This window comes from Pantoea sp. YU22, from assembly GCF_003970755.1.
GTDB classification, from domain to species: domain Bacteria; phylum Pseudomonadota; class Gammaproteobacteria; order Enterobacterales; family Enterobacteriaceae; genus Pantoea; species Pantoea piersonii.
The window spans coordinates 170,784-227,927 of sequence record NZ_RYDU01000001.1; the positions used below are offsets into that span (position 1 = coordinate 170,784).

Annotated in this window: 53 protein-coding genes (2 of these 53 running past the window's edge); 29 read left to right on the top strand and 24 right to left on the bottom strand. The window is 57.9% G+C overall.

Annotated elements, in window-relative coordinates; all coding sequences use genetic code 11:
• The 3 genes in view from gsiC to EKL29_RS00835 are tightly spaced (at most 9 nt apart) and all read left to right on the top strand, a layout consistent with a single transcriptional unit that may run on beyond the window.
• Window positions 1-848, top strand: the 3' portion of a protein-coding gene (gene gsiC / locus EKL29_RS00825) for a glutathione ABC transporter permease GsiC (protein ID WP_120451701.1). It extends 73 nt beyond the left edge of the window; the window shows 848 of its 921 coding nt (coding positions 74-921); the start codon falls outside the window, past its left edge; it ends in the stop codon at window positions 846-848.
• A gap of 9 nt (window positions 849-857) precedes the next feature.
• Window positions 858-1,763 (top strand): glutathione ABC transporter permease GsiD, encoded by a 906-nt coding sequence (gene gsiD, locus EKL29_RS00830; protein WP_120451703.1) that lies wholly within the window; start codon window positions 858-860, stop codon window positions 1,761-1,763.
• Window positions 1,760-2,209, top strand: coding sequence for a DUF4385 domain-containing protein (locus tag EKL29_RS00835; protein WP_126688609.1), 450 nt, complete (start codon window positions 1,760-1,762; stop codon window positions 2,207-2,209). The genes gsiD and EKL29_RS00835 overlap by 4 nt, the downstream gene beginning before the upstream one ends.
• On the opposite strand, the gene rimO is transcribed toward EKL29_RS00835, so the two are convergent.
• Window positions 2,206-3,537: a 30S ribosomal protein S12 methylthiotransferase RimO gene (gene rimO / locus EKL29_RS00840; protein ID WP_120451707.1), complete on the bottom strand. Its 1,332-nt coding sequence runs from the start codon at window positions 3,535-3,537 to the stop codon at window positions 2,206-2,208. The genes EKL29_RS00835 and rimO overlap by 4 nt on opposite strands.
• A 398-nt stretch (window positions 3,538-3,935) precedes the next feature.
• On the opposite strand from rimO, the gene EKL29_RS00845 reads away from it, so the two are divergent.
• The 3 genes from EKL29_RS00845 to EKL29_RS00855 all read left to right on the top strand — a co-directional run bounded on the left by EKL29_RS00845 (window position 3,936) and on the right by EKL29_RS00855 (window position 6,575).
• Complete coding sequence (locus tag EKL29_RS00845) at window positions 3,936-4,571, top strand: carbonic anhydrase (RefSeq protein ID WP_120452844.1); 636 nt, start codon at window positions 3,936-3,938, stop codon at window positions 4,569-4,571.
• Between the two features lie 105 nt (window positions 4,572-4,676).
• A complete protein-coding gene (locus tag EKL29_RS00850; RefSeq protein ID WP_126688610.1) occupies window positions 4,677-5,333 on the top strand; it encodes a DUF3313 domain-containing protein in 657 nt (218 codons plus the stop codon).
• Between the two features lie 108 nt (window positions 5,334-5,441).
• Window positions 5,442-6,575 carry a PQQ-dependent sugar dehydrogenase gene (locus tag EKL29_RS00855; protein ID WP_126688611.1) on the top strand — a complete coding sequence of 378 codons (1,134 nt, stop codon included), beginning with the start codon at window positions 5,442-5,444 and terminating at the stop codon, window positions 6,573-6,575.
• On the opposite strand, the gene EKL29_RS00860 is transcribed toward EKL29_RS00855, so the two are convergent.
• Window positions 6,576-7,232: an HAD family phosphatase gene (locus EKL29_RS00860; protein ID WP_120451714.1), complete on the bottom strand. Its 657-nt coding sequence runs from the start codon at window positions 7,230-7,232 to the stop codon at window positions 6,576-6,578.
• A gap of 267 nt (window positions 7,233-7,499) precedes the next feature.
• Here EKL29_RS00860 and EKL29_RS00865 point away from each other — a divergent pair, with 267 nt between their 5' ends.
• Window positions 7,500-8,702 (top strand): serine hydrolase, encoded by a 1,203-nt coding sequence (locus tag EKL29_RS00865; protein WP_126688612.1) that lies wholly within the window; start codon window positions 7,500-7,502, stop codon window positions 8,700-8,702.
• Window positions 8,703-8,899: 197 nt separating this feature from the next.
• On the opposite strand, the gene ybjG is transcribed toward EKL29_RS00865, so the two are convergent.
• Both ybjG and EKL29_RS00875 read right to left on the bottom strand, forming a co-directional pair.
• On the bottom strand, window positions 8,900-9,505 hold the full coding sequence (gene ybjG, locus EKL29_RS00870; protein WP_120451718.1) for an undecaprenyl-diphosphate phosphatase: 606 nt from the start codon (window positions 9,503-9,505) through the stop codon (window positions 8,900-8,902).
• A gap of 328 nt (window positions 9,506-9,833) precedes the next feature.
• Window positions 9,834-11,522, bottom strand: a complete 1,689-nt coding sequence (locus EKL29_RS00875) for an aspartate:alanine antiporter (protein ID WP_126688613.1) — start codon at window positions 11,520-11,522, stop codon at window positions 9,834-9,836.
• Between the two features lie 250 nt (window positions 11,523-11,772).
• On the opposite strand from EKL29_RS00875, the gene ybjM reads away from it, so the two are divergent.
• Window positions 11,773-12,129 (top strand): inner membrane protein YbjM, encoded by a 357-nt coding sequence (gene ybjM, locus EKL29_RS00880; RefSeq protein ID WP_126688614.1) that lies wholly within the window; start codon window positions 11,773-11,775, stop codon window positions 12,127-12,129.
• Window positions 12,130-12,180: 51 nt separating this feature from the next.
• Here the strand turns inward: ybjM and EKL29_RS00885 are convergent, their stop codons facing one another.
• Window positions 12,181-12,438, bottom strand: a complete 258-nt coding sequence (locus EKL29_RS00885; protein WP_126688615.1) for a GrxA family glutaredoxin — start codon at window positions 12,436-12,438, stop codon at window positions 12,181-12,183.
• Window positions 12,439-12,633: 195 nt separating this feature from the next.
• On the opposite strand from EKL29_RS00885, the gene EKL29_RS00890 reads away from it, so the two are divergent.
• The 10 genes from EKL29_RS00890 (at window position 12,634) to rlmC (ending at window position 21,413) form a co-directional block, all read left to right on the top strand.
• Complete coding sequence (locus EKL29_RS00890; protein WP_120451721.1) at window positions 12,634-12,903, top strand: DUF1418 family protein; 270 nt, start codon at window positions 12,634-12,636, stop codon at window positions 12,901-12,903.
• The gene (gene nfsA, locus EKL29_RS00895; RefSeq protein WP_126688616.1) at window positions 12,903-13,625 is read left to right on the top strand and encodes an oxygen-insensitive NADPH nitroreductase; all 723 of its coding nucleotides are present in this window, start codon (window positions 12,903-12,905) and stop codon (window positions 13,623-13,625) included. Before EKL29_RS00890 ends, nfsA begins: the two co-directional genes overlap by 1 nt.
• An 18-nt stretch (window positions 13,626-13,643) precedes the next feature.
• Window positions 13,644-14,546 (top strand): 30S ribosomal protein S6--L-glutamate ligase, encoded by a 903-nt coding sequence (gene rimK / locus EKL29_RS00900; RefSeq protein WP_120452848.1) that lies wholly within the window; start codon window positions 13,644-13,646, stop codon window positions 14,544-14,546.
• Window positions 14,547-14,633: 87 nt separating this feature from the next.
• Window positions 14,634-15,113 (top strand): YbjN domain-containing protein, encoded by a 480-nt coding sequence (locus EKL29_RS00905; RefSeq protein ID WP_120451725.1) that lies wholly within the window; start codon window positions 14,634-14,636, stop codon window positions 15,111-15,113.
• A gap of 383 nt (window positions 15,114-15,496) precedes the next feature.
• On the top strand, window positions 15,497-16,603 hold the full coding sequence (gene potF, locus EKL29_RS00910; protein WP_120451727.1) for a spermidine/putrescine ABC transporter substrate-binding protein PotF: 1,107 nt from the start codon (window positions 15,497-15,499) through the stop codon (window positions 16,601-16,603).
• A 117-nt stretch (window positions 16,604-16,720) separates the two neighbouring features.
• Window positions 16,721-17,854, top strand: coding sequence for a putrescine ABC transporter ATP-binding subunit PotG (gene potG, locus EKL29_RS00915; protein WP_158591212.1), 1,134 nt, complete (start codon window positions 16,721-16,723; stop codon window positions 17,852-17,854).
• 9 nt (window positions 17,855-17,863) lie between these two features.
• Window positions 17,864-18,829 carry a putrescine ABC transporter permease PotH gene (gene potH, locus EKL29_RS00920; RefSeq protein ID WP_120451731.1) on the top strand — a complete coding sequence of 322 codons (966 nt, stop codon included), beginning with the start codon at window positions 17,864-17,866 and terminating at the stop codon, window positions 18,827-18,829.
• Complete coding sequence (gene potI / locus EKL29_RS00925; protein WP_120451733.1) at window positions 18,826-19,671, top strand: putrescine ABC transporter permease PotI; 846 nt, start codon at window positions 18,826-18,828, stop codon at window positions 19,669-19,671. Before potH ends, potI begins: the two co-directional genes overlap by 4 nt.
• Window positions 19,672-19,744: 73 nt before the next feature.
• The gene (locus EKL29_RS00930) at window positions 19,745-20,212 is read left to right on the top strand and encodes a YbjO family protein (protein ID WP_120451735.1); all 468 of its coding nucleotides are present in this window, start codon (window positions 19,745-19,747) and stop codon (window positions 20,210-20,212) included.
• A gap of 49 nt (window positions 20,213-20,261) precedes the next feature.
• On the top strand, window positions 20,262-21,413 hold the full coding sequence (gene rlmC, locus EKL29_RS00935) for a 23S rRNA (uracil(747)-C(5))-methyltransferase RlmC (protein WP_126688617.1): 1,152 nt from the start codon (window positions 20,262-20,264) through the stop codon (window positions 21,411-21,413).
• Window positions 21,414-21,476: 63 nt separating this feature from the next.
• On the opposite strand, the gene EKL29_RS00940 is transcribed toward rlmC, so the two are convergent.
• The 6 genes from EKL29_RS00940 to EKL29_RS00965 form a co-directional block, all read right to left on the bottom strand.
• Window positions 21,477-22,208 (bottom strand): arginine ABC transporter substrate-binding protein, encoded by a 732-nt coding sequence (locus EKL29_RS00940; RefSeq protein ID WP_126688618.1) that lies wholly within the window; start codon window positions 22,206-22,208, stop codon window positions 21,477-21,479.
• 118 nt (window positions 22,209-22,326) lie between these two features.
• On the bottom strand, window positions 22,327-22,995 hold the full coding sequence (gene artM / locus EKL29_RS00945) for an arginine ABC transporter permease ArtM (protein ID WP_126688619.1): 669 nt from the start codon (window positions 22,993-22,995) through the stop codon (window positions 22,327-22,329).
• Complete coding sequence (artQ, locus tag EKL29_RS00950; RefSeq protein ID WP_120451743.1) at window positions 22,995-23,711, bottom strand: arginine ABC transporter permease ArtQ; 717 nt, start codon at window positions 23,709-23,711, stop codon at window positions 22,995-22,997. Before artQ ends, artM begins: the two co-directional genes overlap by 1 nt.
• A 6-nt stretch (window positions 23,712-23,717) precedes the next feature.
• On the bottom strand, window positions 23,718-24,449 hold the full coding sequence (gene artJ, locus EKL29_RS00955; protein ID WP_126688620.1) for an arginine ABC transporter substrate-binding protein: 732 nt from the start codon (window positions 24,447-24,449) through the stop codon (window positions 23,718-23,720).
• A gap of 15 nt (window positions 24,450-24,464) precedes the next feature.
• Window positions 24,465-25,193, bottom strand: coding sequence for an arginine ABC transporter ATP-binding protein ArtP (artP, locus tag EKL29_RS00960; RefSeq protein WP_120451747.1), 729 nt, complete (start codon window positions 25,191-25,193; stop codon window positions 24,465-24,467).
• 209 nt (window positions 25,194-25,402) lie between these two features.
• Window positions 25,403-25,948, bottom strand: coding sequence for a lipoprotein (locus EKL29_RS00965; protein ID WP_126688621.1), 546 nt, complete (start codon window positions 25,946-25,948; stop codon window positions 25,403-25,405).
• A 106-nt stretch (window positions 25,949-26,054) separates the two neighbouring features.
• Here EKL29_RS00965 and EKL29_RS00970 point away from each other — a divergent pair, with 106 nt between their 5' ends.
• Window positions 26,055-26,375, top strand: coding sequence for a heavy metal-binding domain-containing protein (locus EKL29_RS00970; RefSeq protein WP_120451752.1), 321 nt, complete (start codon window positions 26,055-26,057; stop codon window positions 26,373-26,375).
• Window positions 26,372-27,187, top strand: a complete 816-nt coding sequence (locus EKL29_RS00975) for an N-acetylmuramoyl-L-alanine amidase (RefSeq protein WP_126688622.1) — start codon at window positions 26,372-26,374, stop codon at window positions 27,185-27,187. Before EKL29_RS00970 ends, EKL29_RS00975 begins: the two co-directional genes overlap by 4 nt.
• Here the strand turns inward: EKL29_RS00975 and ltaE are convergent.
• From ltaE to EKL29_RS00990, 3 genes are all read right to left on the bottom strand, one after another.
• Entirely contained in the window at window positions 27,184-28,185 is a 1,002-nt protein-coding gene (gene ltaE / locus EKL29_RS00980; RefSeq protein WP_126688623.1) for a low-specificity L-threonine aldolase, read from the bottom strand. The two genes, EKL29_RS00975 and ltaE, sit on opposite strands and share 4 nt — an antisense overlap.
• Window positions 28,186-28,390: 205 nt before the next feature.
• Window positions 28,391-30,112, bottom strand: a complete 1,722-nt coding sequence (poxB, locus tag EKL29_RS00985) for a ubiquinone-dependent pyruvate dehydrogenase (RefSeq protein ID WP_120451758.1) — start codon at window positions 30,110-30,112, stop codon at window positions 28,391-28,393.
• Window positions 30,113-30,236: 124 nt separating this feature from the next.
• Entirely contained in the window at window positions 30,237-31,136 is a 900-nt protein-coding gene (locus tag EKL29_RS00990) for a lysine exporter LysO family protein (RefSeq protein ID WP_120451760.1), read from the bottom strand.
• A 105-nt stretch (window positions 31,137-31,241) separates the two neighbouring features.
• Here EKL29_RS00990 and EKL29_RS00995 point away from each other — a divergent pair, with 105 nt between their 5' ends.
• A complete protein-coding gene (locus EKL29_RS00995) occupies window positions 31,242-32,888 on the top strand; it encodes an ATP-dependent endonuclease (protein ID WP_120451762.1) in 1,647 nt (548 codons plus the stop codon).
• An 81-nt stretch (window positions 32,889-32,969) separates the two neighbouring features.
• Here EKL29_RS00995 and cspD read toward each other — a convergent pair whose 3' ends face one another.
• On the bottom strand, window positions 32,970-33,191 hold the full coding sequence (gene cspD, locus EKL29_RS01000; RefSeq protein ID WP_103795338.1) for a cold shock-like protein CspD: 222 nt from the start codon (window positions 33,189-33,191) through the stop codon (window positions 32,970-32,972).
• A gap of 321 nt (window positions 33,192-33,512) precedes the next feature.
• Between cspD and clpS the strand changes: the two genes are divergently transcribed.
• Window positions 33,513-33,833, top strand: coding sequence for an ATP-dependent Clp protease adapter ClpS (gene clpS / locus EKL29_RS01005; protein ID WP_120451764.1), 321 nt, complete (start codon window positions 33,513-33,515; stop codon window positions 33,831-33,833).
• Window positions 33,834-33,891: 58 nt separating this feature from the next.
• Complete coding sequence (gene clpA / locus EKL29_RS01010; protein ID WP_120451766.1) at window positions 33,892-36,168, top strand: ATP-dependent Clp protease ATP-binding subunit ClpA; 2,277 nt, start codon at window positions 33,892-33,894, stop codon at window positions 36,166-36,168.
• 89 nt (window positions 36,169-36,257) lie between these two features.
• Here the strand turns inward: clpA and infA are convergent, their stop codons facing one another.
• The 5 genes from infA to trxB form a co-directional block, all read right to left on the bottom strand.
• Window positions 36,258-36,476, bottom strand: coding sequence for a translation initiation factor IF-1 (gene infA / locus EKL29_RS01015; RefSeq protein WP_002211347.1), 219 nt, complete (start codon window positions 36,474-36,476; stop codon window positions 36,258-36,260).
• Window positions 36,477-36,824: 348 nt separating this feature from the next.
• The gene (gene aat, locus EKL29_RS01020; protein WP_126688624.1) at window positions 36,825-37,517 is read right to left on the bottom strand and encodes a leucyl/phenylalanyl-tRNA--protein transferase; all 693 of its coding nucleotides are present in this window, start codon (window positions 37,515-37,517) and stop codon (window positions 36,825-36,827) included.
• Between the two features lie 31 nt (window positions 37,518-37,548).
• Window positions 37,549-39,279: a heme ABC transporter ATP-binding protein/permease CydC gene (gene cydC / locus EKL29_RS01025; RefSeq protein WP_126688625.1), complete on the bottom strand. Its 1,731-nt coding sequence runs from the start codon at window positions 39,277-39,279 to the stop codon at window positions 37,549-37,551.
• Entirely contained in the window at window positions 39,279-41,048 is a 1,770-nt protein-coding gene (cydD, locus tag EKL29_RS01030) for a heme ABC transporter permease/ATP-binding protein CydD (RefSeq protein ID WP_126688626.1), read from the bottom strand. The genes cydC and cydD overlap by 1 nt, the downstream gene beginning before the upstream one ends.
• A 139-nt stretch (window positions 41,049-41,187) precedes the next feature.
• Window positions 41,188-42,156 (bottom strand): thioredoxin-disulfide reductase, encoded by a 969-nt coding sequence (trxB, locus tag EKL29_RS01035; protein WP_126688627.1) that lies wholly within the window; start codon window positions 42,154-42,156, stop codon window positions 41,188-41,190.
• A gap of 527 nt (window positions 42,157-42,683) precedes the next feature.
• On the opposite strand from trxB, the gene lrp reads away from it, so the two are divergent.
• From lrp to EKL29_RS01065, 6 genes are all read left to right on the top strand, one after another.
• Window positions 42,684-43,178, top strand: a complete 495-nt coding sequence (lrp, locus tag EKL29_RS01040) for a leucine-responsive transcriptional regulator Lrp (protein WP_006118610.1) — start codon at window positions 42,684-42,686, stop codon at window positions 43,176-43,178.
• A gap of 119 nt (window positions 43,179-43,297) precedes the next feature.
• Window positions 43,298-46,873, top strand: coding sequence for a DNA translocase FtsK 4TM domain-containing protein (locus EKL29_RS01045; RefSeq protein WP_126688628.1), 3,576 nt, complete (start codon window positions 43,298-43,300; stop codon window positions 46,871-46,873).
• Window positions 46,874-47,050: 177 nt separating this feature from the next.
• The gene (lolA, locus tag EKL29_RS01050; protein WP_120451779.1) at window positions 47,051-47,662 is read left to right on the top strand and encodes an outer membrane lipoprotein chaperone LolA; all 612 of its coding nucleotides are present in this window, start codon (window positions 47,051-47,053) and stop codon (window positions 47,660-47,662) included.
• Window positions 47,663-47,669: 7 nt separating this feature from the next.
• Window positions 47,670-49,013, top strand: a complete 1,344-nt coding sequence (locus EKL29_RS01055) for a replication-associated recombination protein A (protein ID WP_120451782.1) — start codon at window positions 47,670-47,672, stop codon at window positions 49,011-49,013.
• 98 nt (window positions 49,014-49,111) lie between these two features.
• The gene (serS, locus tag EKL29_RS01060; RefSeq protein WP_126688629.1) at window positions 49,112-50,404 is read left to right on the top strand and encodes a serine--tRNA ligase; all 1,293 of its coding nucleotides are present in this window, start codon (window positions 49,112-49,114) and stop codon (window positions 50,402-50,404) included.
• A 304-nt stretch (window positions 50,405-50,708) separates the two neighbouring features.
• Window positions 50,709-51,860: an MFS transporter gene (locus tag EKL29_RS01065; protein ID WP_126688630.1), complete on the top strand. Its 1,152-nt coding sequence runs from the start codon at window positions 50,709-50,711 to the stop codon at window positions 51,858-51,860.
• A 66-nt stretch (window positions 51,861-51,926) separates the two neighbouring features.
• Here EKL29_RS01065 and pflA read toward each other — a convergent pair whose 3' ends face one another.
• The 4 genes from pflA to ycaO form a co-directional block, all read right to left on the bottom strand.
• Complete coding sequence (gene pflA / locus EKL29_RS01070; protein WP_126688631.1) at window positions 51,927-52,667, bottom strand: pyruvate formate lyase 1-activating protein; 741 nt, start codon at window positions 52,665-52,667, stop codon at window positions 51,927-51,929.
• Between the two features lie 162 nt (window positions 52,668-52,829).
• Entirely contained in the window at window positions 52,830-55,112 is a 2,283-nt protein-coding gene (gene pflB / locus EKL29_RS01075) for a formate C-acetyltransferase (protein WP_126688632.1), read from the bottom strand.
• A gap of 68 nt (window positions 55,113-55,180) precedes the next feature.
• Window positions 55,181-56,041 (bottom strand): formate transporter FocA, encoded by an 861-nt coding sequence (focA, locus tag EKL29_RS01080; protein ID WP_126688633.1) that lies wholly within the window; start codon window positions 56,039-56,041, stop codon window positions 55,181-55,183.
• Between the two features lie 369 nt (window positions 56,042-56,410).
• Window positions 56,411-57,144 carry the 3' portion of a 30S ribosomal protein S12 methylthiotransferase accessory factor YcaO gene (ycaO, locus tag EKL29_RS01085; RefSeq protein ID WP_126688634.1) on the bottom strand. The gene runs 1,027 nt beyond the window's last position, so the window shows 734 of its 1,761 coding nt (coding positions 1,028-1,761); its start codon lies off the right edge, out of view; it ends in the stop codon at window positions 56,411-56,413.

Genomic DNA, 57,144 nt, shown 5'->3' on the forward strand with positions numbered 1-57,144 from the left:
TGTTCGTTCACCTGCTGCCGGGCGATCCGGCGCGTCTGATCGCCGGTCAGGACGCCGACGCCACGGTGGTGGCGCTGGTGCGCCAGGAGCTGGGGCTGGATCAGCCGCTGCCGCAGCAGTTCTGGCACTTTATCCTGAATGCGCTGCAGGGCGACTTCGGCCACTCGCTGGTGTCGAAGCGGCCGGTGGCCGAAGAGATTGCCACGCGCTTTATGCCCACGCTGTGGCTGACGCTGGCCAGTATGGTCTGGGCGGTGATCTTCGGCATGGCGATCGGCATCGTCTCCGCCGTATGGCGTAACCGCTGGCCGGATCGCCTGGGCATGACGCTGGCGGTATCGGGCATCTCCTTTCCCGCCTTTGCGCTCGGTATGCTGCTGATGCAGATTTTCTCGGTGGAGCTAGGCTGGCTGCCGACCGTCGGCGCGGGCAGTTGGAAACATTACATTCTGCCTTCGGTGACGCTGGGTGCCGCCGTGGCGGCGGTAATGGCGCGCTTTACCCGCGCCTCGTTCGTCGAGGTGATGCAGGAAGATTATATGCGCACCGCGCGCGCCAAAGGCGTGCGCGAATCGCTGGTGGTGGTAAAACACGGCCTGCGCAACGCCATGATCCCGGTCGTGACCATGATGGGCCTGCAGTTCGGCTTTCTGCTCGGCGGCTCTATCGTGGTAGAAGTGGTCTTTAACTGGCCCGGTCTGGGCCGCCTGCTGGTTGATTCGGTGGAGATGCGCGATTACCCGGTGATTCAGGCCGAAGTGCTGCTCTTTTCGCTGGAGTTCATCCTGATTAACCTGATTGTCGATCTGCTCTATGCGGCAATCAATCCCGCCATTCGCTACAGGTAAGGAGTCGCAATGAAAAACTGGCGACGCGAAGCGGTGCTGAAAAGCCTGCCGCTGACGACGGAAAATCGGGTTCGCACCCCCTGGAGCGAGTTCTGGCGACGCTTTCGCCGTCAGCCGGTGGCGATGGCGTCAGGGCTGTTTGTGCTGCTGCTGATCGTGCTGGCGTTTATCGCGCCGCTTATCGCCCCGTTCGACGCAGAGAATTACTTCGACTACGACCGGCTCAATCAGGGGCCGTCGCTGATGCACTGGTTCGGCGTCGACTCGCTTGGACGCGACATCTTCAGCCGCGTGCTGGTCGGCACCCGCATCTCGCTTATTGCCGGCTTCTTTTCGGTGGCGATTGGCGCGGCGATCGGCACGTTCTTCGGCCTGCTGGCGGGCTACTACGAAGGAGCCTGGGATCGCATTACCATGCGTATCTGCGATGTGCTGTTCGCTTTTCCCGGCATTCTGCTGGCGATTGCGGTGGTGGCGATTATGGGCAGCGGCATGAGCAACGTGATTATCGCGGTGGCGATTTTCAGCATCCCGGCGTTTGCCCGTCTGGTGCGCGGCAATACCCTGGTGCTGAAACATCAGACCTATATCGAGTCGGCGCGCAGCATTGGCGCCTCTGACGCCACCATCCTGCTGCGCCATATTCTGCCCGGCACGGTGTCGTCGATTGTGGTCTATTTCACCATGCGTATCGGCACCTCGATTATTACCGCCGCCAGCCTGTCGTTCCTCGGCCTGGGGGCGCAGCCGCCGACGCCGGAGTGGGGTGCGATGCTCAACGAGGCGCGCGCCGATATGGTGATGGCGCCCCACGTGGCGATTTTCCCCAGCCTCGCGATTTTTCTCACGGTTTTAGCATTTAATTTGCTTGGCGACGGGCTACGCGACGCGCTCGATCCTAAACTCAAGACATGAAAAAATTCGATTACGAGCAGGACTTTAAAACCATCGACTTCCGTAAGAACCCGGAGCGTTATCAGGTCGGGCGCGGCGAGCAGGGCGTGCTGATGGTGGAACCCTATAAAAGCGAAATATTGCCGCACTGGCGTTTTCGCACTGTGCCGATCGCCAAAGCCTCTGCGGCGAAAATCATGGAGATGTTTGAAGCCTATCGCGCGCAGGATGATTTCGTCGGTATGGATATGGCGCGCAAGTTTATTCAGATGGGGTATACCCGCGCGCGCCGCTACAGCAACCACAAGGGCGGGCGCAAGTATGACGCCGACGGCAATGAGCTGCCGCGCGGCGTCGACGAAGAAAAGGCCGCTGCGGCGGCCGTTTTCAAAGCGTACTGGGATCGACTGCGTGAAGATCAGGACTATCTGACGCGCAAGCAGGCGCATCAGAAGCGATACGGTTAAACGCGCGTTCCCCAGAGGTCGTACTCGTCGGCGTTCTCGACTTTTACGCGGATAACGTCGCCCGGTTTTACGCCGCGCTCGCCGTTAAGGTAGACCGCGCCGTCGATTTCCGGCGCGTCCGCCATGCTGCGGCCGATAGCACCTTCTTCATCCACTTCGTCAATAATCACCAGGATTTCACGGCCGACTTTTTCCTGCAGACGCTCGGCGGAAATCTGCTGCTGCAGCTGCATAAAGCGGTCGAAGCGATCCTGTTTCACCGCGTCGTCAACCTGATCCGGCAGCTGGTTGGCGGTTGCGCCTTCCACTGGGCTGTACTGGAAGCAGCCCACGCGGTCCAGACGTGCCTCCCGGATAAAATCGAGCAGCAGCTGGAAATCCTCTTCGGTTTCGCCGGGGAAGCCGACGATAAAGGTCGAGCGCAGCGTCAGCTCCGGGCAGATTTCGCGCCAGCGCTTGATGCGTTCCAGCGTACGCTCCACCGCGCCCGGACGCTTCATGAGCTTCAGGATGCGCGGGCTGGCGTGCTGCAGAGGAATGTCCAGATAGGGCAGGATTTTGCCTTCCGCCATCAGCGGAATAACGTCGTCAACGTGCGGGTAAGGGTAGACGTAGTGTAGACGTACCCAGACGCCGAGCTTCGCCAGCTGTTCGCACAGACCCACCATGCTGGTTTTCACCGGCTGGCCGTTCCAGAAACCGGTGCGGTGTTTGACGTCAACGCCGTAGGCGGAGGTGTCCTGTGAGATCACCAGCAGCTCTTTTACGCCCGCTTCCACCAGACGTTTAGCCTCATCCAGCACCTCGCCGATGGCGCGGCTGTCGAGATCGCCGCGCATCGACGGGATAATGCAGAAGGTGCAGCGATGGTTGCAGCCTTCGGAAATCTTCAGGTAGGCGTAGTGACGCGGCGTCAGCTTAACGCCCTGCTGCGGCACCAGGCTTAAAAATGGATTATGCTGCGGTTTCGGCACATAGGTGTGCACATGGGACAATACCTGTTCATAGCTGTGCGGGCCGGTGATCTCCAGCACTTTTGGATGAACCTCGCGGATCTGATCCACTTTCGCGCCGAGACAGCCGGTGACGATCACCTTGCCGTTCTCATTGAGCGCTTCGCCGATCGCCTCCAGCGACTCCTGCACCGCGCTGTCGATAAAACCGCAGGTGTTTACAATGACGATTTCAGCGTCGTCATAACGCGGCACAACGTCGTAGCCTTCAGTACGCAGCTCCGTCAGGATACGTTCTGAATCCACAAGGTTTTTAGGACAGCCGAGCGAGACGAAGCCCACGCGCGGCGGCAGTGTAGTATTGGTATTGGACATGGCTCTGTTTCCGGGTTCTGCACAGCGATGGCGCGCGATTTTACCTGCGTCTCGCTGAAAGTTGTAGCGTTATTTATAGGGGAATTCGTGGGGCATTTCAGACAGATAAGCGCCACTTGCGTCTGCCAGGAAAGCGGGCCGTCGCGCGCCCGTTACGTAAATAAGTGAAAAAGTCGCGGCCAGTCATTTACGGGCTAACTTCTGGTAATTTCGACAAAAAATCAACGCTGCCAGGCAGGCAAAAATTGTCAATACTCATAACAGGGTTGAGTTTAATGCGGCCTGGTGCTTAAATCCGGGATTCAAATTTACTGTGAATTCAATAATAAGCAGATAATAGGGCAGCTGCGGACGCCTGTCGCCGTAGTCGACTAAGTGGATAATGTGAGAGCGCAATGATGAAAGAGATCGTTAACGGATTTCTGAGTTTTCAACAGAATGTGTTTCCTGAAAGGAAGGATCTTTTCAAAAGCCTGGCGTCGAACCAAAATCCTAAAGCGCTGTTTATCTCCTGTTCTGACAGCCGTTTAGTACCGGAACTGGTTACCCAGCAGGAGCCGGGTCAGCTGTTCGTGATCCGCAACGCAGGCAATATCGTACCGCCGTTCGGTCCGGAGCCAGGCGGCGTGTCGGCCACCATCGAATATGCGCTGATGGTGCTGGGCGTGAGTGAAATCATCATCTGCGGCCACTCCAACTGCGGCGCGATGAACGCTATCGCTTCCTGTCAGTGCATGGACACCATGCCCGCGGTTGAACACTGGCTGCGCTACGCCGATGCGGCGAAAACTGTAGTGGAAGAGCGCGAATACGAGACGGCGGAAGCCAAGCTGAACGAGATGGTGAAAGAGAACGTCATCGCTCAGCTGAACAATATCAAGACTCACCCGTCCGTGGCGCTGGCGCTGCGTAAAGGCAAAGTGCGTCTGCACGGCTGGGTATATGATATCGAGTCAGGCAAAATTATCGCCCTGACCCCGGGCGGCAAGAGCTTTATCTCTCTCTCCGATAACCCGGAAACCTGCTTCGAGTAAGCCTCCCGCCCGCCCGCTGCGCATGCAGCGGGCGTTTCGTTGTCATTATTCCAACGCCTTCTCAACGGATTATCTAAGCTAGTAATTTCCCCTTGAGAATTTATCATGCGTAAAACCTCCTTGTTGACCCTGCTGGCAAGCGCCATGCTGCTGGCGGGATGTACTTCGCACGTTGCCGACAAACAACAATATTCCGGTTTTATTAACGATTACAGTCAGCTTAAGCCCGCCTCATCCGCCAGCGATCGGCCAACGCTGCGCTGGGTTTCTCCCGACTACCGCGACAGCGACTATACCTCGGTGGTTTATACGCCAGTGGTTTACTATCCGGCGGCTAAGCCTACGGCGCGCGTCAGCCAGCAGACGCTGGATCAAATCCGTCGCTACGCCGACACGCGGCTGAAAACGGCGATCGCCGAACGTAAACAGCTGGTGACGCAGCCTGGTCCGCATACCCTGATCGTACGCAGCGCCATTACCGGCGTGACGGCGGAAAACGAGGGCGTTCAGTTTTATGAAGTCGTGCCGGTGGCGGCGGTAATCGCCAGCACCATGGCGGCGACCGGTCACCGTACGCAAAACAGCGCCTTATTTCTTGAGATCGAGGCACGCGACGCCCAGACCGGTAAGCCCCTGATTAAAGTGGTGCGTAAGGCGTTCGGCAACCCCTTGAACAACAGTAGCGCGCCCATCACCTATGGCGACGTGAAAAGCGCGATTGATGATACAGTCAGCGACGCCGTGCACTTTAGCGCGCCCTGAGCCGGACGCCAGCGGCAGAAACCTCTTCTTTAATCTTTTGTAAAGCCTGAACATTATTTAATCGCGCTGGCTACCCTTACACTTATTCCCTGGTGACTGGAGCATATTATGGCCCGACTGACTGCCGCGCTGTTACTCGGCGGCGCGCTGTTTACTCTCCCCGTGCTGGCAGAAGAGGTGCAGGTTCAGGTTCTGCAGGAGAAACTTAATCATCCCTGGTCGGTCGCCTTTTTGCCGGACAATCAGACGCTGCTGATTACCGAGCGGAGCGGACAGCTGCGCAGCTGGCGATCGGAAAGCGGTTTGTCGCAGCCGATTGAAGGCGTGCCGAAAGCGGTCGTGCGCCGACAGGCGGGTCTGCTCGACGTGGTGCTGGCGCCGGACTTCGCCCAGAGCCGTCGCGTGTGGCTCAGCTACACCGAAGCCAACAGCAGCGGCGAACTGGGCGCGGCGGTCGGCTATGGTCAGCTTAGCGAAGATAACCGACGTCTGATCGGCTTTAAAACGGTCATCCGCCAGACGCCGCAGCTGTCGGCGGGCAACAACCTTGGCACGCGCCTGGCCTTCGATCGCGACGGCTATCTCTATATTGCTTTCGGCGACAACTTCCACAGCAGCAGCGCGCAGGATCTCGACAAACTGACCGGCAAAATCCTGCGCCTTAATCAGGACGGCAGCGTGCCGAAAGACAATCCTTTCGTCAGCCGCCGCGGCGCGCGGCCTGAGATCTGGGCCTACGGCGTGCGCAATCCGCAGGGGCTGGCCTTTAATCCCTGGACGCAGCAGATGTGGGAGAGCGAGCATGGCCCGCGCGGCGGAGATGAGGTGAATATCCCGCAGAAAGGCAAAAACTACGGCTGGCCGCTGGCTACCTGGGGCATCGACTACAACGGCAGCAACGTGCCGGAGTCAAAAGGCTCGCACGTGGCGGGTACGGAGCAGCCGGTGTTTTACTGGAAACGCTCGCCGGCGATTAGCGGCATGGCGTTTTACAACAGCGCGCGCTTTCCGCAGTGGAAAAATTCCCTGTTTATCGGCGCGCTCAAGGAGAAGAGCCTGATTCGGCTCAGCGTTAACGGCGATAAGGTCGTCGAGGCGCAGCGCCTGCTGGAGGATCGCAATGAACGCATCCGCGATGTGCGTCAGGGGCCGGATGGCTATCTTTACGTGCTTACCGACGACGATAACGGCAAGCTGCTGAAGGTGGGATTAGCGCAGGACGCCAGCGCGTCCCGCGGTTAATCAGCGCGCCCAGCGGCACACTTCCCAGCCGCGCTTCAGCGCCTCCTGATGCAGCAGCGCATCGGGATTGATGACCAGCGCATGATCGGCCTGCGCCAGCAGCGGCAGGTCGTTCATGGAGTCGCTGTAGGCCCAGGTGCGCGCAAAATCACGCTCCTGCTGCAGCGCGCGCCAGTCGGTCAGTCGGGTGACTTTACCCTCTTTATAGGTCATGGTGCCGTAAGTCTGTCCGCTGTAGCGGTCATCCACCACTTCGACGCCGATCGCCAGCGCGCCATGCGCACCCAGCCGTTCAGCAATCGGCGTTACCAGATGTTCACCGCTGGCGGAGCAAATCACCACTCTGTCGCCGCGTTGCTGGTGCCAGTTGATGCGGTCGCGCGCTTCAGGATAGACGCGCGGCAGGATATCGCGATGGATCCAGCGGCGCACCCAGCCCGCGACCGTCGGCGCCGCCAGACCGGCCAGCGGCGAGAGCGTCAGCGCCATGTAATCTTCCATCGCCAGGGTGCCGGCATAATATTGCGCCATCAGCGCCTGCTCTTCGGCCAGCAGCTCTTCACGGGCAAAGCCCTGCGATACCAGCCAACGCAGCCACAGGCCGGTACTGTCTTCGCAGATGACGGTTTCGTCCAGATCAAATACGGCTAAGTCCATGGTGGGTCTCCTCTGTTGACTCACAACAGCCTGGCAGAATTTTGTGACGGTCTTAACCCTTCTGCGAAAAATCGGAATTTCACCGGCTTTTCCGTGCGCGAAGGGCGCGCGAAACTGGTCAGCGCCTCCGGCAGCTGCCAGGGTTACTCTACTAAACTCTATAAAACTTTACGGTTGGGCGGTTTTTTTCATGCTCTGCAGAGGGTAGCGTTTCACTCTGTAGGTTTTTGCCTTAAAACCGCGATTTAACATGGAATTTCCTCGCACATGACAACTATTCTCTCTTCACGCCGCCTGCGGCATGTCGCCGCCGCCTCTTTACTGCTGTTTGTCGCACCCGCCGCTTTTGCCGTGGATGCGCCTGCGCCGCCTCAGGTTGAGGCTAAAGCCTGGATATTAATGGATTACGCCAGCGGCAAGGTGCTGGCAGAGGGCAATGCGGACGACCGGCTCGATCCCGCCAGCCTGACCAAAATGATGACCAGCTATGTTGTCGGACAGGCGCTGAAGTCCGGCAAAATCAAACGCGACGATATGGTGACTATCGGTCAGGATGCCTGGGCCACCGGCAACCCTAAGCTGAGAGGCTCATCGCTGATGTTTCTCAAGCCAGGCGATCGCATTCCGGTCTCTGAGCTGAATAAAGGTATCGTCATCCAGTCGGGCAATGACGCCTGCATCGCGCTGGCGGATTATGTCGCTGGCAGCCAGGACGCCTTTATCGGTCTGATGAATAACTACGTTAAGGTGTTTGGGCTGAAAAATACCCACTTTATGACGGTGCACGGGCTGGATGCGGAAGGGCAGTACAGTACGGCGCGCGATATGGCGCTGATTGGCCAGGCGCTGATTCGCGACGTGCCGGAAGAGTATGCGCTGAATAAAGAAAAAGAGTTCACCTTCAACCGCATCCGCCAGATGAACCGCAACCGGCTGCTCTGGAGCACCAACCTTCAGGTCGACGGCATCAAGACCGGCCACACGTCGGGCGCAGGCAATAATCTGGTGGCATCCGCCACCGAAAACGATATGCGTCTGATCTCCGTGGTGCTGGGCACTGCCACCGACGCCGCGCGGTTCCGCGAAAGCGAGAAGCTGCTGACCTGGGGTTTCCGCTTTTTTGAAACCGTGACGCCGATTAAGGCGGATAAGCCTTTCGCGCAGCAGCGCGTCTGGTTCGGCGATCGCAAAGAGGTCAACCTGGGCGTTGAGAAGGATGCTGCGCTGACGCTGCCGAAAGGGCAGATGAAGAACCTGAAGGCGAGCTATAACCTGACCACGCCGCAGCTTGAAGCGCCCTTAAAGAAAAATCAGGTGGTCGGCACCATCGATTTCCAGCTTGATGGCAAAACCATTGAGCAGCGCCCGCTGGTGGTGATGGAGGAGGTGCCGCAGGGCAATTTCTTCAGCCGCATCGTCGATTTCGTGCTGATGCAGTTCCATACGCTGTTCGGCAAGTGGTTTAGCTAACACGAGCGCGCTGATAGCGTTGAGCAGACGCGGATGGCATGGGCCGATCGCAAAGTCGCTCAGGGCATCCCTGCGCGCTCGGCCCGCGACATCCCGGTCGCGGGACGCTTTGCTCCTCTGCCCATGCAATCCGCTTTCAGACTAATGGGTTGCCTGTCAGTGCTATCCGCTTTCAGGTCAGCGTACTGCCTGGCTGTTTAATCCTGAATCCAGCCCTTACGAATCGGCAGGGCGAACAGCGCGCGGTAGGCGGCGTTAAAGGTTGCCAGCATGCGCGCGCCATAACCCTGCCAGGCGAGATGCGACGCCAGGCAGCCGAGCAGTCCCACCAGAAACCCGCCCAGCATATCCATCGGCCAGTGCACGCCGAGATAGACCCGCGACCAGGCGATAGCGCTGCCGATCGCCATCAGAATGATGCCCGACCAGAGGCGATGCCAGAAAATAAACGCCAGCGCGAAGGTGAAAATCGTAGTGCCGTGATCGCTGGGGTAGGAGTCGTCAGGCGCATGATGCAGAAACTGATAGCCCAGCCCGATGGCGAAGGGGCGAGGATGCGGGAAAAGCTGACCAACGCACCAGGAGATGGCCAGCGCGTAAATCAGCGCCATGCCGGTTTTCAGCACCAGCACGCGCTGCGATTTTAACTGGTCGCGCGGCCCCCACAGCCAGAGCGCGACAATCAGCAGCGGCACGATAGCGATAAGATCTTTGGCAATAAAGGTCGCCAGCGCCAGCAGCCAGCCAGGCGAGTCGGGCGTCGCGTTTATGGATAAAAACAGAGAGTGGTTAAGCGCTTCCATAGTGGTCGTAAAATCCTCGTGTGTGCCTGCACCCGTTCGCCGTTGCGCACAAAATGCCAATGAAAAGGCCTATTCTGGCGACGCCGCCGGACGGGAGATATTGCGCCAGCTCCTAAATGACGCGCAGGTTGCAGAACGGTTTAGGTTCGATGACGATGCGCGCATCCTTTGCCCGCTCTGCCTGTCACGATTGTAAAAATCGCAGGCATAAAAAAACCCGTCAGTAAAAAACTGGCGGGCTCCACAATTTGGGGATTTCAAAGAAAAGCAGTGGCACTTATTCAGACTCACCCTTAACAAAAAAGTTCTGGACTGAGTCAAAAAAATTTTATAGAGGCAAAAGCGGCCAGATAATCACAATCAGCGTACCGGCCAGCGTCAACAGAACGTTGGCGATGGCGTAAGTGCCCGCATAGCCCAGCGCTGGAATATTGCTGCGCGCCGTGTCGCAGATAATTTCCATGGCAGGTGCGCAGGTGCGCGCGCCCATAATCGCGCCGAACAGCAGCGCGCGGTTCATGCGCAGCACATAGGCGCCGAAGAGATAGCAGATCACCACCGGCAGCAGGCTCACCAGCAGACCGCACAGCAGCATCAGCGCGCCTTCACTGCCGAGACCGTGATTAATGCCGCTGCCGGCGCTTAAGCCGACGCCCGCCATAAACACCATCAGCCCGAACTCTTTCACCATCGTCAGCGCGCCTTGCGGGATATAGCCGAAGGTGGGATGATTGGCGCGCAAAAAGCCGAGCATAATGCCGGCGAACAGCAGCCCGGCGGCATTGCCGATACCGAAGCTGAAGTTGCTGAACTGGAAGGTAATCAGGCCGATCATCAGCCCGACGATAAAGAAGGCGCAGAACGCCAGCAGATCGGTCACTTGGCTGTGAATGGCGATAAATCCGATGCGGTCCGCCACGTTTTTTACGCGCTTCGCCTCGCCGCTGACCTGCAATATATCGCCTTTATGCAACATAATGCTGTCGTCGATCGGCATCTCAATCTGGCTGCGGATCACGCGGTTAAGGAAACAGCCGTGATCGGTCAGATTAAGTTTGCTGAGGCGCTTATTCACCGCGTTGTGATTTTTCACCACGATCTCTTCAGTGACGATGCGCATATCGAGCAGATCGCGGTCGAAGACCTCTTTGCCGTTGCGGAAGCTGGCGTCGAGACGCGCATGGGCGTCCGGATAGCCTACCAGCGAAATATCATCGCCGAGCTGCAGCACCGCGTCGCCGTCGGGGCTGGCCAGAATGCCGTTGCGGCGAATACGCTCGATATAGCAACCGGTCTGGCGATAAATCCCCAGTTCACGCAGGTTTTTGCCGCCGCTCCACGCCACCAGCTCCGGGCCGACGCGATAGGCGCGGATAACCGGCAGAAAGACTTTGCGCTGGCTGTCGGCGTCAAGGCCGCGTTCGCGCGCGATTTGCTGCGCGCAGGTCGGCAGATCCTGGTGCTGCAGGCGTGGCAGGTAGCGCGCGCCGAAAATCAGGCTGACCAGACCCACCAGGTAAGTCAGGGCGTAGCCGAGGGAGAGGTGATCCTGCATTAGCGCCAGCGGGCCGCTGTCGTTAATGCTCTGACGCAGGGTATCGCCCGCGCCGACCAGCACCGGCGTTGAGGTCATCGAGCCCGCCAGCATCCCCGCCGTCAGGCCGATATCCCAGCCAAAGAGTTTGCCGAAGCCCAGCGCCAGCAGCAGGGCGCTCACCACCATAACAATCGCCAGCAGAAAATAGTTTTTTCCGTCGCGGAAGAAAATAGAGAAAAAGTTGGGACCCGCCTCCACGCCGACGCAGAAAATAAACAGCATAAAGCCCAGGCTTAATGCCTCGGTATTCATGACGAAATGTTGTTGGCCGAGTAATAAAGAAACAACTAATACACCGATGGAATTACCTAACTGTACTGAACCCAGGCGCAATTTCCCCAGGCACAGACCGAGTGCTAAAACGACAAATAATAACAGAACGTCATTTCCGCTTAACAAATCTGCGACGTTTATGTTCACTGTTTAACTTCTTGTTTACCTGTAAGCTATTGATGACAGGCCTGTTTTTCGCTATCTTGTGCAGGCCGCGCAGCGAGCCTGCTGTTTTATTTAAACAGGTCACTCTTAAACGGCAGGTATTCTAATCATAAAAATCACCCTCAGCCATTAGCTTAAAATTTCATACAGCTATCGGCCTGTTTCATTTTATTTCCACCAGAGATCGCGGCGAGTTGTTGTCATTGTGATGATTTTCAATAAGTGGGGTGATATGCCACAGCGTTCCTTACGCTGGACCAGTGCAATGCTTGGCGTTGTACTCTACAGCCTGGTGTTTATTTATTCTCATTACTACTGGCTGGCGGGCAATGCACCGCTGCGAGGGCAGCCTGAACTGCTGCTTTTTTTGCTGCCGGGCGCGGTCATGGCGCTGCTGCATACGGAGAGTCCGTTAAAGAGCACGCTGCTGATGGCGCTGGGTGGCACGCTGCTTGGCGTGCTGCTGCTCAATAACGCGCTGCTGACGCATATCAGCTGGCTGACCCTGTCGGTCTGGAGCCTGAGCGCGCTTTTCTGGGCGGGCAGCGGCGCGCTGCTGGTACGGCTGGTGCGTATCGTCTGGCGCTGAGGCCATAATGAAAAACGGGCCGATTTGGCCCGTTAAAAGAGCAGCGAAAAATTACGCGCTCAGATTCGCTTTGGTCCAGGCAGCGAAATCGGTGTAGCCGCCGATATGCTGTTCATCAACGAAAATTTGCGGCACGGTGCTTACCGGCTTGCCCGCGCTTTTCTCCAGATCCGCTTTAGTAATGCCTTCCGCCTGGATATCCACATACTGGTAGCTAAAGTCGTCGCGCTCGGCGCTGAGCTTGTCGGCCAGCTCTTTCGCACGCACGCAGTAGGGGCAGCCAGGACGACCAAAAATCACAGTAACCATGAAACGCTCCTTAATTCAGGCTTTAAATGTGAGCTATGTCACATAAGCTCGGGGTAGATGGACAACATGATGCCCGCTCGAACCGCTTAAAGAAAGCAGGAAATGCCTGTTAGTCTGATGCGCGTCGTCTATGCAAGCTTGTGAAGCTTGACCATAATTGACGGCCTGAACCCGGTGCGACCCAGGAGAAAGCCCATGCCAAATCTGGCGCGTTTACCCAAAGTTTTGCTGATTATGGAGGCGCTCGGCGGTTTGCTGGCGCTGTGCGCGCTGCTGCTGGCCAACAACTGGCTGCCGCTGCCCGGCCATGCTGACAGCAAAATGGCGGCGACCGCGCTGCTGATTATCGGCATTTTGCTGATGCTGCCCGCCGCCTGGCTGATGATGTGGCGCACCGCAAAAGCGATGGCGCCGCAGCTGTTCGGTCGCACCCTTAATAAAAATGAGACTCGCCGGAGACCTTAATGACACCGACTATCGATCTATTGTGCAGCCACCGTTCCATTCGTGCCTTTACTGAGCAGGCGATTAGCGCGGAACAGCGTGAGGCGATTATCGCCGCGGCGCAATCGGCCTCCACCTCCAGCTTTCTTCAGTGCTCTTCCATTATTCGCATTACCGATCCCGCGCTGCGCCAGCAGCTGGTCACGCTGACGGGCGGCCAGCAATGGGTGGCGGACGCTGCTGAATTCTGGGTGTTCTGTGCCGATTTTAATCGCCATTTGCAGATCTGCCCCGATGCGCAGCTGGGACGCGCTGAACAGCTGCTGCTGGGCTGCGTCGATACCGCGCTGATGGCGCAGAACGCGATGGTCGCCGCCGAATCGCTCGGCCTGGGCGGCGTGTTTATCGGCGGCATCCGCAACAGCATCGCGCAGGTTACTGAGCTGCTCGGCTTGCCGAAATTCGTGCTGCCGCTGTTTGGCTTCTGCATCGGCTATCCCTCTGCGGTGCCCGATCCCAAGCCGCGTCTGCCGCAGGCGATGCTGGTGCATGAAAATCGCTATCAGCCGGTAGACCCGCAGGTGCTGGCCGACTACGATAGCCGCACGGCGATCTACTATGAGCACCGCGACAGCAATCAGCGCAGCGAGACCTGGAGCGAGCTGATTCAGCGTCTGATCATTAAAGAGACGCGCCCCTTTATGCTCGACTACCTGCATCAGCAGGGTTGGGCAACGCGCTAATCTACAAGAGGTTCGATGATGAAAATCGCCATCCTGTCGCGTGACGGGCAGCTTTATTCCTGCCGACGCCTGCGTGAGGTTGCCGAACAGCGCGGGCACGAGGTTCAAATCATCGATCCGCTCTCCTGCTACATGAATATCAATCCGGCGTCGCCGACGGTGCACTACCGCGGCGAACCCCTCGGTCATTTCGATGCGGTTATTCCGCGCATCGGGCCCGCCATTACCTTTTACGGCACGGCGGTGCTGCGTCAGTTCGAAATGTGCGGCAGCTACCCGCTCAACGAGTCGCTGGCGATCGCCCGCGCCCGCGACAAGCTGCGCTCGCTGCAGCTGCTGGCGCGTCAGGGCATCGATATGCCGGTGACCGGCTTCGCCTCGTCGCCGGACGATACCCAGGATCTTATCGCCATGGTGGGTGGCGCGCCGCTGGTGGTGAAGCTGGTGGAAGGCACGCAAGGCATCGGCGTGGTGCTGGCGGAGACGCGACAGGCAGCGGAGAGCGTGATAGACGCCTTCCGCGGGCTCAACGCGCATATTCTGGTGCAGGAGTTTATTCAGGAAGCGCAGGGACGCGACGTGCGCTGCCTGGTCATAGGCGATGAAGTGGTGGCGGCGATTGAGCGCGAGGCGAAAGAGGGCGATTTCCGCTCTAATCTGCACCGCGGCGGCAAAGCGCATCCGGTGGAGATCACGCCGCAGGAGCGCGCCATGGCGGTTAAAGCAGCCGCGACGCTGGGGCTGGAAGTGGCGGGTGTAGATATTTTGCGCGCTCGTCGCGGCCCGCTGGTGATGGAGGTTAACGCCTCGCCTGGGCTGGAGGGGATCGAAACCGCCACCGGTATGGATATCGCCGGGATGATGATCGGCTGGACAGAGCGGAACGCTTTGCCCGGTTTCAGTCTTAAAACCGGCGGCTGACGCGCGCTTTTCAGCGGTTTTCGTAGCGTCACGCGTTTTTTTTCCGTAAGCTTAGTCGCCTGTTTATTCACCCCTTGGGACACTACGATGGATTCTCTTGTCGTTCCGGATATCGACCTGTTGCGTCGCTGGCTGGATCAGCAAAATATCACCTGGTTCGAATGTGATGCCTGTCAGGCACTCCATCTGCCGCACATGCAAAATTTCGATGGGGTGTTTGACGCCAAAATCGATCTGGTCGACAACGTTATTCTCTTCTCCGCACTGGCAGAAGTGAAGCCGACGGCGCTGATCCCGCTGGTTGGCGATCTGTCGCAGATCAATGCCAGTTCACTCACGGTAAAAGCCTTTATCGACATTCAGGACGACAACCTGCCGAAGCTGATTGTCTGCCAGTCTCTCGGTACTACCGCCGGCTTGACCTTCGGCCAGTTCGCCAGCTTTATGAAGCAGAGCGAAGAGCAGGTCTCCATGGTGATTATGGAGGCCTTCGCCAATAATTTGCTGATGATGGGCGAAGAGGAAGAGCGCACGCCCGCCAGCTTCAGCCATTCACTGCTGCACTAGGCCAGCCGCTTTTACCGTCTCGTTTTAACTGCCGCTTTATGCGGCAGTTTTCATTTCTGGCTTCGCCATTTTTTATTCTGCATTTTGCCCTTTAATGCCAGATATTTCTCGTGCTTTATGCCATTCCTGCCAGACCACATAGCACAAACATGCATAACCTGTCGCTAAAAGGCGTTTTTTACGCTGGGGTATGGTAGAGCAAAGGACGGGGGGCTATTCTTGCGGGGCTGCATGGTACGTGGATTCGCAGCGCAGGTATCAGTTTTTACTATTAAACTCTCAATGAATATTGATTCATTGTGTCTGTGAATTGACGCACAGCTCGCAGCGCTGGGATCAGGTCTGGCCAGGTTGTGACGATCCGCTCAGGAGGAAGTAAGAAGATGTTCAATCAGAAAAAATGGTTGTCAGCTGCGGTTACCGGCGTACTGATGGTCGCCTCAGCAGGATCGATGGCGGAAGATAAAACGCTGCATGTCTATAACTGGTCAGATTATATCTCGGCGGACACCGTTCCGAATTTTGAAAAGCAGTCTGGCATTAAAGTGGTCTACGACGTCTTCGATTCCAACGAAGTGCTGGAAGGCAAACTGATGGCGGGCAGCACCGGCTACGACGTGGTTGTGCCATCCTCCAGCTTCCTGGCGCGCCAGCTGCAGTCTGGCGTATTCCAGCCGCTGGATAAGAGCAAACTGCCGAACTACAAAAATCTCGATCCTGAGCTGATGAAGAAAGTCGCCCAGCACGATCCCGATAATAAATACGCGATTCCTTATCTGTGGGGCACCACCGGTATCGGCTATAACGTCGAGAAGGTGAAAGCCGCGCTGGGCGCTGATGCGCCGGTCAACAGCTGGGATCTGGTGCTGAAGCCGGAAAACCTGGAGAAGCTGAAGAGCTGCGGCGTCTCTTTCCTTGACGCGCCAGAAGAGATTTTCGCCACCGTGCTGAATTATCTCGGCAAAGATCCTAACAGCTCCGACGCCAAAGATTACTCCGGCGCGGCGACCGATCTGCTGCTGAAGCTGCGCCCCAGCATTCGCTACTTCCACTCGTCGCAGTACATCAATGACCTGGCAAACGGCAATACCTGCGTCGCTATTGGCTGGTCCGGCGATATTCTGCAGGCGAAAAAACGTGCTGAACAGGCGAAAAACGGCGTGCAGCTCGCCTACAGCGTACCGAAAGAGGGCGCGCTCGCCTTCTTCGACATGATGGCGATTCCGAAGGACGCGAAAAATCTTGATGCGGCCTATCAGTGGCTGAACTACATCATGGATCCGAAAGTCATTGCCGACGTTTCCAACAAGATGTCCTACGCTAACGGTAACAAGGCATCGCTGCCGCTCATCAATGCCGACGTCCGCAACAATCCGGGCATCTTCCCGACGCCGGAAGCGATGTCGAAGCTGTTCGTGCTGAAAGTGCAGGATCCGAAGCTGGATCGCGCGCGCACCCGTGCGTGGACGCGAGTGAAAAGCGGGAAATAAACGGCTTTTTGCGCAATCGCAAGCTTACAACCTGGAACAGAGGCGCTGCGCTGGCCTCTGTTTTCTCTTTTTTAGCGGCTGGCTTAGCCGTTCCGCGTAGACCGGAGTGAACTGTTAGTGAACGACGCGATCCCTCGTCCCCCCCATAAAACCGCAAAGGCGTTAACGCCGCTGCTGGAGATCCACAACCTGACCAAGTCCTTCGACGGGCAGCACGCCGTCGATGACGTCAGCCTGACCATCTATAAAGGCGAAATTTTCGCGCTGCTCGGCGCCTCCGGCTGCGGAAAATCAACGCTGCTGCGTATGCTGGCAGGGTTTGAGCCGCCAACCAGCGGGCAGATCGTGCTGGACGGACAGGATCTCTCCCACGTTCCGCCTTACCAGCGCCCGGTAAATATGATGTTTCAGTCCTACGCGCTCTTCCCGCATATGACGGTGGAGCAGAACATCGCGTTCGGGCTCAAGCAGGACAGACTGCCGAAGGGCGAAATCACGGCGCGCGTGCAGGAGATGCTGGCGCTGGTGCATATGCAGGAGTTCGCGAAGCGCAAGCCGCACCAGCTCTCCGGCGGCCAGCGTCAGCGCGTGGCGCTGGCGCGCAGCCTGGCGAAGCGTCCCAAGCTGCTGCTGCTCGACGAGCCGATGGGGGCGCTCGATAAAAAATTGCGCGACCGGATGCAGCTGGAAGTGGTAGACATCCTTGAGCGCGTTGGCGCGACCTGCGTGATGGTCACCCACGACCAGGAAGAGGCGATGACCATGGCGGGCCGTATTGCCATTATGAACCGCGGCAAGTTCGTGCAGATCGGCGAGCCGGAAGAGATTTATGAACATCCCACTACCGTTTACAGCGCCGAGTTTATCGGCTCGGTTAATGTCTTTAACGGCATGCTGCGTGAACGTCAGGAAGATGGTCTGGTCATCGACAGCCCGGGGCTGGTGCATCCGCTGAAGGTCGACTCCGACGTATCAGTACCGGATAACGTGCCGGTGCATGTCGCGCTGCGCCCGGAAAAAGTGATGTTATGCGAAGAGGTGCCGGAAGATGGTTATAACTTCGCCGTTGGCGAAGTGGTGCATATCGCCTACCTCGGCGACCTCTCTATCTATCATGTGCGGCTGAAAAGCGGGCAGATGATCAGCGCCCAGCTGCAGAATGCCCACCGTTTCCGCAAAGGTCTGCCGACCTGGGGCGATGAAGTTCGCCTCTGCTGGGATGTCGACAGCTGTGTGGTGCTGACGGCTTAAGGAGACGTAATGAGCCAACTTTTTCACTCCAGCAAGCCGGTCCGCGCCCGGCTGGCCGGTACGCCGCTGCAGCGCTGGGCGACGCGCATGAAAATGCGTCACGGCCGCAAGCTGGCGATCGCGCTGCCTTACGTCTGGCTGGTGCTTTTTTTCCTGCTGCCGTTTTTGATTGTGCTGAAGATCAGCTTCGCCGATATTGCGCGCGCCATTCCGCCCTATACCGAGCTGATTAGCTGGGCTGACGATCAGCTCAATATCGTGCTCAATCTGGGCAACTACCTGACGCTGACCGACGATCCGCTCTACGTGGATGCCTATCTGCAGTCGCTGAAGGTGGCGGCAATTTCGACCTTGATCTGCCTGCTGGTGGGCTATCCGCTCGCCTGGGCGGTAGCGCACAGTAAGCCTTCGATGCGCACCATCCTGCTGCTGCTGGTGATCCTGCCGTCGTGGACCTCTTTCCTGGTGCGTGTCTACGCCTGGATGGGCCTGCTGAATAATAACGGCATCCTGAACCGCTTCCTGATGTGGCTGGGTGTTATCGACCATCCGCTGGTGATCCTCTATACCAATACGGCGGTCTATATCGGTATCGTCTACTGCTACCTGCCGTTTATGGTGCTGCCGATCTATACCGCCCTGACGCGCATCGACTATTCGCTGGTGGAAGCCTCGCTCGATCTCGGCGCGAAGCCGCTGAAAACCTTTTTCAGCGTGATTGTGCCGCTGACTAAAGGCGGCATTATCGCCGGTTCGATGCTGGTCTTTATCCCGGCGGTGGGCGAATACGTCATTCCGGAACTGCTGGGCGGTCCGGACAGCATTATGATTGGCCGTATCCTGTGGCAGGAATTTTTCAACAACCGCGACTGGCCGGTTGCCTCGGCGCTGGCGGTGATTATCCTGCTGATTTTGATTTTGCCTATCGTCTGGTTCCATAAGCATCAAAACCGTGAAATGGGAGAGAAGGAATGAACCAGCTGCCTGCGATCCGCTCGCCATGGCGCACCGCCATTCTGCTCTGCGGTTTCCTCTTTCTTTATGCGCCGATGCTGCTGCTGGTGGTCTACTCCTTTAACAGCTCGCAGCTGGTGACGGTATGGGAGAGCTTCTCTTTTCACTGGTATCGCGTGCTGTTTCAGGACGACGCCATGCTCGACGCGGTAGGGCTGAGTCTGACCATCGCCGCGCTGAGCGCCACCATGGCGGTGGTGCTTGGCACGATGGCTGCGGTAGTGGTGGTGCGCTTTGGCCGTTTCCGCGGCCATACCGGCTTCGCCTTTATGCTGACCGCGCCGCTGGTGATGCCTGATGTGATCACCGGGCTGTCGCTGCTGCTGCTGTTTGTCGCCATGGGCAACGCTTTTGGCTGGCCGAGCGATCGCGGCATGCTGACCATCTGGCTGGCGCACGTCACCTTCTGTACCGCCTATGTGGCGGTGGTGATCAATTCACGCCTGCGCGAGCTCGATCGCTCCATCGAAGAGGCAGCGATGGATCTGGGCGCAACGCCGCTGAAGGTTTTCTTTGTGATTACCGTGCCGATGATCGCACCAGCGATCGTTACCGGCTGGCTGCTGGCCTTTACGCTGTCGCTGGACGATCTGGTGATCGCCAGCTTCGTCACCGGGCCTGGCGCGACGACCTTGCCGATGGCGATCTTCGCCACCGTACGACGCGGCGTAAACCCGGAAATTAACGCGCTGGCCTCGCTGATCCTGTTTGTGGTCGGGCTGGTTGGGTTTATCGCCTGGCGCTGGATGGCGCACGAAGAAAAGCAGCGTGTGCGCGATATTCAGAAAGCCAGACGTGGCTGAAATCCGCAGCTTTTGCCACTATAAAAGCGGGCGGTTTTTTCCGCCCGCTTGCGTACCGTGACGGAGCCTTGCCATGTCGGAAACCCTGAAAAACAGCGATTTTATCTCTCTCGCCCCCGTATCGGTGACGGTCGCGGGCATCGCCATTATCGCCACGCGCTGCCTGAGCGTGCTGATGCTGGCGAACGAGCTGGGCTTTGAGGAGATAGTGAACTTTGTTCACCGCAGCGCGCAGGCCTGGGATTCCACCCTTATCTTTATCGCCAGCCAGCTGATCTTTTTTTATGAGCTGCGCTGCGCCTTTCTGCTGTTGCGCGGCAGCAACCGCGGCCGCTGGGGCTTTTTCGCCACCCAGATCGCGGTGCTGCTCTATATGCTGCTGGCGTCGACTGGCGCTATCTACCCGGAGATTTTCAGCATCAGCGGCGCGAACAACGCGCAAATAATTCACCATACGCTGATGCAAAAGCTGCCCGATTTGCTGGTGCTGGGACTGCTGTTTGTGCCGGCCAGCAGCCGCGCATTTTTCCGTAAGCGGTGATACAATCGCGCTCCGCCCGACCCCCTGGGAGTAACACAGGCCTTACCCGATGCAATGCGCGCTCTATGACGCCGACCGCTGCCGTTCATGTCAGTGGCTGGAAAAACCCTATTCGCAACAGCTCAGCGACAAGCAGGCGCGGCTGGAAGCGCTGCTGGCGCAGCAGCCGGTAGCGCAGTGGCTGCCGCCGGTGACCTCGGCGCAGCAGGCGTTTCGCAACAAGGCGAAGATGGTGGTCAGCGGCAGCGTGGAGCGTCCGGTGCTGGGCATGGTGCAGCGCGACGGCAACGCAGTGGATCTCAGTGCCTGTCCACTCTATCCAGAGAGCTTTGCGCCGGTTTTTGCCGCGCTGAAACCCTTTATCGCCCGTGCGGGCTTAACTCCCTATAACGTGGCGCGCAGGCGCGGCGAGCTGAAATTTCTGCTGCTGACTGAAAGCACGCAGGGCGGCATGATGCTGCGCTTTGTGCTGCGCTCCCGGGAAAAACTGGAGCAGCTGCGTGCCGCGCTGCCGTGGCTGCAGCAACAGCTGCCGCAGCTTAAGGTGATCTCCGCGAATATACAGCCGGTGCATATGGCGATTCTGGAAGGGGATGAGGAGATTGCGCTGACGCCGTCTCAGTCGCTGGCGGAGAGCTTTAATCAGGTGCCGCTCTGGATCCGACCGCAGAGCTTTTTCCAGACTAACCCGCAGGTTGCCGCCGCGCTCTACGCTACGGCGCGCGACTGGGTGCGCGAGCTGGCGATCGGCAGCATGTGGGATCTCTTCTGCGGCGTCGGCGGTTTTGGCCTGCACTGCGCCACGCCGCAGATGCAGCTGACTGGCATTGAGATCAGCGCCGAGGCGATCGCCTGCGCGCAGCGTTCGGCGGAGATGCTGGGGCTGGAAAAGGTCAGTTTCGCCGCGCTCGACTCGACCGCTTTCGCTACCGGACGCGACGCGGTGCCCGATCTGGTGCTGGTCAATCCGCCGCGCCGCGGCATCGGCAAAGCGCTGTGCGACTACCTGAGCCGTATGGCGCCCGGCTATATTCTCTACTCCAGCTGCAATCCCGAAAGCATGGCGCAGGATATTGCGCGTCTGGCGGACTATCGCGTAACGCGCGTGCAGCTGTTCGATATGTTTCCGCACACCGCGCATTTTGAGGTGCTGAGCCTGCTGACGCGCCAGGATGCGCAAGAGGGTGGGCCAGCGTCCTGACAGCCTGTACTGAGGACGATGCAGAACCGGTCAGGCTTCAGCCCGCTGGCCCATAGCGGCGAATTACTCGGGGAACCACTTCTGATTGAGCTGCTGCAGGACGCCGTTGCTCTTCAGCGTCGCCAGCGCGCCGTTCAGCCTGTCGCGCAGCGCGTCGTTGCCTTTACGCACCGCAATGCCCAGGCCGGTGCCAAAGTAAGCCTTATCCGTCACGTGCTCGCCAACCGGGGCTAAATCCGCGTTGGTTTTCAGCCACTGATTCACTACCGCCGTATCGCCGAAGACACCGTCTATACGGCCATTTTTCATATCAAGAATGGCGTTCTGATAGCTGTCGTAGGCGACAGCGGCGATCTCAGGATGCTTCTCCTGCAGATATTTCTGGTGCGTCGTGCCGTTCTCAACGCCGATACGTTTGCCCTTCAGCGAGGCGAAATCGCTGAACTTGCCTTTGCGCGCGATAACGATAGCGGAGTTGGCGTAGTAGGGCTGGGTAAAGTCCACCTGCTTGCTGCGCTCGTCAGTAATATCCATGCCGGAGATGACCGCGTCAAAACGGCGGAACTTCAGCGACGGGATCAGACTATCGAACGCGTTATTGGTGAAGGTGCACTCCGCCTTTAACTGCTGGCAGAGCGCCTTCGCCAGATCGATATCGTATCCCACGATCTGGTTGTCGCGATCCAGTGATTCAAACGGGGGATAGGTAGCGGAAGAGGCGAAGCGAATTGACTCCGCCGCGTGGGCGCTCATTGCCAGAGTCGCCAGCGCGGCGGCAAGGATCCATTTTTTCATCGTGTAACTCCTGAAAGCCATACCAGAGGCGGAACGGTTGACACGATGCCAGTAAATGAATCCTTATGCAATATTTGTGAGTAAAAAATTAAAAAGGCGAGCATTGCTCGCCTGGATATTAACTTCTGCGCTCAAAGGCCAGCGCGCGCCGCTCAATCAGCCGCATCATCAGCGTCAACAGACCATTCACCACCAGATAAACCAGTCCGGCGGCGGCGAACACCATCACGTCATAGGTGCGGCCGTAGAGCAGCTGACCGTGGCCCATCACTTCCATCAGCGTAATGGTGTAGGCAAGCGATGTGCCTTTAAACACCAGCACCACCTCGTTGGAGTAGGAGGAGAGGGCGCGTTTAAACGCATAGGGCAGCAGAATGCGCAGCGTATCTTTACGGCTCATTCCCAGCGCGGCGCAGGATTGCCACTGACCTGCCGGAATGGCGCGCATCGCGCCGTAAAAGAGCTGCGTAGTATAGGCGGCGCTGTTAAGCGACAGCGCCAGCATGGCGCAGAGCCACGGCTGCGACAGCAGATGCCACAGCCAGGGAATGCTTTGCAGGCTGGGAAACTGGCCGGGGCCGTAGTAGATCAGGAAGATCTGCACCAGCAGCGGCGTGCCGGTAAACAGGGTGATATATATTTTCACCAGCGGATTCAGCAGCGGCGTTTTCAGCGACAACACGACGGTAAAAAGCAGCGCCAGAACCAGCGCCACCAGCAGCGACGCCAGCGTCAGCGTCAGGCTGGTATGCAGCCCTTTCAGGATCTCAGGCAGGTAGCTCAGCATCAGCTATTTCCTCGCTCGAAGCGGGTAGTGCGCAGCTCGATACGGCGCAGCACCGCCTGGCTCAGCAGCGTAATCACCAGATAGATGGCCGCCGCAATCAGAAACCAGGTAAAAGGCTCCTGGGTGCGGGTCGCAATGCTTTTGGTTTGCAGCATCAGATCGTTAACGCTGATCAGCGATACCAGCGCAGTATCTTTCAGCAGCACCAGCCACTGGTTGCCGAGGCCCGGCAGCGCGTGACGCCACATCTGCGGCATAATCAGACGCAGAAAAATAGCGGACTTTTTCATGCCCAGCGCCTGACCCGACTCCCATTGACCCTGCGGCACCGCCTTCAGCGCGCCGCGCAGAGTTTGCGAGGCGTAGGCGGAGTAGAGGATCGCCAGCGCGATGACCCCACACAGAAACGGACTGACGTCGAAGTTTTCGATCGCCACCTGCACCGGCAGCTTAAACAGGCCAAAATTCAGGGTAAAGCCGTCGGAAAGCACCAGCAGCAGCTGCGAAGCGCCGAAGTAGATAAACAGCACCACCAGGATCTCCGGCAGTCCGCGGATCAGCGTTACCAGCGCCGTGCCGATCCACGCCAGCGGCTTAAACCGCAGCGATTCCCAGCCGGCAAAAATCATCGCCAGCGCAAGGCCGGCGATCAGGGCGCAAACAGCGAGGCCGACGGTCATGCCGGCGGCGCTGGCGAGAGGATAGAACTCACTCATCGGTAATTACTGCTGGAACCATTTGCTGTAGATGGTTTTGTAAGTGCCATCGGCCTTCACCTTATCCAGCGCGGCGTCAAACTTCGCCTGCAGATCGGTGTTGCCCTGACGTACGGCGATGCCGAGACCTGTGCCGAAGTAAGCTTTGTCCGTCACTTTGTCGCCGACCGCCGCCAGGCTGGCGTTCTGCTTCAGCCACTCGTTAACGACCGCGGTGTCGCCGAATACCGCATCGATACGGCCGTTTTTCAGATCCAGCACCGCGTTCTGGTAGCTGTCGTAAGGCACAGTGGTGATGTCGGCATGCTGATCGTTAAGGTATTTCTGGTGCGTCGTGCCGTTCTGTACGCCGACGCGCTTGCCTTTCAGCGCGGCCACATCGGCCACCTTGCCTTTCTGCGCGATAAACAGCGCGGAGTTGTCATAGTAAGGCTTGCTGAACAGCACCTGCTTTTCACGTTCCGGGGTGATATCCATACCGGCCATCACCGCATCGAAACGGCGGAACTTCAGGCTCGGGATCAGGCTGTCGAACGCCTGGTTGGTAAAGGTGCAGGTCGCGTTCATCTCTTTACAGAGCGCATTCGCCAGGTCGACGTCAAAGCCCTGAATCTTGTTGCTGGAATCGACAAACTCAAACGGAGGATAGGAGGCTTCGGTGGCGAAGCGAATAGTCTGGGCAGCAGACGCGCTCAGGCTCAGACCAGCAAGCAGTGCAGCAAGGACGATTTTTTTCATTTAGAGCTTCCTGACTTAGTGCGAAAGATAATGTGCAAACGCCTCGGTTTGCGGCTGTGTAAATCGGCTGGCGTCACCCTGTTCCACGATATGGCCGTTCTCCATATAGACCACGCGGCTGGCGGTTTTACGGGCGACTTCTACCTCGTGCGTAACGATAACCTGGGTAATGTGCGTCTGGGCGAGTTCGCGGATAATGCTGACGATCTGCGCGGTAATTTCCGGATCAAGCGCGGCGGTCGGCTCATCGAACAGCAGCACCTGCGGCTCCATCATCAGGGCGCGCGCGATGGCGACACGCTGCTGCTGGCCGCCGGAGAGGTGCAGCGGAAAACGATCGGCGTAGGGCGTGAGGCGCAGGCGATCCAGCAGCTTGTCGGCGCGCGCGCGGGCATCCGCTTTGCTGAGGCCCAGCACGCGGCATGGCGCTTCGATCAGGTTCTGCACCACGGTCAGATGCGGCCAGAGGTTATATTGCTGGAAGACCATACCGACATTCTGACGCAGTTCGCGGATAGCGGCGTCAGAGGGCGTTTTATTGAAGTCGAAATGATTACCGGCGATTTTCAGGCTGCCTGAGCGAGGCTGCTCCAGCAGGTTAAGCACGCGCAGGAGTGAACTTTTCCCCGCGCCGCTTGGGCCGAGCAGCACCAGCGTTTCGCCTTGCGGGCAATCCAGATTGATGTCAAACAGCGCCTGGTGGGCGCCGTAAAAGCAGTTAATCCCGTTTAGTTGAATACTCATGCGCAAATTTTGAATAGCCATTAGTGCCGCGAATCTTAACCGCACCAGAATAGTTATGCAAATGAAGTGGGTTAAAATTTATTAAACCGCAGAGAAACAGTTAAAGGGTAGCACAATATCGCGCCACTCAACGTCGCCAGGCCAGGCAGGCGGCGATGATGTAAAAAAACGCGCCGCTGTTCAGCGGCGCGCGTCATAAAACCTGAGGGTTATTTCTTTGTCTGTTCTAACGCCTGGCTCAGCGTACCGCCGCCCGGATGCGGCCAGTCAGCGACGTAGCGCACGTCATCCACGACCCAGCAGGTGCCTTCGCGGATCATCAACACCTCGTCCTGCCAGCTTTTACCGTCGCGGCTCAGCTCGACGCGCAGCGGAATATTACGCGCGTCGCGGTTCGGGATAGTCGAGCTGTCCGCCACGCTGGCGGCGGTTGGCCCTTGCGGCAGGCTGGAGAAGAGATCGCCGCTGCGCCACTGCGCCGTAGTATTGCTGCCTTGCGCGTTCGCCTGTTGTAGCGCCTGATAGAGGCGTTCGCTCAGGTAAGGGCGGTACTTCGCCAGCTGATCGCTGCCGGGCAGGCCTTGCGTCGGCTGCTGGATGCGCAGATCGTAAAATTGCTGCGCGACGCTGTCAGGGCCGCCGTCGACGCAGGGTGCGGTGCGTGGGCCATTGTCCTTGATCACCGGCTCGACCGTCGTACAGGCGGAGAGCAGCAGTGCGGCGGGAAGCAGCAGCGCAAAGGCTTTGTTTCTCATCTCGATTTCCTTATTGTCTCTGGCAAAGCGTCATTTTTAGCATAGAGTATAGCCGTGCTTTTTAGTCGAAAGAGCCTTGCACGCCATTTCATATAAGGAGAGAGCGATGAAATTTTCCACCACGCCCACCCTGGAAGGACACAGCATCAGCGATTACTGCGGCGTCGTTACCGGCGAAGCTATCCTCGGCGCGAACATTTTCCGCGACTTTTTCGCCGGTATCCGCGATGTGGTCGGCGGACGTTCCGGCGCCTATGAGAAAGAGCTGCGCAAGGCGCGTGAAATCGCCTTTGAAGAGCTGGAAGCGCAGGCGAAATCGCTGGGCGCCAACGCGGTGGTCGGTATTGATATCGATTACGAAACCGTAGGCAAGGACGGCAGCATGCTGATGGTCAGCGTGACCGGCACGGCGGTGATCCTGCGTTGAGGCTGTTGCTGGCGGCGCTGACGCTGCTGCTGGCGGGATGCCAGAGCGGGATAGAATCGCGGCAGGGCTACTGGGTCGATACGCAGCATCCCGCTTATGGCGCCAGGCCGCGTATTAAAGTGGTTGTCATCCACTATACCGCCGAAGATTTTCCCTCTTCGCTGGCGACGCTGACCGATCGCGACGTCAGCGCCCACTACCTTATTCCTCGCCAGCCGCCGCAGCGCGCCGGAAAACATGTGGTCTGGCAGCTGGTGCCGGAGAGCCAGCTCGCCTGGCATGCCGGCCCCAGCTTCTGGCGCGGCGCAACGCGCATTAACGATACCTCGATCGGCATTGAGCTGGTGAACCGCGGCTACACGCGCACGTTAACCGGGCGCGACTGGCAGCCCTTTACCGACGCGCAGATCGCCGCGCTGATACCCTTGCTGAAGGATATTGCTCAACGCTACGCCATTGCGCCGGAGAATATTGTGGGCCACAGCGATGTCGCGCCGCAGCGCAAGCAGGACCCCGGTCCGCGGTTTCCCTGGCGTCAGCTGGCGCAGCAGGGCATCGGCGCCTGGCCGGAGGCGGCTCGCGTGCAGCGTTATTTAGCGGGAAGGGCGGCAACAGCGCCGGTAGAAACAGAAACGCTGCTGTCGGCGCTGTCGCGCTACGGCTATGACGTCAGCGGCGCGACCACGCCGCGCCAGCAACAGCAGCTGATCGCGGCGTTTCAGATGCATTTTCGTCCGGCGGACTATCGCGGTTTGCCGGACGCGGAAACGCTGGCGATTGCCGAAGCGCTGCTGGAGAAGTATGGCGGTTAACGCTGCAGGAACGCTTTCCAGTGCGCCACCAGCTGCTCCAGCGCATGACGATCGACATCAAGATGCGTCACGATACGCGTCACCGGCCCGACGCTTAACAATACGTCGCGCTGGGCGAACCAGCTTTGCAGTGCCTGGACCTGCTCGGCGGGCACGCGCACGAACAGCATATTAGTCTGCTGATCTACCACCTCAACGCCCGCCTGCTGCAGCTGCTGGCCGAGCCACGCGGCGTTGTCGTGATCCTGCTTCAGACGTGCCACATTGTGCTGCAGCGCATAGAGACCGGCCGCCGCCAGAATACCCGCCTGGCGCATACCGCCGCCTGCCATTTTGCGCCAGCGGCGGGCGCGTTCGATATAGGCCTTATCGCCGCACAGCAGCGATCCCACCGGCGTGCCCAGCCCTTTCGACAGGCAGATAGTCAGGGTATCGCAGTAGCGCGCGATCGCTTCCAGCGTAACGTTTTGCGCCACCACCGCGTTAAAGATGCGCGCGCCGTCGATATGCAGCGCCAGTTTACGTTCGCGGCTGAACGCATAGGCGCGGGCGAGATAGTCGAGCGGCAGCACCTTACCGTGATGAGTATTTTCCAGGCTGAGCAGGCGAGTCCGCGCGAAGTGAATATCGTCCGGCTTGATGGCGGCCGCGACTAAATCGAGCGGCAGCGTGCCATCTTCGGCGGCAAGGATCGGCTGCGGCTGAATGCTGCCCAGCACCGCCGCGCCGCCCGCTTCATATTTGTAGTTATGCGCCTGCTGGCCGACGATATATTCATCGCCGCGCTCGCAGTGGCTCAGCAGCGCAACCAGATTCGCCTGGGTGCCGGTAGGGAAGAATAGCGCGGCCTCTTTGCCGCTGAGGCGCGCGGCTTCTGCCTCAAGCGCGTTCACGGTCGGGTCGTCGCGATAGACGTCGTCGCCGGTTTCGGCGGCCATCATCGCCTGCAACATCGCGGCGCTGGGCCGGGTTACGGTATCACTGCGTAAATCGATCACGTTGCTCTCCTGAGAAAAGAAAAACGGGCGTAAACGCCCGTTAAGATTAACAACAGGTGCCGAAGCGGGTGACATGAGCAGATCGCAAAGATGCGCAAGGCATCCCTGACGCGGGACGCTTTGCTCTTCTGCCCATGATGACACCCACTTTTCAGACTTCCAGCGCGCTGAAAAGCGCATCAACGCCCGCCGTTCTCTTTCTCTTTTACCGCAGCCAGTTGGTTTTCGCCAGCTCCACGACTTCGTCGCCGCGACCATTCAGAATCGCACGCAGCATATAGATGCTGAAGCCTTTCGCCTGCTCCATCTTGATTTGCGGCGGCATCGCCAGCTCCTCTTTGGCGGTGATGACATCTACCAGCACCGGGCCGGGATGGGCAAAGGCCTGCTCCAGCGCGCCGTTAAGCTCAGACGCTTTTTCCACGCGGATGCCCTTAATGCCGCAGGCTTCGGCGATGGCGGCGAAGTCAGGGTTATCCAGCTCGGTGCCGTCGGTGAGGTAGCCGCCCGCCTTCATCTCCATGGCGACAAAGCCCAGTACGCTGTTGTTAAAGATCACCAGCTTCACCGGCAGCTTGAGCTGCGCCAGGGTAATAAAGTCGCCCATCAGCATGCTGAAGCCGCCGTCGCCGCACAGCGCCACCACCTGACGATCGCGGTTCAGCGCCTGAGCGCCAAGCGCCTGCGGCATGGCGTTAGCCATCGAACCGTGGTTGAAAGAGCCCAGCAGGCGACGACGTCCGTTCATCTTCAGATAGCGCGCGGCCCAGACGGTGGGCGTGCCGACGTCGCAGGTGAAAATCGCGTCATCGCTGGCGTAGTGGCTAATCTGCTGCGCCAGATACTGCGGATGAATCGCCTGTTTGTCGTTGGCGTTGGCCAGCTCATCCAGCCCTTTGCGCGCATCGGCGTAATGTTCCAGCGCGCTGTCGAGATGATGGCGATCGATTTTCTTCTCCAGTCGCGGCAGCAGCGCCTGCAGCGTCGGCTTCACAGCACCGACATACGCCTGATCGAGGTGGCAGTGCGCGCCGAGACTACCGGGATTGATATCAATCTGAATGATTTTCGCGTGTTCCGGATAGAAGGCGCGATAGGGGAATTTGGTGCCGAGCAGCAGCAGCGTATCGGCATTCATCATGGCGTGATAACCGGAGGAGAAGCCGATCAGCCCAGTCATGCCGACATCATAGGGGTTGTCATACTCAAGGTGCTCTTTGCCACGCAGCGCATGGACTATCGGCGCCTTGAGCGTCTCCGCCAGCCGCACCACGTCGTCATGCGCGCCAGCGCAGCCGCTGCCGCACAGTAACGTGATATTGCCGGCATCGTTCAGGGTTTGCGCCAGCAGTGCCAGCTCGCTCTCCTGCGGCACAACCTGCGGCAGCTGCGGAGGATACCACTCGGCAGAGGCGCTCTCCGGCGCAGGCTTCAATGCCACGTCGCCCGGCAAGACCACGACGGATACGCCGCGATTCAGGATCGCCTTGCGCATCGCGATGCCCAGCACCTGCGGCAGCTGCTCCGGGCTGGACACCAGCTCGCAGTAGTGGCTGCACTCGCGGAACAGCTCCTGCGGATGGGTCTCCTGAAAATAGCCGCTGCCAATCTCGCTGGAAGGAATATGCGCGGCGATCGCCAGCACCGGCACGCGGTTGCGGTGGCAATCGAACAGGCCGTTGATCAGGTGCAGGTTGCCAGGCCCGCAGGAACCGGCGCAAACCGCCAGTTCACCGCTGACGTGAGCCTCTGCGCCGGCGGCAAAGGCGGCGACCTCTTCATGGCGCGTCGGCATCCATTCGATGGTGCCCATGCGGTTCAGGCTGTCGCTCAGCCCATTCAGGGAGTCTCCGGTCACCCCCCAGATACGTTTGACACCTGCGTTTTCCAGCGTTTTCGCGATCAGCGCCGCAACGGTCTGTTTCATCGTGTTCTCCTCTGGCGGTAAGCCATCTTCCCGATGGCGGACAAAAGAAAAAGACTAGACGAGCTTTTCCATCCCCAGCCGTGAAAAAGTGCGTTGCACTGACCGTGAAGAGACGCGTTGTACCTCAGGCGGAGAAAAAGGCGATCAGCAGCGGCGCCAGCAGGCTCATCACAAAACCGTGCACAATAGCCGCCGGGACAATCTCACTGCCGCCTGCACGCTGCAGCACCGGCAGGGTGAAATCCATCGCCGTCGCGCCGCACAGACCCAGTGCGCAGGAGCGATGCCGGGCGATCAAGGCCGGGATCAGCATGATGGCGGTCAGCTCGCGCAGCAGATCGTTAAAAAAGGCGGCGCTGCCGATCACCGGACCGAACGCCTCGGTCATCAGGATGCCGGAGAGGGAATACCAGCCGAAACCGCTGGCCAGCGCCAGGCCGGTTTTCAGCGGCAGCCCCAGCAGCGCGGCGGCAATCGCGCCGCCCAACAGCGCGCTTAACAGCACCACGACCGATACCAGCATGCCGCGGCGATTAAGCAGAATCTGACGCAGCGTCATGCCGCTGCCGCGCAGCTGTATGCCGACAAGAAACAGTAAAAAGATCAGCGCGTACTCGCTGGCCGTTGAGGCGTGGCGTAAGAAGGAGAGCTGCGTCAGCCCGGTGAGAAAGCCCACCACCACCACGCCGCACAGCGTGAGCGAATCGAGCGCCATTCGCAGCCGCGACGGCAGCGCTTCCTGTTTGTGCTTATGCTGCCAGGGGCGATTTTTTTCCAGCAGGCGCAGCGCCAGCAGGTTGCACAGCAGGATCGCCAGCGCGCTTACCAGCGCGATATGAAACACGCTCAGCAGGTTGCTGCTGAGGTTGTCGAGAAAGGCGAGACTGATGCCCATAAAAAACAGGATGATATAAACCATCCAGCCCAGCAGGCGATTCACCAGCCGTAAGAAAGCGGGCTGATGCAGCGGCAGCAGCCAGCCCACCACCAGCGGCAGCAGAATGATAAGGAGTCCAGAATACATAACAGATGCTTTTCCTTGCAGAGAGTGCCGACACGCTAGCGAAAAAGCCTGATAGAGTAAACCCTTGTATTACAGCAGCCTGATTGAACCTGAGGATGGACGCCGATGATTCTGGAGCATATCGAAATTACCGGGTTTCGCGGCATTAATCATTTATCGCTGCCGCTTACCCAGACTAACGTACTCATTGGGGAGAACGCCTGGGGTAAATCGAGTTTGCTGGACGCGATGAGCCTGCTGCTTGCCCCGCAGGAGACCTTTTATCCGTTCACCCGGCACGATTTTCACTTCACGCCAGGCAACAGCGAGACGCGGATGCGGCGGCTGCAGGTCGTGTTCCATTTTCGCGATGACGGCGAGGAGCAGGATGCGCTTTTCTCGCCGTTCTGGCAGCGCGACGCGCAGGGCGTACGGCGGCTCTACTTCAGCACCCGCGCGCGGCTACGCGAAACGGAGGTTACCGCTTCGCGTCGCTTTTTGCGCGCTGACGGCGAGGTGTTGCCGCTGGCGGGCAGCGAGGAGGCGATAAGGCAGCTGGTGCGGCTGCATCCGGTGCTGCGCCTGCGCGATGCGCGCTTTAGCCGACGCTCGCGCCATGATGAAAGCGATGCGCAGGCGCGCAGCGCACAGCTGAACGCCTTAGCGGCGGATATCGACAGCCTGACGCGCCAGCTGGCATCGCAGCCGCATCAGCTCAGCGATGAAACGCTGCGGCAGGGCGTAGCGACCATGCAGCAGCTGATGGAGCACTACTTTCTGGTGCTGCAACCCGCCGACGGCCGCGCGCGGCGCAGCGATCCGCATGGGCGCGACGGGGCGCACGGCTGGCGCGCGCTGGATCGGCTCAACCAGCTCATCGGCGAAACCGATTCGCGCAGCCGTCAGATCGTTCTGCTGCGCATGTTCGTTCTGCTGGCGCAGGCGCGCGGCGCGGCGACGCTCTCACCTCAGGCGCGTCCATTATTGCTTATTGAAGATCCGGAAACCCGGCTGCATCCGATTATGCTGTCAGTGACCTGGAACCTGCTCGATCTTATTCCGCTGCAGAAAATTGCGACCACTAATTCTGGCGAGCTGCTGTCGCTGACGCCGGTAGAAAACGTCTGCCGGCTGGTGCGCGAGCCGACGCGCGTCGCCGCCTGGCGCATTGGCCCGCAGGGGCTTAGCGCGGAAGAGAGCCGCCGTATCGGCTTTCATATTCGCGTTAATCGTCCGTCGGCTCTGTTCGCCCGTTGCTGGCTGCTGGTGGAAGGGGAAACCGAGGTGTGGATTATCAATGAGCTGGCGCGTCAGTGCGGCTACCACTTCGCGGCGGAAGGGGTAAAAGTGATTGAGTTTGCGCAATCCGGCCTGAAGCCGCTGCTGAAATTTGCTGCGCGCATGGGCATCGCCTGGCATGTGCTGACCGATGGAGACGACGCTGGCAATAAATATGCCGCGACGACGCGCAGCCAGCTTCAGCCGCATGATGAAAGCGAGCACTATCTGACCCAGCTGCCGGCGCTGGATATGGAGCACTTTCTTTTCAAAGAGGGCTTCCAGGATGTTTATCTGCAGATGGCGCATCTGCCGTTAAATGTTGCCATGAGTCCCAGGCGTATCATTACCAAAGCTCTCCAGCACGCCTCCAAGCCGGAGCTGGCAATCGCCGTGGCGACGGCCGCCGCCGAACGTGGAGAAGCGGCGATGCCGCCGCTGATGCGCCAGATGTTTTCCCGCGTCATGTGGCTGGCGCGCGGCAAGGCGGATTAACCGCACGTGCGCAAGAAAATAAAATGCCAGCGACACGGCTGGCATTTTTTGGGGGAGCGTTCAGAATGGGGTGATAGCAGTTCAGGCGTGCTGTACAGCGTCCACCGGCACGATCAGGCTGGCATGATTGCCTTTCGGGCCTTGATGAACATCAAACTGAACTTGTTGGCCGGCTTTTAATGTTCTGTAACCATCCATCTGAATCGTAGAGTAGTGCGCGAAGATATCTTCTCCGCCACCGATCGGACAGATAAAGCCGAAGCCCTTAGCGTTATTGAACCATTTAACAGTACCCGTCTCCATGCTTTTACTTCCCTCGCAAGACATTTTGATAACCAGGTGAGTAAATTGAAGCTGGGGTCGAGTTTGTTTAAAACTCAATCAGCTTGTGTCTGTAGAATGTAGAGAAAGAGACCCTGGCGTCAAGCAAACCACCGGAGAGCGTGGGGATAAAATCATTAAAATTTGAAGCGGTTAACGCTATTGCGAATTTTGTGATACAGGTCGCGCGCGGTTTTTTCCGCAAAAAATCGCTGCGGCGGAGGGGTGCTTGACAAGCGTGTTAAACTCTACGTATGGACAGTTAATCGTCCGTATCGATGTGCAGAATTTCAACGGAACATTATGGCAAATACTAACGACTGGCTTAACTTTGAACACCTGGCCGAAGACAAAGCGAAGGAGGGACTCAAGCCGCCCTCTATGTATAAAGTCATTCTGAATAATGACGATTATACACCTATGGAATTTGTTATTGACGTTCTGCAAAAGTTCTTTTCTTATGATGTTGAACGTGCAACGCAACTGATGCTGAAAGTTCACTACCACGGGAAAGCGATCTGCGGTGTTTTTACCGCCGAAGTGGCGGAGACCAAAGTCGCTATGGTGAACAATTACGCGCGGGAGAATCAGCATCCATTGCTGTGTACGCTGGAAAAAGCCTGAACTCGCCCTCATATAGCGAAGGTGAGGTTGTCAGAGCGATAATTGGGGGAGGTGCCTAATGCTCAATCAAGAACTGGAACTCAGTTTAAACATGGCTTTCGCCAGAGCGCGTGAGCACCGTCATGAGTTTATGACCGTCGAGCATTTGTTGCTGGCACTGCTCAGCAACCCGTCGGCCAGAGAGGCACTGGAAGCCTGTACCGTCGATCTTGTCGCGCTGCGGCAAGAACTCGAAGCTTTCATCGAACAAACCACACCGGTGCTGCCCGCCAGTGAAGGAGAGCGCGATACTCAACCCACGCTCAGCTTCCAGCGCGTATTGCAGCGCGCGGTATTCCATGTCCAGTCATCGGGTCGCAGCGAAGTCTCCGGCGCCAATGTGCTGGTCGCCATCTTCAGCGAGCAGGAGTCACAAGCGGCTTATCTGCTGCGCAAACATGAAGTCAGCCGTCTCGACGTGGTGAACTTCATTTCTCACGGTACGCGCAAAGATGAACCTGGTCAGGCGCCGCACAGTGAGAACCCGGTTAACGAAGAGCAAGCAGGCGGGGAGGATCGTATGGAAAACTTCACCACCAATCTCAATCAGCTTGCTCGCGTCGGCGGAATCGATCCGCTGATTGGTCGCGACAAAGAGCTGGAGCGCACCATTCAGGTACTGTGCCGTCGTCGTAAAAACAACCCGCTGCTGGTGGGCGAATCGGGCGTTGGTAAAACGGCTATTGCGGAAGGCCTGGCCTGGCGTATCGTGCAGGGCGACGTGCCGGAAGTGATGAAGGAGTGCACCATCTATTCGCTCGATATCGGTTCGCTGCTGGCGGGCACGAAATATCGCGGCGACTTTGAGAAGCGCTTCAAAGCCTTGTTGAAACAGCTGGAGCAGGACAACAGCAGCATCCTGTTTATCGATGAGATCCATACCATCATCGGTGCAGGCGCGGCGTCCGGCGGCCAGGTGGATGCGGCTAACCTGATTAAGCCGCTGCTCTCCAGCGGTAAAATCCGCGTGATGGGCTCCACCACCTATCAGGAGTTCAGCAATATCTTCGAAAAAGATCGCGCTCTGGCGCGCCGCTTCCAGAAGATCGATATCACTGAGCCGACGATGGACGAAACCGTTCAGATTCTGAACGGGCTGAAGCCGAAATATGAAGCGCACCACGATGTGCGCTATACCGCGAAAGCGGTGCGCGCAGCGGTTGAACTGGCGGTGAAATATATCAACGACCGTCATCTGCCGGATAAGGCGATCGATGTGATCGACGAAGCTGGTGCGCGGGCGCGTCTGATGCCAGCCAGCAAGCGCAAGAAAACCATCAACGTGGCAGATATCGAGTCCGTGGTGGCGCGTATCGCGCGTATTCCTGAGAAGAGCGTTTCGGCAACCGACCGCGACACGCTGAAAAATCTCGGCGATCGCCTGAAAATGCTGGTGTTTGGCCAGGATAACGCCATTGAAGCGCTGACTGAAGCGATCAAAATGAGCCGCGCCGGGCTGGGTCAGGAGCGCAAGCCTGTTGGCTCCTTCCTGTTCGCCGGACCGACTGGCGTAGGGAAAACTGAGGTTACGGTACAGCTGGCGAAAGCGCTGGGCATTGAGCTGCTGCGTTTCGATATGTCCGAGTATATGGAACGTCATACGGTCAGCCGCCTGATAGGCGCGCCTCCGGGCTATGTCGGCTTCGACCAGGGCGGTCTGCTGACCGATGCGGTGATCAAACATCCGCATGCGGTGGTGCTGCTCGACGAAATCGAGAAGGCGCATCCGGATGTCTTTAACCTGCTGCTGCAGGTGATGGATAACGGCATGCTGACGGACAATAACGGCCGTAAAGCGGATTTCCGCAACGTGGTGCTGGTAATGACCACCAATGCGGGCGTACGTGAAACCGAGCGTAAATCGATTGGTCTGATCCATCAGGACAACAGCACCGATGCGATGGAAGAGATCAAAAAGATCTTTACGCCGGAGTTCCGCAACCGTCTCGACAATATTATCTGGTTCCGTCACCTGTCACCGGAAGTGATCCATCAGGTCGTGGACAAGTTTATTGTCGAACTGCAGGCGCAGCTGGATGCGAAAGGCGTCTCACTGGAAGTCAGCGACGAAGCGCGCGACTGGCTGGCGGAGAAAGGCTACGACAAGGCGATGGGTGCCCGTCCTATGGCGCGTACGGTGCAGGAAAACCTCAAGAAACCGCTGGCCAACGAATTGCTTTTCGGCTCGCTGGTGGATGGCGGATCGGTCTCGGTGGCGCTCGACAAAGAGAAGAACCAGCTGACCTATCACTTCCTCAGCGCAGAAAAACGCAAAACGGAAGGCACGGTTCACTAAGCGCCGTGAGGTAGAAATAGAAAAGGCCAGATGCGAATCTGGCCTTTTTTTTCGCCACCGTTCAGGCGGCGAAAGCGAAACGAAGCCGCTTAGCGACTACGGAAGACAATGCGGCCTTTGCTCAGGTCGTACGGGGTCAGCTCAACAGTTACTTTGTCGCCCGTCAGGATGCGGATATAGTTTTTGCGCATTTTACCGGAGATATGAGCGGTAACCACGTGACCGTTTTCGAGTTCTACACGGAACATGGTGTTAGGTAACGTATCAAGTACGGTACCTTGCATTTCAATATTGTCTTCTTTAGCCATCGAATCCTCTGGGTGGACTAGCTTTCAGTGAACCGGCAAGATAATGCCGAATTCCACGATTTATGTAAAGAAACGTTGGCGGTAAAGCCAACGCTTCGCCGTGCTTCGCGCGAGGGGCGCGAGCATCTCGGTTAAATTCGGGTGTTTATGTGACGTCTGCGGGGGATTAACGGGCTAAGAATTTGCATCAGTAGGCGGTAACACGCGCTCATCTGAAACAGTTCCGGGAGTGCGTTGTGATTCCCAGCCTGGCAATTCCGGCTCGCCGTTGCGAAGCGCGGACGACATACCAAACGCGGCTATTATACCACTTTTACGTCTGTTTGTGTGCAAAACATCTGCGCAGGCTTAAAAAAGGGTCTGGGTGCGCCAGCAACCGGCGCTGACGGGCTGCCAGGCAAGGGACTGAACATACTGCAGATAGTCGGCGCGCGGGATCTCGCGTGCGCCCAGCGAAGCCGTGTGCGGGTTTAAAACCTGGCAATCCACCAGCCGGCCCTGATGTTTGATGAAATGCTGGCAAAATACCAGAAGTGCGGTTTTCGAGGCATTCTCGCACCGGCTGAACATCGATTCGCCGCAGAAAATCTGCCCCAGCGCGAGCCCGTACATGCCGCCGACCAGCAGCTGATCCCGCCACACTTCTATCGAGTGCGCGTGCCCCAGTTCATAGAGACGCTGCCAGGCGCGCTTCACTTCAAAAGTGATCCATGTCCCTTCCTGGCGACCGGCGGCGCAGCCTTCGACCACCTCGAAAAACGCCTGATTCATGGTCACGCGAAACGGCGAACGCCGATGAAAACGCGCCATGCTGCGGCTGAGGTGAAAAGATTCCGGCAGCAGTACCGCACGCGGATCGGGCGACCACCACAAAATGGGATCGCCAGGCGAAAACCAGGGAAAAATACCGCGCTGGTAGGCGCTGAGCAAGCGGGCAGGGGAGAGATCGCCGCCCATCGCCAGCAGGCCGTTTGGCTCGCGCAGCGCCATCTCTGGCGGAGGAAAATGAAGGGATTCCCGTGACAGTTGCACCAGTCTCATCGCATCTTTACTCGTCGGTTTTTCGCTAAGACTATAGCGCAAAGCGCTGCTGAAAATGCCAGTAGCGTCCCTCTTTTGAGATTAATTCGTGATGCGTACCTTCTTCGGCGATCTGGCCGTTTTCCATTACGCAGATGCGATCCAGTGCGTCCAGACCGCTCAGCCGGTGCGTTACCATTATCAGGGTTTTACCGGCGGTGACCTGCTGCAGCAGCGCTAATATCTGGTGCTCCGTGGCGGCGTCGAGCCCTTCAGTGGGTTCATCCAGCAGCCAGAGATCGCCGTCGTGCAGCAGCGCTCGCGCAATCGCCAGTCGGCGCAGCTCGCCGCCCGACAGCGAACGGCCTCCTTCGCCGAGCCAGGCGTTGAGCCCTTCTTCGCTTTCCAGCAGGCGCGACAGGCCTGTCTGGTGCAGAACGCGGCTGAGCTGCGCATCGCTGGCGTCGGGACGCGCTACCCGCAGGTTCTCGCGCAGCGTCTGGTTGAACAGGTGTACGCGCTGCGTCACCACGCTAATGCGCTGACGCAGCGATTTTTCATCCCAGCTGCGCAGAGCGACGTTTTGCAGCGCAATGGATCCGGTTTCCACCTCCCATGCGCGCGTCAGCAACGCCAGCAGCGTGGATTTACCGCAGCCGGTGGGGCCGAGCAGTGCCAGGCGTTCACCCGCTCGCACCTGCAGCGAAAAATTATCCAGCACCGCTTCGGGACGATGGGGATAGTGGAAGGTGACCTTATCAATTGATACCGAAAGGCTGCCGGGCTCACTTGCCGACTTATCGGGAAAACGAATCGCGGGCGCCTGATCGATGATGCCGTTAACGCGTTCAGCGGCGGCGATAACCTGCGACAGCGGCAGAAAAGCGCCAGCAACCGGGGCCAGTGCTTCAAACGCGGCAAGCGCGCAAAATACCACCAGCGCGATAAGCGCGCCGGGCGAGGAAGCCTGGGTCACGCCATCCGCACTCATCCACAGCAGCAGCGTCACGGTTGCGCCGCTTATTAGCAGCAGCAGGCTTTGCGACAGCGCCTGCAAACGCTGCTGCTGACGCTGCGCAGCCTGCCAGCGGCCTTCATCCTGGTCAAGCTGCTGACGCCAGCGTTCGGAAAGGCCATAAATTGCCAGTTCAGCCTGCCCGCTCAGCCAGTACATCAACTGCAGACGCCAGCGCGCACGCTGTTGCGTAATGGCGCGACCGGCTGGCGCGCCCAGGCGGTAAAACAGCGGCGGCATCAACAGCAGCGTCGTCAGCATGACGCCGCCTAGCACCAGCGCCAGCCGCACGTCCACCAGGCTGATGCCCAGTGTCACCACTACAATCACCACAAACGCGCCTGCCAGCGGCGCGATCACTCGCAGATAGAGGTGGTCGAGCATATCGACGTCACCAACGAAACGGTTGAGCAGATCACCCTGACGGAATGCCGCCAGCTGACCTGGCGCCAGCGCAATAAGGCGGCTGAAGGTAAAAACGCGCAGGTGTTGCAGAACGCGGAAGGTCGCATCATGGCTGACCAGTCGCTCAAAATAGCGGGCGGCGGTGCGTGTGATGGCCGCGCCGCGCACGCCTGCAGCCGGCAGCATATAGTTAAAGCTGTAGAGCCCGGCGATGCCTGCCAGCGAGGAGGCAGCCAGAAACCAGCCTGAGAGCGCCAGCAGGCCGATACTGGCGAGCAGCGTAACGATGGCGAGCAGCACGCCCAGCGACAGTCGGTAAGGGTGACGCAAAAACAGGCGCAGGAAAGGACGCAGTGCGGACATCAGCAAATCTCCCTCTGACGATGCGAGACCATCTGGCGAAACGAGCCAGGTTCGGCGAGCAGCGCTTGCCAGCCGCCTTGCTGTACCAGCCTGCCATCCTGCATCACCCAGATAGCGTCCCAGTGCTGCAGCTGATCGAGCTGGTGGGTGATCATCAACGTCGTCTGCCGACGCGACGCTTTATCGAGCGCCCGCATCATATGCTGCTCGCTGCGGCTGTCGAGGCTGGCGGCGGGCTCGTCCAGCAGCAGCAGGCGGGCAGGCTTATAGAGCGCGCGCGCCAGCGCGATGCGCTGCGCCTGACCCACTGAAAGCCCGGCACCATCGTCGCCGACAGGCGTCAGCACGCCAGCAGAGAGCCGCGGCAGAAATTCGCTGACGCCGCAGTCATCCAGCAAGCTATCCAAATCGTCATCGCGCTGCGCGCCGCCCATCACGATATTGTCGTGCAGCGTGTCGGCGGGCAGCTGCGGATTTTGCCCGAGCCAGGCAATCTGCCGGTGCCAGTATGCGCGGCCCATTTCGCGCAGCTCGACGCCATTAATGCGTAGCGATCCCTGGTAAGGCAGAAAGCCGAGAAGCACGTTCATTAGTACGGTTTTCCCCGCGCCGCTCTGGCCCACCAGCGCAACGCGCTGGCCAGCGTTAAGGCTAAAGCTGAGCGGACCGCACAGGCGTTGATTATCCACGCTCAGCGCAACCAGATCCTGCGCGACGATGGCGATCGCCGCGTCGTCCGCCAGCTGCGCCGAACCGTCGGACCGTTCATGCTGGGGACTCTCGCGCATAAAGCGCTCAAGGGCATCCGCGCCGCCGACCGCCTGCGCTTTCGCATGGTAAAAAGCGCCCAGATCGCGCAGCGGCTGAAAGAATTCTGGCGCCAGGATCAACGCGACGAAACCGGCGAACAGCGTTACGCCTTGCCCATATGCGCCGAAATGGAGCTCGCCGAGGTAGGAAAAACCGAAGTAGACCGCGACGACCGCGATCGCCAGCGAAGCGAAAAACTCCAGCACGGCGGATGAGAGAAAGGCGAGTCGCAGCACTTCCATGGTGCGCTGGCGAAAGTCCGCAGTGGAGGAGGCGATGACGGCGGTTTCCGCTTCGGCGCGGTGAAACAGACGCAGGGTTTCGCGTCCGCGCAGGCGGTCAAGGAAGTCGCCGCTGAGGCGCGCCAGCGCAACAAAGTTGCGGCGGTTGGCGTCGGCCGCGCCCATGCCGACCAGCGCCATAAACAGCGGGATCAGCGGCGCGGTGGCGAGCAAGATCAGACCGGCTGCCCAGTTTAGCGGGAAAACGGTCAGCAAAATGCATAAGGGGATCAGCGCTGCCAGCGTCATCTGCGGCAGATAGCGCGCATAATACTCCTGCATCTCCTCAATCTGCTCCAGCAGCAGCGTCGCCCAGCTGCCTGCTGGTTTGCCGCGGATCCATGCGGGGCCGAGATCGGAAAGACGATCCAGTACCTGCTGACGCAGCGCCTGACGAATTGCCTGTCCAGCGCGAAAGCCTGCGGCCTCGCGCGCATAGTTAAGCAAGGCGCGCAGCGCAAAGCAGAGCAGCAGAAGGGAGAAGGGGAGAAGAAGCTCGCTGCGCAGTCGCTGTTCAACAATCAGCGCCTGTAGCAGGAAAGCCAGCAGCCAGGCCTGGGCGATGATGACCAGCGCGCTGGCCAGCCCAAACAGCGACGTCAACCGCAGCCAGCGGCTGCCAAAAGCGCGTTGCTGGCGTAGCCAGCGAATCAGTTCCTGTTGCCGGGTTTTATTCATGCGAGACCGTAAGCGTTGTCGATAACCCACGAAAAGAGAGGGGGATTGCTCTTCAGGCTGATGAATCTAGCACGGCGGCATAAAAAAAGGCGACTGAAAAACAGCCGCCTCGTATAAATAAGATCAGATAATTAACAAGTTACCGATCGTTTTTAACCAGTCCATCCAGATAACGCTCTGCATCCAGCGCAGCCATACAGCCGGTGCCCGCCGAGGTGATCGCCTGGCGATAGATATGGTCCATAACGTCGCCCGCAGCGAACACGCCGGGGACGCTGGTCTGCGTTGCGTTGCCATGCAGGCCGGACTGCACTTTGATGTAGCCGTTTTCCAGCGCCAACTGCCCCTCGAAGATCGCCGTATTCGGGCTGTGCCCGATAGCGACGAACAGGCCTGCCACTTCCAGCGACTCCGTTTCCGCCTCGTTGAGGGTCGAGCGCAGCGTCAGGCCGGTGACGCCCATCTGATCGCCAACCACTTCTTCCAGCGTGCGATCGGTATGCAGCACGATATTGCCGTTGCGCACTTTTTCCATCAGGCGGTCAATCAGTATTTTTTCCGCGCGGAAGCTGTCGCGACGGTGAATCAGATGGACTTCCGCGGCGATGTTCGCCAGATAAAGCGCCTCTTCCACCGCGGTATTGCCGCCGCCGATCACCGCGACTTTCTGATTACGGTAGAAAAAACCGTCGCAGGTGGCGCAAGCGGACACGCCTTTGCCTTTAAACGCCTCTTCGGAAGGCAGGCCCAGATAGCGCGCAGAGGCACCGGTCGCAATAATCAGCGCGTCGGCCGTATATTCGCCGCTGTCGCCGGTGAGACGGAACGGACGGTTCTGCAGATCGACAGTATGAATATGGTCAAAAATGATTTCGGTGTTGAATTTCTCGGCATGCTCATGCATGCGCTCCATCAGCGAGGGACCAGTGAGATCGTGCGGGTCGCCGGGCCAGTTCTCTACCTCGGTAGTGGTGGTCAACTGACCGCCTTTTTCGAGGCCGGTAATCAGCACTGGATTCAGGTTGGCGCGCGCCGCATAGACCGCTGCGGTATAACCCGCCGGACCGGAGCCCAGAATGAGCAATTTACTGTGTTTGGCCGTACTCATAGGATCCTCAGTTTCATTCGGCTGACAACATGACCTGGGATTGTAGGGAATTTACCGTGGCAAAAAAAGGGCTGGGGAATTTTGTTACCAATAGCTGCAAACGGCGTAGACGATAAGTCGGGCTTCTGCACGCCGGTTGCGCTAAAAGGGGGCAATAATCGGTTATTGCTGGTGCAAGAGTATAAAAATTCTCATTTAAAAACAGTTACCCAGCGGTCTGTCTGGCATCTTGTCCTGAATTTGGTCTTTTTACTTTGACAATCGCCTGCGCTTTTGCGAAAACAATGACAGAAGCGAAGAAGAAGGAGAGAGTCAAAACAGGGTTTCGTTCCTCGTTTTGCCCTTTTTTCCCGATAAATTACAGCCTGACATGGGTAATGACGCATGATGTGGACAGACAACATGCGTCATGCGGATGGATGCGCGACAGCGCACAGGCTCTGATTCTTCACTTCAATAATGCCTTGAACAGTGAACGTTTCCAGGGCGTGGCAGGTAAAGGGAAGGAATTAAGAGAGACAATAATAATGGTAGACAATAAGAAACGCCCCGGAAAAGATCTCGACAGAATCGACAGAAACATTCTGAATGAACTTCAGAAAGATGGTCGTATTTCCAACGTAGAACTTTCCAAACGCGTAGGATTATCGCCTACGCCATGTCTTGAGCGTGTGCGTCGTCTGGAGCGTCAGGGTTTTATTCTTGGCTATACCGCGCAACTTAACCCGCACTATCTAGATGCGTCACTGCTGGTTTTCGTTGAGATTACTCTGAATCGTGGCGCGCCGGACGTGTTTGAACAGTTTAACGCCGCCGTGCAAAAACTTGAGGAAACTCAAGAGTGTCACCTGGTTTCCGGTGACTTCGACTACCTGTTGAAAACGCGCGTGCCGGATATGTCCGCCTACCGTAAGCTGCTTGGCGAAACCCTGCTGCGCCTGCCGGGGGTCAATGACACCCGTACTTACGTGGTGATGGAAGAGGTTAAACAGAGTAATCGGCTGGTGATTAAAACCCGCTAACGCAGCGCAGGTGCAAAACCTGTGATATTTCGATACACTCCTGTGAATTCATACAGGACCAGCGTCGGGCTTGCCCGACGCTGTTGCCTTCATAATTTACAGGCACCTGGAGAGTTCTCTTGAGCCAGGAATACACAGAAGACAAAGAAGTTTCGTTAAAACCGCTGAGCAGTGGACGTCGTCTGCTGGAAGCATTGCTTATTCTCGTCTCACTTTTCGCCATCTATCTGATGGTCTCTCTCGTCAGCTTTAATCCTTCCGATCCGAGCTGGTCGCAAACCGCCTGGCATGAGCCGATTCATAATCTGGGCGGCGGCGTGGGAGCCTGGCTGGCGGATACGCTGCTGTTTATTTTCGGCGTGATGGCCTATGCCATACCGCCGGTGATTATCGGACTGTGCTGGATCGCCTTTCGCCAGCGCGATCGCCAGGATTACATCGACTACTTCGCTATCGGCCTGCGCCTGATCGGCGTGCTGGCGCTGGTGGTGACTACCTGCGGCCTGGCTGCGCTCAATGCCGATGACATCTGGTATTTCGCCTCCGGTGGCGTTATCGGCAGCCTGGTCAGCAACGCTATTGCGCCCTGGCTCAGCCCGATGACCGGCACGCTGGCGCTGCTTTGCGTCTGGGCGGCGGGCATTACGCTCTATACCGGCTGGTCCTGGCTGACCATCGCCGAGCGCATCGGCGGCGTGGTTATGGGCGTGCTCACCTTCGCCAGCAACCGTTCGCGTCGCGACGAGCCCTGGCAGGAGGATGAAGAGGCGTTCGACGATACGGCCGCACCGCGCGTTGAGGTGGCCTCGCAAGATGAGGATGATGTACTGCTCTCTGCGCCGCGCGCCAGCACAGAACATTCAGCGCCGGAAGTGGCCGATCCGCTTCTGGCGAAAGCCGCTGCGGCGACAGATGCCGCGCTGATCACGGCGGCCGAAGCCGCTGGCGTTGCGGCGCCCGTAGCCCCGGTATCGGCTGCTGCGATCTCCTCTCAGAGTGCTGCAGCCCCCGCTGCTGCCATGCCGTCTCAGGTTGCCGCCGCGTCAGCGCCGGTTGCTGCGATGCCGCCTCAGGCGGCCGCAGCGCCACTCTCCTCTCAGACGGTCGCAATGCCGCCTGCCGCCTCCGTTGCGCCTGTAACGGCTGCCGCCGCACACTCTGCGGCAGCGAATCCGTTCGCTGCGTCTCAACAGCCCGTCAACGCCTTTACGCCTGCGTCACCTCAGCCAGCCGCGCCTGCTCCCGCCGAGCCGCCGCGTTATCATTTTGAGATGCCGCAGACGCCGTCCGCGCCCGCTTTCACCAGCTGGGAAGAGGATGACGGCCCGCAAATGGGCAACTGGCGCGATGCCGATACGGCCGATATAGCCGCTACGGCGGGCGCGGCGACAGCCGCCGCGCAGGCAGCCTCTACGCCGCTGTTCGATGTCGCGCCTGAAGAGAATTACAATCCGCAGGTGAAGCAGGGTATCGGACCGACGCTACCGCGTCCTAAGCCGGTCAAACTGCCGACGCGTCGCGAGCTGGCCTCTTACGGCATTAAGCTGCCTTCTCAGCGAATAGCGGAAGAGAAGGCCAAAGCGCAAGAACAGCAGCGCGCTGACGTCTCGTCTCAGCCTGCAGACGCGCAGTCCGAATGGTCAGAGCATCAGCAGGAGGCGCAGGAACAGGCGCAGCTGCGCGACGCTTTCGCCAGCCAGCAGCAGCAACGCTACGGCGAGAGCTGGCAGCAGGATGAAGATACGCAGCAGGATGAAGATCAGGAAGAGGCTGTCGAACAGGCCGCGCTGGCGCAGCAATTCGCCGCGCAGCAGCAACAGCGCTACGGCGCTGAAGAGCAGAAAGAGAAATCGCCAGCCCTGAGCCTGGATACCTCCTCCGCGTTCGATTTCTCGCCGCTGGACGATCTGGTGGATGAAGGCCCCAGTGAGCCGCTCTTTACTATCGCCAGCGCGCCAGAGCCGGAAGCGCCTGTGGCAACGCATACGCCATGGCAGCAGCCTGCGGAAGCGCCGGTTGCTCAGCCTGCCGTGCCGGTGGCCGCACCGACGGTTTCTGCCGCTTTTGCACCCGCCGAGCCGGAGCCAGAGCTGACACCTGTGATGCAGACGCCAGCCGCCGCGCCGCCGCAGGCGTCGCAGCCCGGCTCGCTGGATAACAGTCTGATCCATCCTTTCCTGATGCGTCATAACCAGCCGCTGGAGAAACCCTCTACGCCGCTGCCGACGCTGGATCTGCTGACCTCGCCGCCAGCCGAGGAAGAACCGGTTGATATGTTCGCCCTTGAGCAGACGGCGCGTCTGGTCGAAGCCCGTTTAGGCGACTATCGCGTCAAGGCAGAAGTGGTCGGCATCTCGCCGGGCCCGGTGATTACCCGCTTCGAGCTGGATCTGGCGCCGGGCGTGAAAGCCGCGCGCATCTCCAACCTGTCGCGCGATCTGGCGCGTTCGCTCTCGGCGGTTGCCGTGCGCGTAGTTGAGGTGATCCCCGGCAAGCCTTATGTCGGTCTGGAGCTGCCCAACAAGCATCGTCAGACGGTCTATCTGCGCGAAGTGCTGGACTGCGCCAAATTCCGCGACAACCCGTCGCCGCTGGCCGTGGTGCTGGGTAAAGATATCGCGGGTCAGCCGGTCGTCGCCGATCTGGCAAAAATGCCGCACCTGCTGGTGGCCGGTACGACCGGTTCCGGTAAGTCGGTCGGCGTCAACACCATGATTATCAGCATGCTCTACAAGGCAACGCCGGAAGAAGTGCGCTTTATCATGATCGACCCGAAAATGCTGGAACTGTCGGTCTACGAAGGCATTCCGCACCTGTTGACCGAAGTTGTCACCGATATGAAGGACGCGGCTAATGCGCTGCGCTGGAGCGTCGGCGAGATGGAGCGACGCTACAAGCTGATGTCGGCGCTTGGCGTGCGTAACCTCGCTGGCTACAACGAAAAAGTCGAACAGGCGGAAGCGATGGGACGTCCTATTCCCGATCCGTTCTGGAAACCGGGCGACAGCATGGATATGACGCCGCCGGTGCTGGAAAAACTGCCTTATATCGTGGTGCTGGTGGATGAGTTCGCCGACCTGATGATGGCGGTCGGTAAGAAGGTTGAAGAGCTGATTGCGCGTCTGGCGCAGAAAGCGCGTGCCGCAGGTATTCACCTTGTGCTTGCTACGCAGCGTCCGTCAGTGGATGTGATTACCGGTCTGATTAAGGCCAACATTCCGACGCGCATCGCCTTCACCGTCTCCAGCAAAATCGACTCGCGCACCATTCTCGATCAGGGCGGCGCTGAATCGCTGCTGGGTATGGGCGACATGCTCTATATGCCACCCAACTCCTCAATGCCGGTACGTGTGCACGGCGCATTCGTCCGCGATCAGGAAGTGCACGCTGTCGTGCAGGACTGGAAAGCGCGCGGACGTCCGCAGTATATCGAAAGCATTACGGCAGGCGAGGAGAGCGAGGGCGGCAGCGGTGGTCTTGAGGGCGACGAGGAGCTGGATCCGCTGTTCGATCAGGCGGTGGCTTTTGTAGTCGACAAGCGTCGCGCCTCGATCTCCGGCGTACAGCGTCAGTTCCGCATCGGCTATAACCGCGCCGCGCGCATTATCGAACAGATGGAAGCGCAGGGGATCGTATCGGAACCCGGACACAACGGTAACCGTGAGGTGCTCTCTCCGCCACCGCATGAAATGTAGCGCGACACGCTTTGCAACAAACAATCATGGGCCAGTTTTTACTGGCCCATTGTTCAGGCGACATTTACCCCTCATATCAGAATACGCTTTCGGGTTTTTCTCCTGGCTCAATGGCAAAACGACGGCCAGAATTAAAACGGTATTCACTGGATAGAGATAAATAAGGAATTGAAGCGGATGAAATTAAGCGTAATCGTGCCTGGCCTGTTGGCCGTTTTTGCGTCAGCCAGCGTTATGGCGGACGCCTCCAGCGATCTGCAGCAGCGTCTGAACAAGGTTAACAGCTTCCACGCCAGCTTTAGCCAAAAAGTGACCGACAGCAGCGGCGCCAACGTGCAGGAAGGCGAAGGCGAGCTCTGGGTAAAACGCCCCAGCTTATTTAACTGGCACATGACCGCGCCGGACGAAAGCGTCATTATCTCTGACGGCAAGAATCTGTGGTTTTATAACCCGTTCGTTGAACAGGCCAGCGTCAGCCTGCTGAAAAACGCGACCAGCAACACGCCGTTTATGCTGATTGCGCGCAACCAGCCGAGCGACTGGCAGCAGTACAATATTAAACAGCAGGGCGACGCGTTCGAACTGACGCCGAAAAACAGCGATGGCAACCTGAAGCAGTTCACCATCTCCGTGACCTCTGCGGGCACCATCAACCAGTTCAGCGCCATCGAGCAGGACGGGCAGCGCAGCAGCTACCAGCTGAAGAGCCAGAAAAACGGCGCGATCAGCCCGGACAAATTCACCTTTACGCCGCCCAAAGGGGTGACGGTAGACGACCAGCGTCAGTGAGGTAAGCGTGGGTAATCTGTCTCTGGATTTTTCCTCCGAAGATTTCAAGCCGCTGGCGGCGCGCATGCGTCCGGAAACGCTTAAGCAGTATATCGGGCAGCAGCATTTGCTGGCGCCCGGTAAGCCTTTGCCGCGCGCCATCGAAGCTGGCCATCTTCACTCAATGATTCTTTGGGGACCGCCGGGCACAGGGAAAACCACGCTGGCGGAGATTATCGCGCGCTACGGCAATGCCGACGTCGAGCGTATCTCCGCCGTTACCTCGGGGGTTAAAGAGATCCGCGAGGCGATCGAGCGCGCGCGCCATAGCCGTCAGGTCGGGCGCCGCACCATTCTGTTTGTCGATGAGGTGCACCGCTTCAACAAAAGCCAGCAGGATGCGTTCTTGCCGCATATTGAAGATGGCACCATCACCTTTATCGGCGCGACCACCGAAAACCCCTCGTTTGAGCTTAACTCCGCGCTGCTCTCACGCGCGCGCGTTTATCTTTTAAAATCGCTCACCACTGAGGATATCGAGCAGGTGCTCGATCAGGCGATGCAGGACAAAACGCGCGGTTATGGCGACAGCGACATCATCCTGCCTGACAATACGCGCCGTATGATCGCCGAGCTGGTGAACGGCGACGCGCGCCGCGCGTTAAATACGCTGGAAATGATGGCGGATATGGCGGAGAGCAATGCGCAAGGTAAACGCGAGCTGACGCCGCAGTTGCTGACAGAGGTTTCCGGCGAGCGCGCCGCGCGTTTTGACAACAAGGGCGACCGCTTTTACGACCTGATCTCCGCGCTGCACAAATCGGTGCGCGGCTCCGCGCCGGATGCGGCGCTTTACTGGTATGCGCGCATTATTACCGCGGGCGGCGATCCGCTCTATGTAGCGAGACGCCTGCTGGCGATCGCCTCTGAAGATGTCGGCAATGCCGATCCGCGCGGGATGCAGGTGGCGATTGCCGCCTGGGATTGCTTTACCCGCGTCGGGCCTGCCGAAGGCGAACGCGCTATTGCGCAGGCGATCGTCTATCTGGCCTGCGCGCCGAAAAGCAACGCCGTCTACACCGCGTTTAAAGCGGCGATGCGCGATGCGCGCGAGCATCCCGACTACGATGTGCCGGAGCATCTGCGTAACGCTCCGACCCGGCTGATGAAAGAGATGGGCCTGGGCAAAGCGTATCGTTACGCTCATGATGAAGAGCACGCCTATGCGGCTGGCGAGGTCTATTTTCCGCCGGAGATGGCGCAGACGCGCTACTACACGCCAACCCAGCGCGGGCTTGAAGGTAAAATTGGCGAAAAGCTCGCCTGGCTGGCTGAACAGGATCAAAATAGCCCGACAAAACGCTACCGCTAAAACAGACGTTACGGTAAGGTGAGCAAGGATATCAATGCATTCCAGCGGGAATGCATCCCTTCATTCGTTCTTTCAACCTTTGATTACACAGGATAAGCATGCTCGATCCCAATCTGCTGCGTAATGAGCCAGACGCAGTCGCAGAAAAACTGGCACGCCGAGGATTCAAACTGGATGTGGAAACGCTGCGCTCCCTTGAAGAGCGTCGTAAAGTCTTGCAGGTGGAAACGGAAAATCTGCAGGCGGAGCGTAACTCCCGATCCAAATCCATCGGTCAGGCCAAAGCACGTGGGGAAGATATCGAGCCGCTGCGTCAGGAAGTGAACGCGCTGGGCGAACGCCTGGATGCGGCCAAAGCGGAACTGGATGCCCTGCAAAATGAAATCCGTGATTTCACCCTGGCGCTGCCTAACCTGCCGGCGGATGAAGTGCCGCTGGGCAAAGATGACAGCGAAAACCAGGAAGTCAGCCGCTGGGGCGAGCCGCGCCAGTTTGATTTCCAGGTGAAAGATCACGTTGAGCTGGGCGAGATGGTGAAAGGCCTCGATTTTGCTTCTGCCGTGAAGCTGACCGGTTCGCGCTTTGTGGTGATGCAGGGACAGATTGCTCGTCTGCATCGCGCGCTGAGCCAGTTTATGATCGACCTGCATACTGAACAGCACGGCTATCTTGAAACCTATGTGCCTTATCTGGTCAACCATGCGACCCTGTACGGAACCGGCCAGCTGCCGAAGTTCGGCGAAGATCTGTTTCATACCCGACCGCTGGAAGAGGAGTCAGAGAGCAGCAACTATGCGCTGATCCCGACGGCGGAAGTCCCGCTGACCAATCTGGTGCGCGACGAGATTGTGGAAGAGGAGAGTCTGCCGATCAAACTGACCGCGCATACGCCTTGCTTCCGTTCTGAGGCGGGCTCTTACGGTCGCGATACGCGCGGCTTAATCCGTATGCATCAGTTCGACAAGGTAGAGATGGTGCAGATCGTCGCGCCGGAAACCTCAATGGATGCGCTGGAAGAGCTGGTGGGCCACGCAGAGAAAGTGCTGCAGCTGCTCAACCTGCCGTACCGTAAAGTGCTGCTTTGCACCGGTGATATGGGCTTTGGCTCAGCCAAGACCTACGATCTGGAAGTCTGGCTGCCGGCCCAGAACACCTATCGCGAGATCTCCTCCTGCTCCAATATGTGGGACTTCCAGGCGCGCCGCATGCAGGCGCGCTGCCGCAGCAAAACTGATAAGAAGCCACGTCTGGTGCACACCCTGAACGGCTCCGGCCTGGCGGTCGGTCGTACGCTGGTTGCGGTGCTGGAGAACTATCAGCAGGCTGACGGACGTATTCAGGTGCCGGATGTGTTGCGCCCCTATATGAACGGTGTAGAGTTTATCGGCTGATACGCGCTTCAACAGTAAACCCGGACATGTCCGGGTTTTTTTATATTTAACGTCGGCGTACGGCGTGAAGTTATCAGAAATAAACGTTATCGACATTGCGACAGGCTTAGCGCCTAAAAAGCCTGTTTTTCATAAAGATAGCTTCGAAGCGGGTCTCGTTTAACACTCCTGTAACCCACTGAAGATTAATAAATTAAATTATCTTGCAGCAAAATGTGCTGCGCTATTTTTTTGTGCTTTTCCTTTAAATTCGCCGGTGGCAAACTGCGCGCAACCTCCTCTCTTTTCTTTGGTTTTTACTCCTATGTCCACATGGTCACGTCCCGTGGTGCTGCTGCTTTGCGGCCTGCTTTTGCTGACGGTTGCAATTGCTGTGCTCAATACACTGGTTCCGCTGTGGCTGACTCACGATGCGCTGGCTACCTGGCAGGTAGGCGTGGTGAGTTCCTCTTTCTATACCGGCAACCTGGCGGGCACGCTGGCGGCAGGCTGGCTGATTAAACATTACGGTTTTAACCGCAGCTACTATCTGGCAACCACGATTTTCGCCGTAGCGACCGCCGGTCTGTTAATGATGGACGGTTTCTGGGGTTGGTCGATCCTGCGTTTTTGCGCGGGTATCGGCTGCGCCTTGATTTGGGTCGTGGTAGAGAGTGCGCTGCTCTGTAGCGGGACGGTGCGCACCCGGGGCCAGCTGCTGGCCGCCTACATGATTGTCTACTATCTTGGCACCGTTGCGGGTCAACTGCTGGTGAGCAAAGTCTCTACCGGTCTGTTTAACGTCGTCCCCTGGCTTACCGCGCTGATGATCTGCGCCATTCTGCCGCTGGTGTTCGTGAAGGTGACCGCCGGCAGTGAAGCGACAGAGGCTGCGGCAGGTAAAATCTGGCCGATGCTGCGTCGTCGTAGTTCGCGACTTGGCATTAACGGCTGTATTATTTCCGGTATTGTTCTGGGTTCGCTCTACGGTCTGATGCCGCTCTACCTCTCTCATCAGGGCATGAGCGATGCGAATGTCGGCTACTGGATGGCGCTGCTGGTCAGCGCTGGCATCGTCGGGCAGTGGCCGGTTGGGCGCCTTGCCGATCGCTTCGGTCGTCTGCTGGTGCTGCGCGTGCAGGTGTTTGTCGTGATTCTGGGCGCGATGGCCATGCTGACTAACGCTGCGATGGCGCCTGCACTCTTTGTGCTGGGTCTGGCGGGCTTTACGCTCTATCCGGTAGCCATGTCCTGGGCCTGTGAGACCGTTGCGCACCATGAACTGGTGGCGATGAACCAGGCGCTGCTGTTGAGCTATACCATAGGCAGCCTGGCGGGCCCCAGCATGACGGCGGTTTTGATGCAGAACTATTCCGACCGCATTCTGTTTGTGATGATTGCCGGCGTGGCGCTGGTCTATCTGATGATGCTGCTGCGTAAAGCGAATCAGCAGGCAACGCCAGTGGCGCACGCCTGATATCGGCGCAGGGGACTAAAAACAGCCGCCTGCACCATAAAGAAAGGGAGCCAGAGGCTCCCTTTTTTAATACATAACAGGATGACCGTAGCTGGCGAGGATGTTTTTCACCCGCTCCATAGTCTCTTTTGTCGGCGGCTTCACGCCGTCGAGCTTGTACTCTTCACCCATCGCGATCCATTTATGCTTGCCAAGTTCATGGTAGGGCAGCAGTTCAATCTTCTCGACATTCTCCATATCCCGTGTGAACTCGCCAAGCCGGTGTGCCGAATCGTCATCATCCGAATAGCCGGGCACCACCACATAGCGTATCCAGGTCCGTTTGCCTTTTTTCTGCAGGTAGCGGGCGAAGTCCAGGGTACGATGGTTGGAGACACCGACCAGGATTTGATGAATGTCATCATTGATTTGCTTGAGATCGAGCATCACCAGATCCGTCACCTCCAGCAGCTCATCAATCACTGGATCGTAGCGACGCACAAAACCGTTAGTGTCCAGACAGGTATGAATGCCTTCCGCCTTGCAGGCGCGGAACCAGTCGCGCACAAATTCAGCCTGTAAAATGGCCTCGCCGCCAGAGGCGGTCACGCCGCCGCCAGACGCGTTCATAAAGTGGCGATAGGAAAGCACATCTTTCATCAGCTCCTCGACGGTGATCTCTTTTCCGCCGTGCGTGTCCCAGGTATCGCGGTTATGGCAGTAGAGGCAGCGCATCAGGCAGCCCTGAAAGAAGGTGATAAAACGGATGCCGGGACCGTCAACCGTCCCGCAGGATTCGAACGAGTGAATACGACCTTTGCAAGACATTGCGATGTTCTCCAGGTTAGCCTGCCAGCAGCAGGCGCACAATCTCTGTTGTGCTCGATGATAAAGTCGGTTTTGACTGATTTCTGTATTAAGAGCGCAGACAAAACGGGCCTTGGAGAAAAGGCTCCCGAAGGAGCCTTTTTACAGCTTAGCGCGCCAGCTTTACAGTGATTTGGTGAAAGTACGGGTAATCACATCCTGCTGCTGCTCTTTCGTCAGCGAATTGAAGCGGACGGCATAGCCAGAAACGCGGATGGTCAGCTGCGGATATTTTTCCGGGTGCTCCATCGCATCCAGCAGCATTTCGCGGTTCATCACGTTCACGTTAAGGTGTTGGCCGCCTTCAATGCTCGCTTCATGATGGAAGTAACCGTCCATCAGGCCAGCAAGGTTAGCTTTCCGCACGTTGTCATCTTTACCCAACGCATTAGGCACGATAGAGAAGGTGTAAGAAATACCGTCTTTCGCATAGGCGAAGGGGAGTTTCGCGACAGAGGTCAGTGACGCAACGGCACCTTTCTGATCGCGGCCATGCATTGGGTTTGCGCCTGGACCAAAAGGCGCGCCTGCGCGACGTCCATCCGGCGTATTACCGGTTTTCTTACCGTAAACGACGTTAGACGTAATGGTCAGCACTGACTGAGTCGGTACGGCGTTGCGATAGGTGGCGAGTTTCTGAATTTTCTTCATGAAACGTTCAACCAGATCGCAGGCCAGGTCATCGACGCGCGCATCGTTATTACCAAACTGCGGATATTCGCCTTCAATTTCAAAGTCAACCGCCAGGCCATCTTCGTCGCGCACCGGTTTCACTTTGGCGTACTTGATAGCGGACAGCGAGTCGGCGGCTACTGACAGACCCGCGATGCCGCAGGCCATTGTGCGATAGACATCGCGATCGTGCAGCGCCATCAGCGAGGCTTCGTAGCTGTACTTATCATGCATATAGTGGATGATATTCAGCGCGGTCACATACTGTTTCGCCAGCCAGTCCATGAAGTGGTCCATACGCGCCATGACGGTATCGAAATCGAGCACGTCGTCCATGACCGGGGCTTCTTTCGGACCCACCTGCATTTTCATTTTTTCATCCATGCCGCCGTTGATTGCGTACAGCAGGGTTTTTGCCAGGTTGGCGCGTGCGCCGAAGAACTGCATCTGTTTACCAACAATCATCGGGCTGACGCAGCAGGCAATGGCGTAGTCGTCATTGTTAAAGTCAGGACGCATCAAATCGTCATTCTCATACTGCAGAGAAGAAGTATCGATAGAGACTTTTGCCGCGTATTTCTTGAAGTTCACCGGCAGGTTTTCTGACCACAGGATGGTCATGTTCGGCTCCGGCGACGGTCCCATGGTGTAAAGGGTATTCAGGAAACGGAACGTGCTTTTTGTCACCAGGGTACGACCATCGACGCCCATGCCCGCCAGTGATTCTGTCGCCCAGATGGGGTCGCCAGAGAAAAGCTCATCATATTCCGGCGTACGCAGGAAGCGCACCATGCGCAGCTTCATGACCAGGTGGTCAATCAGTTCCTGCGCCTGCTCTTCGGTGATTTTACCGGCCTGCAGATCGCGTTCGATATAGATATCGAGGAAGGTTGAGACGCGGCCGAACGACATTGCTGCGCCGTTCTGCGATTTCACCGCCGCAAGGTAGCCGAAGTAGGTCCATTGAACCGCTTCCTGCGAATTCGTCGCCGGGCCGGAGATGTCGCAACCATATTTAGCGGCCATCTCTTTAATCTGGGCCAGTGCGCGGTGCTGTTCAGCAATCTCTTCACGCAGACGGATAGTGGCTTCAAGATTAACGCCATTTTCCAGATCGTTCTGCAGTGAGTTGAACTGCGCCAGTTTGTCTTGCATCAGGAAGTCAATGCCATACAGGGCGACGCGGCGATAGTCGCCGATAATGCGGCCACGGCCGTAGGCGTCCGGCAGACCGGTCAGCACGCCCGATTTACGGCAGCGCAGGATGTCCTGGGTATAGACATCAAACACGCCCTGGTTGTGGGTTTTACGATACTCGGTAAAGATTTTTTTCAGCGTCGGATCCAGCTCGCGGCCATATACTTTACAGGAGCCTTCCACCATTTTAATGCCGCCAAACGGGATAATGGCGCGTTTCAGCGGCGCTTCAGTTTGTAAGCCGACAATTTTTTCCAGCGATTTATTGATATAGCCAGCATCATGCGCGGTAATGGTTGAGGCGAGATCGGTATCGAAATCGACGGGCGCATGGGTACGGTTTTCAATCTTGATCCCTTCCAGCACGGCGTTCCACAGCTTAGTGGTCGCTTCAGTCGCGCCTGCCAGGAAAGACTCGTCGCCTTCATACGGCGTGTAGTTCTTTTGAATAAAATCGCGAACGTTGACGCTGTTCTGCCATTCGCCGTGGGCAAATCCATCCCAGGCCGCAGCCTGTTTTGCATTCAGATCGGTCATGATATACCTGCCTTATCTAAGAAGCTTTATGTTGGCGCCGCCAGCTACGCGGCGTCGGTCAGAAATCGTTAATGTGCGGTAGAACCGTTGCGTAAATAGATTGCCCAGTAGGTCAACCCAACCAGCAGGCCGCCGCCGATAATGTTGCCGATCGTGACTGGAATCAGGTTGTCGATAATAAAGTTGACGGGCGTAAGCGCCTGAAACTGATCGGCGCTGGCACCGGCGGCTTGCCAGAACGCCGGGCTGGAAAAATCACGAATCACGATAGCTAACGGGATAAGAAACATATTCGCAATACTGTGCTCGAAGCCGCTCGCAACAAACATGGCGACCGGCAGAATCATCGCCAGCGTTTTATCCGTCAGGCTATGACCGGAATAGCTCATCCATACCGCCAGACAAACCATCAGGTTCGCCAGGGTGCCCAGGCAGACGGCTTCAATAAAAGTGTGATGCATTTTATGATCGGCGGTTTGCAGCACATTTAAACCCCACGCTCCGCCAGCTGTCATATGCTCGCCGGCGAACCAGATTAGCGCGACGAAAAACAGTGCGCCGACAAGGTTGCCGAAGTAGACGTTAATCCAGTTACGCGCCAGCTGGCCCCAGGTGATGCGTCCGCTGGCTTTCGCGACGACAATCAAAACGGTGGAAGTAAAAAGATCGGCGCCGCATACCACTACCAGAATCAAACCCAGCGAGAAGCAGATGCCGCCGATCAGCTTCGCCAGACCATAAGGCATGCCCGCGCTGCCGGTTGTCGCAGTAATATAAAAAACGAAAGCGATAGAGATAAAAACGCCGGCGGTAATGGCAAGGAAAAAGGTGGTTAAGGGATGTTTAGTCGCTTTATAGATCCCTGCATCTTCTGCCACTTTAGCCATTGCGGCCGGTAATAACAGATTAAAAGGGTTGTCAGCTTTCACACTAACGCTCTCCAAAAGTTGTCTGGAAAAATATTAACAAAGGAGTATAGGAGAGGATTTGATCTGGATCATATTTGACCGGCAGGCAGAAGGGTAAAACGGCCAGAGTGACATTGTTACAAAGGTAATTTGTTGAATTTAATATAATAAATAATTTTTAAGATTTGCGTGTTTATTTTAAACATAAAAATGCGTCAGGATTTTATTTGTTAACAAACCTAATTTATCGAAGCAAAAATGTTAAATAAATTAAAGCAACAGCCCATAAGTAACTTTTATTAAAAGCTTGTTCATTACGCAAAAAAATGGCGTCAGTTTTATTGACGCCATTATTATTTTATTTAGCCTGAAGCAGCCTGATTTGCGGTCTTAATTTTTCCAGTAACGACGTTTAGCCGCCTGAAGTTTTTCGTAAGCCTGCAGCAGCGCCTGATGGGCCGGGAAGGCGTTGAGATCTTCATCAACCGCCTGCAGACCATAGAAGGGTGCTTCGCCGCTTACTGCCGCCGAGGCCGCTTCCAGCGCGTCCGCGCCATACATGCGCATGAAGGCATGGTGATACTGCAGCGGATCGCGATCGTCCTCCATCGCCAGCAACAGCAGCGTTTGCAGGCAGCGGTAGTAATTGGCGCGTTCCGGCGTAAAGATCGAACCATTGAATTCCATGGTCCATTCGGTCCAGATCAGCGCCTGATCGAGATCGCCGCCTGCCAGCGCCAGCATCGCTTTAAGCTCACCAATGCGCAGCGTGTACCAGCCGTTATCCTTGCCGATCGCCAGACCAAGCAGTTCGCGCACGCGGGTAAAGTCGTCATGACCCTCTTCATCCAGCTGCACGATCAAATCCAGATACTCTTCCGGATTCCAGTTGCTGGCGGGCAGCGCCAGCAGCGTTTCGCGCAGACCTGCGCCCATATTATTGTTCGCCAGCAGCAGATCTTCCGCCGGATAGATATCGGACATGCCCGGCACGATAATGCGGCAGGCATAGACGCCAAGGTGATCGTAATCGGCGATATACACTTCCCGATCTTCCTCGCGGAAAATGGCCATCAGCGTGGCGAATTCTTCTTGCGTTGTCCCGCTGAACGACCAGTCGACAA

Bases quoted from the DNA above. Each gene is read 5' to 3' on its own strand.
- artQ (WP_120451743.1), bottom strand. From the start codon at position 23,711: ATGAGTGAGTTCTATCCTCTCGCCAGCGCCGCCGGCATGACCGTCGGC.
- EKL29_RS00850 (WP_126688610.1), top strand. From the start codon at position 4,677: ATGCGTAAAACCTCCTTGTTGACCCTGCTGGCAAGCGCCATGCTGCTG.
- artJ (WP_126688620.1), bottom strand. From the start codon at position 24,449: ATGAAAAAAATCGTCCTTGCTGCACTGCTTGCTGGTCTGAGCCTGAGC.
- EKL29_RS00905 (WP_120451725.1), top strand. From the start codon at position 14,634: ATGGATTCTCTTGTCGTTCCGGATATCGACCTGTTGCGTCGCTGGCTG.
- nfsA (WP_126688616.1), top strand. From the start codon at position 12,903: ATGACACCGACTATCGATCTATTGTGCAGCCACCGTTCCATTCGTGCC.
- lrp (WP_006118610.1), top strand. From the start codon at position 42,684: ATGGTAGACAATAAGAAACGCCCCGGAAAAGATCTCGACAGAATCGAC.
- EKL29_RS00890 (WP_120451721.1), top strand. From the start codon at position 12,634: ATGCCAAATCTGGCGCGTTTACCCAAAGTTTTGCTGATTATGGAGGCG.
- clpS (WP_120451764.1), top strand. From the start codon at position 33,513: ATGGCAAATACTAACGACTGGCTTAACTTTGAACACCTGGCCGAAGAC.
- clpA (WP_120451766.1), top strand. From the start codon at position 33,892: ATGCTCAATCAAGAACTGGAACTCAGTTTAAACATGGCTTTCGCCAGA.
- rimK (WP_120452848.1), top strand. From the start codon at position 13,644: ATGAAAATCGCCATCCTGTCGCGTGACGGGCAGCTTTATTCCTGCCGA.
- EKL29_RS00865 (WP_126688612.1), top strand. From the start codon at position 7,500: ATGACAACTATTCTCTCTTCACGCCGCCTGCGGCATGTCGCCGCCGCC.
- EKL29_RS00835 (WP_126688609.1), top strand. From the start codon at position 1,760: ATGAAAAAATTCGATTACGAGCAGGACTTTAAAACCATCGACTTCCGT.
- cydD (WP_126688626.1), bottom strand. From the start codon at position 41,048: ATGAATAAAACCCGGCAACAGGAACTGATTCGCTGGCTACGCCAGCAA.
- artM (WP_126688619.1), bottom strand. From the start codon at position 22,995: ATGCTGAGCTACCTGCCTGAGATCCTGAAAGGGCTGCATACCAGCCTG.
- EKL29_RS00990 (WP_120451760.1), bottom strand. From the start codon at position 31,136: ATGTATTCTGGACTCCTTATCATTCTGCTGCCGCTGGTGGTGGGCTGG.
- EKL29_RS00940 (WP_126688618.1), bottom strand. From the start codon at position 22,208: ATGAAAAAATGGATCCTTGCCGCCGCGCTGGCGACTCTGGCAATGAGC.
- pflB (WP_126688632.1), bottom strand. From the start codon at position 55,112: ATGACCGATCTGAATGCAAAACAGGCTGCGGCCTGGGATGGATTTGCC.
- gsiD (WP_120451703.1), top strand. From the start codon at position 858: ATGAAAAACTGGCGACGCGAAGCGGTGCTGAAAAGCCTGCCGCTGACG.
- EKL29_RS00855 (WP_126688611.1), top strand. From the start codon at position 5,442: ATGGCCCGACTGACTGCCGCGCTGTTACTCGGCGGCGCGCTGTTTACT.
- poxB (WP_120451758.1), bottom strand. From the start codon at position 30,112: ATGAAACAGACCGTTGCGGCGCTGATCGCGAAAACGCTGGAAAACGCA.
- artP (WP_120451747.1), bottom strand. From the start codon at position 25,193: ATGAGTATTCAACTAAACGGGATTAACTGCTTTTACGGCGCCCACCAG.
- EKL29_RS00970 (WP_120451752.1), top strand. From the start codon at position 26,055: ATGAAATTTTCCACCACGCCCACCCTGGAAGGACACAGCATCAGCGAT.
- ybjM (WP_126688614.1), top strand. From the start codon at position 11,773: ATGCCACAGCGTTCCTTACGCTGGACCAGTGCAATGCTTGGCGTTGTA.
- EKL29_RS00860 (WP_120451714.1), bottom strand. From the start codon at position 7,232: ATGGACTTAGCCGTATTTGATCTGGACGAAACCGTCATCTGCGAAGAC.
- potI (WP_120451733.1), top strand. From the start codon at position 18,826: ATGAACCAGCTGCCTGCGATCCGCTCGCCATGGCGCACCGCCATTCTG.
- potH (WP_120451731.1), top strand. From the start codon at position 17,864: ATGAGCCAACTTTTTCACTCCAGCAAGCCGGTCCGCGCCCGGCTGGCC.
- pflA (WP_126688631.1), bottom strand. From the start codon at position 52,667: ATGTCTTGCAAAGGTCGTATTCACTCGTTCGAATCCTGCGGGACGGTT.
- ybjG (WP_120451718.1), bottom strand. From the start codon at position 9,505: ATGGAAGCGCTTAACCACTCTCTGTTTTTATCCATAAACGCGACGCCC.
- infA (WP_002211347.1), bottom strand. From the start codon at position 36,476: ATGGCTAAAGAAGACAATATTGAAATGCAAGGTACCGTACTTGATACG.
- potF (WP_120451727.1), top strand. From the start codon at position 15,497: ATGTTCAATCAGAAAAAATGGTTGTCAGCTGCGGTTACCGGCGTACTG.
- cspD (WP_103795338.1), bottom strand. From the start codon at position 33,191: ATGGAGACGGGTACTGTTAAATGGTTCAATAACGCTAAGGGCTTCGGC.
- trxB (WP_126688627.1), bottom strand. From the start codon at position 42,156: ATGAGTACGGCCAAACACAGTAAATTGCTCATTCTGGGCTCCGGTCCG.
- EKL29_RS00930 (WP_120451735.1), top strand. From the start codon at position 19,745: ATGTCGGAAACCCTGAAAAACAGCGATTTTATCTCTCTCGCCCCCGTA.
- EKL29_RS00845 (WP_120452844.1), top strand. From the start codon at position 3,936: ATGAAAGAGATCGTTAACGGATTTCTGAGTTTTCAACAGAATGTGTTT.
- lolA (WP_120451779.1), top strand. From the start codon at position 47,051: ATGAAATTAAGCGTAATCGTGCCTGGCCTGTTGGCCGTTTTTGCGTCA.
- EKL29_RS00885 (WP_126688615.1), bottom strand. From the start codon at position 12,438: ATGGTTACTGTGATTTTTGGTCGTCCTGGCTGCCCCTACTGCGTGCGT.
- cydC (WP_126688625.1), bottom strand. From the start codon at position 39,279: ATGTCCGCACTGCGTCCTTTCCTGCGCCTGTTTTTGCGTCACCCTTAC.
- rimO (WP_120451707.1), bottom strand. From the start codon at position 3,537: ATGTCCAATACCAATACTACACTGCCGCCGCGCGTGGGCTTCGTCTCG.
- EKL29_RS00995 (WP_120451762.1), top strand. From the start codon at position 31,242: ATGATTCTGGAGCATATCGAAATTACCGGGTTTCGCGGCATTAATCAT.
- serS (WP_126688629.1), top strand. From the start codon at position 49,112: ATGCTCGATCCCAATCTGCTGCGTAATGAGCCAGACGCAGTCGCAGAA.
- EKL29_RS01065 (WP_126688630.1), top strand. From the start codon at position 50,709: ATGTCCACATGGTCACGTCCCGTGGTGCTGCTGCTTTGCGGCCTGCTT.
- aat (WP_126688624.1), bottom strand. From the start codon at position 37,517: ATGAGACTGGTGCAACTGTCACGGGAATCCCTTCATTTTCCTCCGCCA.
- rlmC (WP_126688617.1), top strand. From the start codon at position 20,262: ATGCAATGCGCGCTCTATGACGCCGACCGCTGCCGTTCATGTCAGTGG.
- EKL29_RS00965 (WP_126688621.1), bottom strand. From the start codon at position 25,948: ATGAGAAACAAAGCCTTTGCGCTGCTGCTTCCCGCCGCACTGCTGCTC.